Origin of the sequence: Pseudomonas sp. MF7453, assembly GCF_016405455.1 — a bacterium.
Taxonomy (GTDB): domain Bacteria; phylum Pseudomonadota; class Gammaproteobacteria; order Pseudomonadales; family Pseudomonadaceae; genus Aquipseudomonas; species Aquipseudomonas paralactis.
Genome location: NZ_JAEKCN010000008.1, coordinates 56,760 through 111,950, shown reverse-complemented (window position 1 = coordinate 111,950; position 55,191 = coordinate 56,760). Strand labels below are relative to the sequence as shown.

The 55,191-nt window shown below is 59.8% G+C and carries 59 protein-coding genes (2 of these 59 running past the window's edge); 38 read left to right on the top strand and 21 right to left on the bottom strand.

Going from position 1 to position 55,191, the window contains the following annotated elements; genetic code table 11:
* The 6 genes from petA to JFT63_RS14350 all read left to right on the top strand — a co-directional run.
* On the top strand, positions 1-48 hold the end of the coding sequence (petA, locus tag JFT63_RS14375) for a ubiquinol-cytochrome c reductase iron-sulfur subunit (RefSeq protein ID WP_099587089.1). Its footprint begins 546 nt before the window's first position; 48 of the gene's 594 nt are visible here — the last part of the coding sequence; its start codon lies beyond the left edge, outside the window; it ends in the stop codon at positions 46-48.
* A complete protein-coding gene (locus tag JFT63_RS14370; protein ID WP_003188526.1) occupies positions 48-1,259 on the top strand; it encodes a cytochrome b in 1,212 nt (403 codons plus the stop codon). The genes petA and JFT63_RS14370 overlap by 1 nt, the downstream gene beginning before the upstream one ends.
* Positions 1,259-2,038, top strand: coding sequence for a cytochrome c1 (locus JFT63_RS14365; protein ID WP_005784777.1), 780 nt, complete (start codon positions 1,259-1,261; stop codon positions 2,036-2,038). The genes JFT63_RS14370 and JFT63_RS14365 overlap by 1 nt, the downstream gene beginning before the upstream one ends.
* Positions 2,039-2,186: 148 nt before the next feature.
* Positions 2,187-2,804 carry a glutathione S-transferase N-terminal domain-containing protein gene (locus tag JFT63_RS14360; protein WP_057701613.1) on the top strand — a complete coding sequence of 206 codons (618 nt, stop codon included), beginning with the start codon at positions 2,187-2,189 and terminating at the stop codon, positions 2,802-2,804.
* Between the two features lie 17 nt (positions 2,805-2,821).
* Entirely contained in the window at positions 2,822-3,241 is a 420-nt protein-coding gene (locus JFT63_RS14355) for a ClpXP protease specificity-enhancing factor (protein WP_057701612.1), read from the top strand.
* A 157-nt stretch (positions 3,242-3,398) separates the two neighbouring features.
* Positions 3,399-4,148, top strand: a complete 750-nt coding sequence (locus tag JFT63_RS14350; RefSeq protein ID WP_032877801.1) for a FadR/GntR family transcriptional regulator — start codon at positions 3,399-3,401, stop codon at positions 4,146-4,148.
* Positions 4,149-4,688: 540 nt separating this feature from the next.
* Here the strand turns inward: JFT63_RS14350 and JFT63_RS14345 are convergent.
* Positions 4,689-5,846: a hypothetical protein gene (locus tag JFT63_RS14345; protein WP_057701611.1), complete on the bottom strand. Its 1,158-nt coding sequence runs from the start codon at positions 5,844-5,846 to the stop codon at positions 4,689-4,691.
* A 235-nt stretch (positions 5,847-6,081) separates the two neighbouring features.
* Here JFT63_RS14345 and kdgD point away from each other — a divergent pair, with 235 nt between their 5' ends.
* The 5 genes from kdgD (at position 6,082) to JFT63_RS14320 (ending at position 12,709) form a co-directional block, all read left to right on the top strand.
* The gene (gene kdgD, locus JFT63_RS14340; RefSeq protein WP_034118093.1) at positions 6,082-6,993 is read left to right on the top strand and encodes a 5-dehydro-4-deoxyglucarate dehydratase; all 912 of its coding nucleotides are present in this window, start codon (positions 6,082-6,084) and stop codon (positions 6,991-6,993) included.
* A gap of 54 nt (positions 6,994-7,047) precedes the next feature.
* Positions 7,048-8,493 (top strand): aldehyde dehydrogenase family protein, encoded by a 1,446-nt coding sequence (locus tag JFT63_RS14335; RefSeq protein ID WP_057701610.1) that lies wholly within the window; start codon positions 7,048-7,050, stop codon positions 8,491-8,493.
* 171 nt (positions 8,494-8,664) lie between these two features.
* Positions 8,665-10,029 (top strand): MFS transporter, encoded by a 1,365-nt coding sequence (locus JFT63_RS14330; protein ID WP_198844188.1) that lies wholly within the window; start codon positions 8,665-8,667, stop codon positions 10,027-10,029.
* A 10-nt stretch (positions 10,030-10,039) separates the two neighbouring features.
* Positions 10,040-11,593: a galactarate dehydratase gene (garD, locus tag JFT63_RS14325; protein WP_198844187.1), complete on the top strand. Its 1,554-nt coding sequence runs from the start codon at positions 10,040-10,042 to the stop codon at positions 11,591-11,593.
* A 174-nt stretch (positions 11,594-11,767) separates the two neighbouring features.
* Positions 11,768-12,709 (top strand): AEC family transporter, encoded by a 942-nt coding sequence (locus JFT63_RS14320; RefSeq protein WP_057701606.1) that lies wholly within the window; start codon positions 11,768-11,770, stop codon positions 12,707-12,709.
* Here the strand turns inward: JFT63_RS14320 and JFT63_RS14315 are convergent.
* The 6 genes from JFT63_RS14315 to gatC all read right to left on the bottom strand — a co-directional run bounded on the left by JFT63_RS14315 (position 12,706) and on the right by gatC (position 17,879).
* Positions 12,706-13,086: a carboxymuconolactone decarboxylase family protein gene (locus tag JFT63_RS14315; RefSeq protein ID WP_198844186.1), complete on the bottom strand. Its 381-nt coding sequence runs from the start codon at positions 13,084-13,086 to the stop codon at positions 12,706-12,708. The genes JFT63_RS14320 and JFT63_RS14315 overlap by 4 nt on opposite strands.
* Positions 13,083-14,162: a calcium/sodium antiporter gene (locus JFT63_RS14310; protein ID WP_198708284.1), complete on the bottom strand. Its 1,080-nt coding sequence runs from the start codon at positions 14,160-14,162 to the stop codon at positions 13,083-13,085. The genes JFT63_RS14315 and JFT63_RS14310 overlap by 4 nt, the downstream gene beginning before the upstream one ends.
* Positions 14,163-14,188: 26 nt before the next feature.
* Positions 14,189-14,560 carry a septal ring lytic transglycosylase RlpA family protein gene (locus JFT63_RS14305; protein WP_057701603.1) on the bottom strand — a complete coding sequence of 124 codons (372 nt, stop codon included), beginning with the start codon at positions 14,558-14,560 and terminating at the stop codon, positions 14,189-14,191.
* A 107-nt stretch (positions 14,561-14,667) separates the two neighbouring features.
* Positions 14,668-16,113: an Asp-tRNA(Asn)/Glu-tRNA(Gln) amidotransferase subunit GatB gene (gene gatB / locus JFT63_RS14300; protein WP_005784800.1), complete on the bottom strand. Its 1,446-nt coding sequence runs from the start codon at positions 16,111-16,113 to the stop codon at positions 14,668-14,670.
* 10 nt (positions 16,114-16,123) lie between these two features.
* Positions 16,124-17,575 carry an Asp-tRNA(Asn)/Glu-tRNA(Gln) amidotransferase subunit GatA gene (gene gatA / locus JFT63_RS14295; protein WP_198844185.1) on the bottom strand — a complete coding sequence of 484 codons (1,452 nt, stop codon included), beginning with the start codon at positions 17,573-17,575 and terminating at the stop codon, positions 16,124-16,126.
* 16 nt (positions 17,576-17,591) lie between these two features.
* The gene (gene gatC, locus JFT63_RS14290) at positions 17,592-17,879 is read right to left on the bottom strand and encodes an Asp-tRNA(Asn)/Glu-tRNA(Gln) amidotransferase subunit GatC (protein ID WP_003188556.1); all 288 of its coding nucleotides are present in this window, start codon (positions 17,877-17,879) and stop codon (positions 17,592-17,594) included.
* A 210-nt stretch (positions 17,880-18,089) separates the two neighbouring features.
* On the opposite strand from gatC, the gene mreB reads away from it, so the two are divergent.
* The 8 genes from mreB to tldD all read left to right on the top strand — a co-directional run bounded on the left by mreB (position 18,090) and on the right by tldD (position 29,280).
* Complete coding sequence (gene mreB, locus JFT63_RS14285) at positions 18,090-19,127, top strand: rod shape-determining protein MreB (RefSeq protein WP_002555108.1); 1,038 nt, start codon at positions 18,090-18,092, stop codon at positions 19,125-19,127.
* Positions 19,128-19,314: 187 nt separating this feature from the next.
* On the top strand, positions 19,315-20,367 hold the full coding sequence (gene mreC, locus JFT63_RS14280; protein ID WP_420875831.1) for a rod shape-determining protein MreC: 1,053 nt from the start codon (positions 19,315-19,317) through the stop codon (positions 20,365-20,367).
* Complete coding sequence (mreD, locus tag JFT63_RS14275) at positions 20,367-20,855, top strand: rod shape-determining protein MreD (RefSeq protein WP_003188558.1); 489 nt, start codon at positions 20,367-20,369, stop codon at positions 20,853-20,855. Before mreC ends, mreD begins: the two co-directional genes overlap by 1 nt.
* Before the next feature lie 50 nt (positions 20,856-20,905).
* Complete coding sequence (locus JFT63_RS14270) at positions 20,906-21,502, top strand: Maf family protein (protein WP_198844184.1); 597 nt, start codon at positions 20,906-20,908, stop codon at positions 21,500-21,502.
* A gap of 70 nt (positions 21,503-21,572) precedes the next feature.
* Positions 21,573-23,030, top strand: a complete 1,458-nt coding sequence (gene rng, locus JFT63_RS14265) for a ribonuclease G (RefSeq protein ID WP_003188562.1) — start codon at positions 21,573-21,575, stop codon at positions 23,028-23,030.
* Positions 23,031-23,108: 78 nt separating this feature from the next.
* Positions 23,109-26,924 (top strand): YhdP family protein, encoded by a 3,816-nt coding sequence (locus tag JFT63_RS14260; RefSeq protein WP_198844183.1) that lies wholly within the window; start codon positions 23,109-23,111, stop codon positions 26,922-26,924.
* 48 nt (positions 26,925-26,972) lie between these two features.
* Positions 26,973-27,821 carry a carbon-nitrogen hydrolase family protein gene (locus JFT63_RS14255; RefSeq protein WP_198844182.1) on the top strand — a complete coding sequence of 283 codons (849 nt, stop codon included), beginning with the start codon at positions 26,973-26,975 and terminating at the stop codon, positions 27,819-27,821.
* Between the two features lie 16 nt (positions 27,822-27,837).
* Positions 27,838-29,280, top strand: coding sequence for a metalloprotease TldD (tldD, locus tag JFT63_RS14250; protein ID WP_005784814.1), 1,443 nt, complete (start codon positions 27,838-27,840; stop codon positions 29,278-29,280).
* Between the two features lie 45 nt (positions 29,281-29,325).
* On the opposite strand, the gene yjgA is transcribed toward tldD, so the two are convergent.
* Complete coding sequence (gene yjgA, locus JFT63_RS14245; protein ID WP_005784816.1) at positions 29,326-29,847, bottom strand: ribosome biogenesis factor YjgA; 522 nt, start codon at positions 29,845-29,847, stop codon at positions 29,326-29,328.
* A gap of 108 nt (positions 29,848-29,955) precedes the next feature.
* On the opposite strand from yjgA, the gene pmbA reads away from it, so the two are divergent.
* The 6 genes from pmbA (at position 29,956) to JFT63_RS14215 (ending at position 35,210) form a co-directional block, all read left to right on the top strand.
* The gene (gene pmbA / locus JFT63_RS14240) at positions 29,956-31,302 is read left to right on the top strand and encodes a metalloprotease PmbA (protein ID WP_005784818.1); all 1,347 of its coding nucleotides are present in this window, start codon (positions 29,956-29,958) and stop codon (positions 31,300-31,302) included.
* A 148-nt stretch (positions 31,303-31,450) separates the two neighbouring features.
* A complete protein-coding gene (locus JFT63_RS14235) occupies positions 31,451-31,846 on the top strand; it encodes a hypothetical protein (protein WP_057701596.1) in 396 nt (131 codons plus the stop codon).
* Positions 31,839-33,215, top strand: a complete 1,377-nt coding sequence (locus JFT63_RS14230) for a class II fumarate hydratase (protein ID WP_057701595.1) — start codon at positions 31,839-31,841, stop codon at positions 33,213-33,215. The genes JFT63_RS14235 and JFT63_RS14230 overlap by 8 nt, the downstream gene beginning before the upstream one ends.
* Before the next feature lie 27 nt (positions 33,216-33,242).
* Positions 33,243-33,671, top strand: a complete 429-nt coding sequence (locus JFT63_RS14225; RefSeq protein WP_057701594.1) for a hypothetical protein — start codon at positions 33,243-33,245, stop codon at positions 33,669-33,671.
* Position 33,672: 1 nt separating this feature from the next.
* Positions 33,673-34,284 (top strand): superoxide dismutase, encoded by a 612-nt coding sequence (locus JFT63_RS14220; RefSeq protein WP_198844181.1) that lies wholly within the window; start codon positions 33,673-33,675, stop codon positions 34,282-34,284.
* A gap of 32 nt (positions 34,285-34,316) precedes the next feature.
* Positions 34,317-35,210 (top strand): ZIP family metal transporter, encoded by an 894-nt coding sequence (locus JFT63_RS14215; protein WP_198844180.1) that lies wholly within the window; start codon positions 34,317-34,319, stop codon positions 35,208-35,210.
* 121 nt (positions 35,211-35,331) lie between these two features.
* Here the strand turns inward: JFT63_RS14215 and JFT63_RS14210 are convergent, their stop codons facing one another.
* The 10 genes from JFT63_RS14210 to JFT63_RS14165 form a co-directional block, all read right to left on the bottom strand.
* A complete protein-coding gene (locus tag JFT63_RS14210; RefSeq protein ID WP_057701591.1) occupies positions 35,332-35,604 on the bottom strand; it encodes an HPr family phosphocarrier protein in 273 nt (90 codons plus the stop codon).
* Positions 35,605-35,620: 16 nt separating this feature from the next.
* Positions 35,621-36,478 carry an RNase adapter RapZ gene (gene rapZ, locus JFT63_RS14205; protein WP_003188578.1) on the bottom strand — a complete coding sequence of 286 codons (858 nt, stop codon included), beginning with the start codon at positions 36,476-36,478 and terminating at the stop codon, positions 35,621-35,623.
* Between the two features lie 2 nt (positions 36,479-36,480).
* Positions 36,481-36,945 carry a PTS IIA-like nitrogen regulatory protein PtsN gene (ptsN, locus tag JFT63_RS14200; RefSeq protein ID WP_057701590.1) on the bottom strand — a complete coding sequence of 155 codons (465 nt, stop codon included), beginning with the start codon at positions 36,943-36,945 and terminating at the stop codon, positions 36,481-36,483.
* Positions 36,946-36,955: 10 nt separating this feature from the next.
* Positions 36,956-37,261, bottom strand: coding sequence for a ribosome hibernation-promoting factor, HPF/YfiA family (gene hpf / locus JFT63_RS14195; protein ID WP_027604812.1), 306 nt, complete (start codon positions 37,259-37,261; stop codon positions 36,956-36,958).
* A 75-nt stretch (positions 37,262-37,336) separates the two neighbouring features.
* The gene (locus JFT63_RS14190) at positions 37,337-38,830 is read right to left on the bottom strand and encodes an RNA polymerase factor sigma-54 (protein ID WP_057701589.1); all 1,494 of its coding nucleotides are present in this window, start codon (positions 38,828-38,830) and stop codon (positions 37,337-37,339) included.
* Between the two features lie 184 nt (positions 38,831-39,014).
* Positions 39,015-39,740 (bottom strand): LPS export ABC transporter ATP-binding protein, encoded by a 726-nt coding sequence (lptB, locus tag JFT63_RS14185; protein WP_005784841.1) that lies wholly within the window; start codon positions 39,738-39,740, stop codon positions 39,015-39,017.
* Positions 39,740-40,273, bottom strand: coding sequence for a lipopolysaccharide transport periplasmic protein LptA (lptA, locus tag JFT63_RS14180; RefSeq protein ID WP_057701587.1), 534 nt, complete (start codon positions 40,271-40,273; stop codon positions 39,740-39,742). Before lptA ends, lptB begins: the two co-directional genes overlap by 1 nt.
* On the bottom strand, positions 40,260-40,832 hold the full coding sequence (lptC, locus tag JFT63_RS14175; protein WP_057701586.1) for an LPS export ABC transporter periplasmic protein LptC: 573 nt from the start codon (positions 40,830-40,832) through the stop codon (positions 40,260-40,262). Before lptC ends, lptA begins: the two co-directional genes overlap by 14 nt.
* An 8-nt stretch (positions 40,833-40,840) precedes the next feature.
* The gene (locus tag JFT63_RS14170) at positions 40,841-41,365 is read right to left on the bottom strand and encodes a KdsC family phosphatase (RefSeq protein ID WP_005784847.1); all 525 of its coding nucleotides are present in this window, start codon (positions 41,363-41,365) and stop codon (positions 40,841-40,843) included.
* Positions 41,366-42,340: a KpsF/GutQ family sugar-phosphate isomerase gene (locus JFT63_RS14165; protein WP_005784849.1), complete on the bottom strand. Its 975-nt coding sequence runs from the start codon at positions 42,338-42,340 to the stop codon at positions 41,366-41,368. It abuts the gene before it with no gap.
* Positions 42,341-42,638: 298 nt separating this feature from the next.
* Between JFT63_RS14165 and JFT63_RS14160 the strand changes: the two genes are divergently transcribed.
* The 10 genes from JFT63_RS14160 (at position 42,639) to hisC (ending at position 50,670) form a co-directional block, all read left to right on the top strand.
* Positions 42,639-43,448 (top strand): ATP-binding cassette domain-containing protein, encoded by an 810-nt coding sequence (locus JFT63_RS14160; protein WP_005784851.1) that lies wholly within the window; start codon positions 42,639-42,641, stop codon positions 43,446-43,448.
* Complete coding sequence (mlaE, locus tag JFT63_RS14155) at positions 43,448-44,245, top strand: lipid asymmetry maintenance ABC transporter permease subunit MlaE (protein WP_043050763.1); 798 nt, start codon at positions 43,448-43,450, stop codon at positions 44,243-44,245. Before JFT63_RS14160 ends, mlaE begins: the two co-directional genes overlap by 1 nt.
* The gene (gene mlaD, locus JFT63_RS14150; protein ID WP_003171814.1) at positions 44,245-44,712 is read left to right on the top strand and encodes an outer membrane lipid asymmetry maintenance protein MlaD; all 468 of its coding nucleotides are present in this window, start codon (positions 44,245-44,247) and stop codon (positions 44,710-44,712) included. The genes mlaE and mlaD overlap by 1 nt, the downstream gene beginning before the upstream one ends.
* Before the next feature lie 11 nt (positions 44,713-44,723).
* Positions 44,724-45,371 carry an MlaC/ttg2D family ABC transporter substrate-binding protein gene (locus JFT63_RS14145; RefSeq protein ID WP_057701585.1) on the top strand — a complete coding sequence of 216 codons (648 nt, stop codon included), beginning with the start codon at positions 44,724-44,726 and terminating at the stop codon, positions 45,369-45,371.
* A complete protein-coding gene (locus JFT63_RS14140) occupies positions 45,368-45,673 on the top strand; it encodes an STAS domain-containing protein (RefSeq protein ID WP_198844179.1) in 306 nt (101 codons plus the stop codon). Before JFT63_RS14145 ends, JFT63_RS14140 begins: the two co-directional genes overlap by 4 nt.
* A 115-nt stretch (positions 45,674-45,788) precedes the next feature.
* On the top strand, positions 45,789-46,028 hold the full coding sequence (locus tag JFT63_RS14135; RefSeq protein ID WP_003188597.1) for a BolA family protein: 240 nt from the start codon (positions 45,789-45,791) through the stop codon (positions 46,026-46,028).
* A 23-nt stretch (positions 46,029-46,051) separates the two neighbouring features.
* Positions 46,052-47,317, top strand: a complete 1,266-nt coding sequence (gene murA / locus JFT63_RS14130) for a UDP-N-acetylglucosamine 1-carboxyvinyltransferase (RefSeq protein ID WP_057701583.1) — start codon at positions 46,052-46,054, stop codon at positions 47,315-47,317.
* Positions 47,318-47,527: 210 nt separating this feature from the next.
* The gene (gene hisG, locus JFT63_RS14125) at positions 47,528-48,163 is read left to right on the top strand and encodes an ATP phosphoribosyltransferase (RefSeq protein WP_003188599.1); all 636 of its coding nucleotides are present in this window, start codon (positions 47,528-47,530) and stop codon (positions 48,161-48,163) included.
* A gap of 128 nt (positions 48,164-48,291) precedes the next feature.
* On the top strand, positions 48,292-49,614 hold the full coding sequence (gene hisD / locus JFT63_RS14120) for a histidinol dehydrogenase (RefSeq protein ID WP_198844178.1): 1,323 nt from the start codon (positions 48,292-48,294) through the stop codon (positions 49,612-49,614).
* A gap of 3 nt (positions 49,615-49,617) precedes the next feature.
* Positions 49,618-50,670 carry a histidinol-phosphate transaminase gene (hisC, locus tag JFT63_RS14115; protein ID WP_186559226.1) on the top strand — a complete coding sequence of 351 codons (1,053 nt, stop codon included), beginning with the start codon at positions 49,618-49,620 and terminating at the stop codon, positions 50,668-50,670.
* A gap of 122 nt (positions 50,671-50,792) precedes the next feature.
* On the opposite strand, the gene JFT63_RS14110 is transcribed toward hisC, so the two are convergent.
* Together JFT63_RS14110 and upp are read right to left on the bottom strand one after the other, a co-directional pair.
* Positions 50,793-52,067 (bottom strand): uracil-xanthine permease family protein, encoded by a 1,275-nt coding sequence (locus tag JFT63_RS14110; protein WP_057701581.1) that lies wholly within the window; start codon positions 52,065-52,067, stop codon positions 50,793-50,795.
* A 2-nt stretch (positions 52,068-52,069) separates the two neighbouring features.
* Positions 52,070-52,708, bottom strand: a complete 639-nt coding sequence (upp, locus tag JFT63_RS14105; protein WP_003188608.1) for a uracil phosphoribosyltransferase — start codon at positions 52,706-52,708, stop codon at positions 52,070-52,072.
* Positions 52,709-52,874: 166 nt separating this feature from the next.
* Between upp and JFT63_RS14100 the strand changes: the two genes are divergently transcribed.
* From JFT63_RS14100 to JFT63_RS14090, 3 genes are all read left to right on the top strand, one after another.
* Positions 52,875-53,432, top strand: a complete 558-nt coding sequence (locus JFT63_RS14100) for a hypoxanthine-guanine phosphoribosyltransferase (protein ID WP_005784869.1) — start codon at positions 52,875-52,877, stop codon at positions 53,430-53,432.
* A 3-nt stretch (positions 53,433-53,435) separates the two neighbouring features.
* Positions 53,436-53,903: a WbuC family cupin fold metalloprotein gene (locus JFT63_RS14095; RefSeq protein WP_057701580.1), complete on the top strand. Its 468-nt coding sequence runs from the start codon at positions 53,436-53,438 to the stop codon at positions 53,901-53,903.
* Between the two features lie 200 nt (positions 53,904-54,103).
* On the top strand, positions 54,104-54,391 hold the full coding sequence (locus tag JFT63_RS14090; protein ID WP_043050771.1) for a PA4642 family protein: 288 nt from the start codon (positions 54,104-54,106) through the stop codon (positions 54,389-54,391).
* A gap of 102 nt (positions 54,392-54,493) precedes the next feature.
* Here the strand turns inward: JFT63_RS14090 and mqo are convergent, their stop codons facing one another.
* Positions 54,494-55,191 carry the final stretch of a malate dehydrogenase (quinone) gene (gene mqo / locus JFT63_RS14085; protein ID WP_198844177.1) on the bottom strand. The gene runs 841 nt beyond the window's last position, so the window shows 698 of its 1,539 coding nt (coding positions 842-1,539); its start codon lies off the right edge, out of view; it ends in the stop codon at positions 54,494-54,496.

Below are 55,191 nucleotides of genomic sequence, written 5' to 3'. Positions count from 1 at the left end.
GAAACTGACGACCTCATAGTCATTGGCCTCGATAAGGAGAACGCGTGATGAGCAAGTTCATGGATTGGGTGGATGCGCGCTTCCCCGCCACTAAAATGTGGGAAGACCATCTCAGCAAATATTACGCGCCAAAAAACTTTAACTTCTTCTACTTCTTTGGCTCTCTGGCCCTGTTGGTGCTGGTCAACCAGATTGTCACCGGCGTCTGGCTGACGATGAGCTACACGCCTTCGGCGGAAGAGGCGTTCGCCTCCGTCGAATACATCATGCGTGACGTCGAGTACGGCTCCATCCTGCGCCTGCTGCACTCCACCGGTGCGTCGGCGTTCTTTATCGTCGTTTACCTGCACATGTTCCGCGGCCTGCTCTACGGCTCCTACCAGAAGCCCCGCGAGCTGGTGTGGGTGTTTGGCATGTTGATCTACCTGGCACTGATGGCTGAGGCCTTCATGGGCTACCTGCTGCCATGGGGCCAGATGTCGTACTGGGGCGCCCAGGTGATCATCTCGCTGTTCGGCGCGATCCCGGTGATCGGCAATGACCTGACCCAGTGGATTCGCGGTGACTACCTGATCTCCGGTATCACTCTGAACCGCTTCTTCGCCTTGCACGTGGTGGCCCTGCCGATCGTGATCCTGGGACTGGTGGTGCTGCACATCCTGGCGCTGCACGAGGTGGGCTCCAACAACCCTGATGGCGTGGATATCAAGAAGCACAAGGACGAGAACGGCATCCCGCTCGACGGCATTCCATTCCATCCTTACTACACCGTGAAAGACATTGTCGGCGTAGTGGTGTTTCTGTTTGTGTTCTGCTCGATCGTGTTCTTTTTCCCGGAGATGGGTGGCTATTTCCTGGAGAAACCTAACTTCGAACAGGCCAACGCTTTCAAGACACCCGAGCACATTGCTCCGGTCTGGTACTTCACGCCGTTCTACGCGATCTTGCGTGCGATCCCCGACAAACTCATGGGCGTGATCGCCATGGGCGCAGCCATCGCAGTGCTGTTCGTGCTGCCGTGGCTCGACCGAAGCCCGGTCAAGTCGATGCGTTACAAAGGCTGGCTGAGCAAGATCTGGCTGTGGGTGTTCTGCATTTCGTTCGTGATCCTGGGTGTTCTGGGCGTCCTGGCGCCGACCCCTGAGCGTACGTTGCTGTCGCAGGTTTGCACCTTCCTGTACTTCGCCTACTTCATTCTGATGCCGTTCTATACCCGGCTCGAGAAGACCAAACCGGTTCCGGAAAGGGTGACTGGCTGATGAAAAAGTTATTCGTTGCATTCGTGCTTGCGGCCCTGCCGCTACTGTCCTTCGCCGCCGAGCATGGCGCGCAGCTGGAAAAAGTCGATATCGATGTGTCTGACAAGGCCGCCATGCAGGACGGGCTGCGTACATTCACCAACTATTGCATGGGGTGTCACAGCGCCAAGTTCCAGCGCTACGAGCGTGTCGCCGATGACCTGGGCATTCCCCATGAGGTGATGCTCAGCCACGCGGTGTTCACCGGCGCCAAGATTGGCGACCATATGAACATCGGCATGCAACCGGCTGATGCCAAAACCTGGTTCGGCGCCGCACCGCCGGACTTGACTCTGGTGGCCCGTGTACGCGGTACCGATTGGCTTTACGGCTACCTCAAGTCCTTCTATGAAGACCCGGCGCGCCCTTATGGCGTAAACAACAAAGTCTTCCCGAATGTCGGTATGCCGAACGTTCTGGTCGGCCTGCAGGGCCGTCAAGTGGTAGGATGCAAGCAGGTTCAGGTCGTTGAAGACGGCAAGAAGCAATACGATCCGTTGACCGGCACGCCGCTGACCCATGAAGCGTGCGATCAACTGACCATCGTGCCCAAAACCGGTACGCTGAACGAAGAGCAGTTCGACGAGAAGGTCAAGAACCTGGTGACCTTCCTGGCCTACTCGGCCAACCCGGTCAAACTGCAGCATCAGCGCATCGGTACGTACGTCTTGCTGTACCTGGCTTTCTTCTTCGTATTCGCTTATCTGCTCAAGCGCGAATACTGGAAGGATGTGCATTGATCCAACCGTAAGCAATTGCTGTTAATCTTGCGCGCCCAGCGGTATCTCTGAACACGTAACGCCTGGTTTGACCGGACGTTACAGAGATGCTCTCTGGGCGCGCTCGTTTTTGAGCTTTCGATAATTTCAACAAGCGAGGAGGACCGCCATGGGCGTGACCAATCGGTTGGCCTGTTACTCCGACCCCGCCGACCACTATTCCCACCGAGTACGCATCGTGCTCGCAGAGAAGGGTGTCAGCGCCGAGATCATCAGTGTGGAGGCGGGCCGTCAGCCGCCGAAACTGATCGAAGTGAACCCTTACGGCAGCTTGCCCACCCTGGTCGATCGTGACCTGGCGTTGTGGGAGTCAACCGTGGTGATGGAATACTTGGATGAGCGTTACCCGCATCCGCCTTTGCTGCCGGTGTACCCGGTGGCGCGTGCCAACAGCCGCCTGCTGATCCATCGGATCCAGCGTGACTGGTGCGGGCTGGTGGATGTGATTCTGGATTCACGGTCAAAAGAGGCCGTTCGGGTGCAGGCGCGCAAGGAATTGCGCGAAAGCCTGACCGGTGTTTCGCCGCTGTTTGCCGATAAACCTTTTTTCCTCAGTGAGGAACAAAGCCTGGTGGATTGCTGCCTATTACCCATACTCTGGCGCTTGCCGATCCTGGGCATTGAACTGCCACGGCCGGCCAAGCCGCTGCTTGATTACATGGAGCGCCAATTTGCGCGTGAGGCTTTCCAGGCGAGTCTGTCTGGTGTCGAACGCGATATGCGCTAAGGCTTAAGGAGCCGTTGATGAACTCCAGTCGACCTTATTTGGTCCGCGCGCTCTATGAGTGGATTGTGGACAACGATTGCACACCGCACATGCTGGTCAATTCCGAGTTTCCCAAGGTGGATGTGCCACAGGGTTTCGCCAGCGACGGACAAATCGTGCTGAACGTATCGCCCAGTGCCGTGCGCCATCTGCACATGGACAACGAAGCGGTGAGCTTTGAAGGGCGTTTCGGTGGCGTGCCGCATACGCTGTTCGTGCCCATTGGTGCCATCCTGGGGATCTACGCCCGGGAAAATGGCCAGGGCATGGTGTTCGATCTGGAGTCGCCTTTCGAGGACGACGAAACGATCGAAGGCGAGGGCGGTGATGATGTGCCACCACCGGACACCGAGCCGCCGCGCCCTAGCGGTCGGCCGAGCTTGAAAGTGGTGAAGTAGGCGGATTTTGTCTTCACACCGCTCTGAAAAATGCCTCGACATATGTCGGGGCATTTTTTTGCGCGAAGGATATGGATGAAAGTCGCGCCACAACGGTGATCGTACAACCACCATGGGCTATGATGCGTCTTTAGTTCGCCGAGAAAGATGGTTCATCATGGAAAACGCCAGCGCCGCTCCACGTCTGCCCCGCAAGCGCCGCAGCCTTGCCCAGGAATTGGTCACGGTGTTGTCCGAGCAGATCCGCGATGGCCAGCTCAAACGCGGCGATAAACTGCCTACCGAGTCGGCGATCATGGACGCTCACGGTGTCAGCCGCACCGTAGTGCGTGAAGCCATCTCGCGCCTGCAAGCGGCGGGGCAGGTCGAGACCCGTCATGGCATCGGCACCTTCGTGCTGGACACCCCCAGCCCCAGCGGCTTCCGCATTGACCCGGCCACCGTGGTGACCCTGCGTGATGTGCTGGCGATTCTGGAGCTGCGTATCAGCCTGGAAGTGGAGTCGGCGGGTCTTGCCGCCTTGCGTCGCAGTGATGCGCAACTGGCTGCCATGCGGGCGGCCCTTGATGCGCTGAATGAAAGTGCGGCCCACGCGGGTGACGCGGTGGCATCAGACTTTGCTTTCCACCTGGAAATTGCACTGTCTACCGGCAACCGTTACTTCACCGACATCATGACCCACCTGGGCACCAGCATCATTCCGCGCACGCGCTTGAATTCGGCCCGCCTGGCCCATGACGACCAACAGCACTACATGAGTCGCCTGAGCCGCGAACACGAAGAAATCTATGAGGCGATTGCCCGCCAGGATTCGGATGCGGCGCGGGCGGCCATGCGTCTGCATTTGACCAATAGCCGTGAGCGGCTGCGCCATGCCCATGAAGAGGCAGAAGCACAGCGCGGCTGAGGTTTGCCCATGTGGGAGCTGGCTTGCCTGCGATGGCGGCCTGCCAACCGGCGGCTATCTACCTGACACCCCAACGATCCTACTGTGGGGCTTGCTCGCGAAGGCGGTCTGGCAGTCAACACGGTTGGATTGTGTACATATCCATTGCTGCGGTAACGGCCATTTAGGGTTCCGCCCTGACGGCGGGTCACTTTGGAAAAGCCCCAAAGTAACCAAAGGGCTCTTGCCCCACCACTCGGCACCTCGCCTAGGCTCGGTGTGCCCGTAATCCGCCAGGGATTTGGGGGGCCGCCGCCACGCGCCATCCATGGCGCGGGGCGGCTAAACCGGCACCCCTGCCGGTTTACCCCCCAAATCCCTGTCGAATTCCGGCCAGCGTGGTTTAACGGGGCGCCTGAGATCAAAAGCAGATCAAGAGCAGATCAAGATCAAGAGCGGCTCGCTTCGCATCGTGGAATGTGTGGCCGGGCGCGGTCAGCTGTGGGAGCAGGCAAGCCAGCTCCCACAGTTGATCTCCATTATCTGGAGTACCGCGTCTATTTAGCTGGCGGGTTGATTAGGCTTGTAGTCCTTAAGCAGCAAGTACGTGCTCCACCCCCACCAATCATTGGTCCAGTGCTTGTCGTTCAAATCGTTGACGTCCTTGCGCCGCAGTACCTTGTCCCCCTCCATCTTGAACAGCGGCGAGAAGTTATTCGCCGGGTTTTGCGCGGCGTTCAGGTCGGGCACATACAGCGGTGCCTTGAACTCAGCCGGGGAGGGTGCGATGCCGCTGATGAAGGTTTCGAAAATCTCATCGGCCGAGGCCTGTACGGCCCCTTTGACCTGCACGCGATTGTCGGCGTCGATGCTGTCGAAGTAGCGCTTGTCGCCGTAGGCATGCCACTGAGCGCCCATGGCATTGCGCACCTTGAGCCCGAATTTACTGTCTTCATCGTGCATGAAGCGGCTGATCAGCGAGCCGAGTTCTCCTGGCGTCACCACTGCCGCCAGTTGTTTGCGCGGTACCCGCAGGTGGCCGGCGGAAAACAGGTCGGTCAAAAAGTGATCGGCAAAGCTGTTCATGGCGTAGGCCAATTCCAGGGCCTGGTCGGTGCCGGTCTGGTGGGCCACCACTGCCTGTTGCAGCGCCGCCGTATGGCCGGCCAGGTACGCGGACAAGGCCCATTCACCGAAGTGATCGGCATTATCGGCGGCCAGCTTGAGGTAGCGCCCCAGAGGAATCAGGGCCGAAACAGCGCTGCCGCCGCCGGTGATGCGGTTCCACTCCTCGGACAACGTATCACCAAGGGCGTCATAGGCTTCGTGCGGCTGTTTGCCTTCCTTGATCGCCTGGTTGACGGCATTGATCTCCTTTTGCATCACCGCCAGGATCTTCTGCGCTTCTTGCCGTGAAGCGGGCAGCACGGCGAGAGAGTTGAAAGCGGCGGTGAAGCGTTGCACGCGCTCGGCCGGGGAGTTGCCATCGCTGATCGGTTGGCCGGGGATGCCATAGAAGTCGCCGCCCAGGGCGATCACTTGGCCATAGGTGAGTGCGAGCCCGTTTGGTAGGTGCAGTTCGACTTGGCGTGCAGGGATGGCCGGGGCGTCCTTGCTGAAGCGAAGCAGGGTTTCATCGCCGATGGCGGTGTGTTCACCGCCTTCGAAACGCAGGGTAGGCGGGGTTTTTTCGGGTGCTGCGAGTTCAAGACCTGACATGTTAGCTCCTTGCTATGTCGTGGAAATCTTCCTTTTTAACTGTATGCATATACAGTTAAAGCCACTATAGGTGAGAAATTTCCTACGTCAAGAATTGCAATCCAAACATCAGGTGCCAGACGGGGCTCGACGAATTGCTGTTGACGAATCTTTTTATAGTTGTACGATGACGTACGACATTGCCAAACCAACAATAACCTTTCGACAGAAAGTCTTCGCCCAGGGTGTTCGAATAATGAATCCACAAGAACTGAAGTCCATCCTCTCCCACGGTCTGCTGTCTTTCCCGGTGACCGATTTCAACGCCCAGGGTGATTTCCACCAGGCGGGTTACATCAAGCGCCTGGAATGGCTCGCCCCTTACGGCGCCACAGCGCTGTTCGCTGCGGGCGGCACCGGTGAGTTTTTCTCCCTGGCTGCCAGCGAATATTCCCAGGTGGTAAAAACCGCCGTAGACACCTGCGCCTCCAGCGTGCCGATTCTGGCCGGTGTGGGCGGTTCGACCCGCCAGGCCATTGAGTACGCCCAGGAGGCCGAACGCCTCGGTGCCAAAGGCTTGCTGTTGCTGCCGCACTATCTGACTGAAGCCAGCCAGGATGGGGTTGCCGCCCACGTTGAAGCGGTGTGCAAGTCGGTCAAGATCGGCGTGGTGGTGTACAACCGCAACGTCTGCCGCCTCACCGCACCGCTGTTGGAGCGCCTGGCCGAGCGTTGCCCGAACCTGATCGGCTACAAGGATGGCTTGGGTGATATCGAGTTGATGGTGTCGATCCGTCGTCGCCTGGGTGATCGTTTCAGCTACCTCGGCGGCCTGCCGACTGCAGAGGTTTATGCCGCTGCCTACAAGGCCCTGGGAGTGCCGGTGTACTCCTCGGCGGTGTTCAACTTCATCCCGAAAACCGCCATGGATTTCTACCACGCCATTGCCCGCGAAGATCACGCCACCGTCGACAAGATCATCGACGACTTTTTCCTGCCATACCTGGACATCCGTAATCGCAAAGCCGGGTACGCCGTGAGTATCGTCAAGGCCGGCGCGAAAATCGTCGGGTATGACGCAGGTCCGGTGCGCACGCCGCTGACCGATCTGCTGCCGGAAGAATACGAAGCCCTGGCCGCGCTGATCGACAAGCAAGGCGCGCAATAAATTATCCACAAGGCCGCTGAGCAATCAGCGGCCTTTTGCGTCAGGAGAAGATTTGTGTCCCAAGCAAAGCGTTTCGAAAACTACATCAACGGTGAATGGGTAACCGGCGCCGACTATTGCACCAATATCAACCCGTCTGATTTGGCCGATGTGATTGGCGAATACGCCAAGGCTGATGTAGCCCAAGTCAATGCGGCCATCGATGCTGCCCGCGCTGCTTTCCCGGCTTGGTCGACGTCCGGTATCCAGGCGCGCCACGACGCGCTGGATAAAGTCGGCAGCGAAATCCTTGCCCGTCGCGAAGAACTCGGCACCCTGCTGGCCCGGGAAGAGGGCAAGACCCTGCCCGAAGCCATCGGCGAAGTGACCCGCGCCGGTAATATTTTCAAGTTCTTCGCCGGTGAATGCTTACGCCTTTCGGGTGATTACGTGCCCTCGGTGCGTCCGGGCGTTAACGTTGAAGTGACTCGCGAAGCCCTCGGTGTGGTCGGCCTGATTACGCCCTGGAACTTTCCGATCGCCATTCCCGCATGGAAAATCGCCCCGGCCCTGGCCTATGGCAACTGCGTGGTGATCAAACCTGCGGAGTTGGTGCCAGGTTGCGCCTGGGCCCTGGCGGAGATCATCTCCCGCGCCGGTTTCCCGGCCGGTGTGTTCAACCTGGTGATGGGCAGCGGTCGTGTGGTGGGCGACGTGTTGGTCAACAGTCCGAAAGTCGATGGCATCAGCTTCACCGGCTCCGTGGGTGTGGGTCGTCAGATCGCTGTCAATTGTGTGTCGCGCCAGGCCAAAGTGCAGTTGGAAATGGGTGGCAAGAACCCGCAGATCATCCTCGATGACGCTGACCTCAAGCAGGCGGTGGAGTTGTCGGTGCAGAGCGCGTTCTATTCCACCGGCCAGCGTTGCACCGCGTCGAGCCGTTTGATTGTCACCGCGGGTATTCACGACCAGTTTGTTGCGGCGATGGCGGAGCGCATGAAGTCGATCAAGGTCGGCCACGCGTTGCACTCCGGCACCGACATCGGGCCGGTGGTGTCCCAGGCCCAATTGGACCAGGACATGAAATACATCGACATCGGCCAAAGCGAAGGTGCACGACTGGTCAGTGGTGGCGGCCTGGTGACCTGCGACACCGAAGGTTATTACCTGGCGCCGACCCTGTTTGCCGACAGCGAAGCGGCCATGCGCATCAGCCGTGAAGAGATCTTCGGCCCGGTGGCCAACGTGGTACGCGTGGCGGACTACGAGGCGGCGCTGGCCATGGCCAACGACACCGAATTCGGCCTGTCGGCAGGTATTGCCACTACGTCGCTGAAGTACGCCAACCACTTCAAGCGCCACTCCCAGGCGGGGATGGTGATGGTCAATCTGCCAACCGCCGGTGTGGATTACCACGTTCCATTTGGTGGCCGTAAGGGTTCATCCTACGGTTCGCGTGAGCAAGGTCGCTATGCGCAAGAGTTCTACACCGTGGTGAAGACCAGCTATATCGGGTCGTAATACGCAGCATCCTGTGGCACTGGCTTTATGTGGGAGCGGGCTTGCCTGCGATAGCATCACCTCGGTCTTGCTGACACACCGAGGTGTCTGCATTGCGGGCGAGCCCGGCTCCCACAGGAAAAACAAAAAATCATTACCCGCAAAAAAAATAATTAGTGGGAGTACTTCTTCATGCAAGCGACCAAGCCGACCCATGTCCGCTATTTGATCCTGCTCATGCTGTTCCTGGTGACCACGATCAACTACGCCGACCGTGCAACTATCGCCATCGCCGGCTCCAGCCTGCAAAAAGACCTCGGCATCGACGCGGTCACCCTCGGTTACATCTTCTCCGCATTCGGTTGGGCTTACGTGGCCGGGCAAATCCCCGGTGGCTGGCTGCTCGACCGCTTCGGCTCGAAAAAAATCTACGCCTTGAGCATCTTTACCTGGTCGCTGTTCACCGTGCTGCAAGGTTATGTCGGTGAGTTTGGCGTCTCCACTGCGGTGGTCGCGTTGTTTATGTTGCGCTTCATGGTGGGCTTGGCCGAGGCGCCGTCGTTTCCGGGAAATGCCCGTATTGTCGCGGCGTGGTTTCCTACGGCTGAACGGGGCACCGCATCGGCGATCTTCAACTCGGCGCAATACTTTGCCACGGTATTGTTTGCGCCATTGATGGGCTGGATCGTCTACCGCTTCGGCTGGCAGCATGTGTTTATCGTGATGGGCGTGATCGGCATCCTGTTCTCGCTGATCTGGCTGAAAGTTATCCACAGCCCGCGCCAGCATCCGATGATCAACGAGGCCGAGTTCAATCACATCGCTGCCAATGGCGCGATGGTCGATATGGATCAGGACAAGGGCAAGGGTAAAAAAAACGACGGGCCGAAGTGGGATTACATCCGCCAGCTACTGACCAACCGCATGATGCTCGGCGTGTACCTGGGCCAGTACTGCATCAACGGCATCACCTACTTCTTCCTGACCTGGTTCCCGGTGTATCTGGTGCAGGACCGCGGCATGACCATCCTCAAGGCCGGCTTTATCGCTTCGTTACCGGCGATCTGCGGCTTTATCGGCGGTGTGCTCGGCGGGGTAATCTCTGACTACCTGCTGCGCAAAGGCCACTCGCTGACCTTTGCACGCAAGGCGCCGATCATCGGTGGCCTGCTGATCTCCAGCAGTATCGTGGCCTGCAATTACGTGGACATCGAATGGATGGTGGTGGGCTTCATGGCCCTGGCTTTCTTCGGCAAAGGCGTTGGCGCACTGGGTTGGGCGGTAGTGTCCGACACCTCGCCGAAACAGATCGCCGGGCTCAGTGGCGGCCTGTTCAACACCTTCGGTAACCTGGCCTCAATCACCACGCCGATTGTCATCGGTTACATCATCAGCACCACCGGCTCGTTCAAGTGGGCCCTGGTGTTTGTCGGCGCCAACGCCCTGGTCGCGGTGTTCAGCTACCTGGTGATTGTCGGCCCGATCAAGCGCGTGGTGCTCAAAGAGCCGCCTACCAAAGGCCCAGAGTTGACCAACCTTTCCCAAGCGCATTCCTGAGGTTCGTGTGATGCAGTTGATTGAACATGCCGACTCGCCGCGCTCGATCCGTTTGCACGAGCGCGACAATGTGGTGATCGTGGTGAACGATCAGGGTGTACCGGCCGGGACCGAATTCCCCGACGGCCTGGTCACCGTGGACTTCATTCCCCAGAGCCACAAAGTAACGCTGGAAGATATCCCCGAGGGCGGCCAAATTATTCGCTACGGCCAGACCATCGGTTATGCCTTGGCGCCAATCCCGCGCGGCAGTTGGGTGCAGGAGGATCAACTGCGCATGCCCACTGCGCCACCGCTGGACAGCTTGCCGCTGTCTACCGAGGTGCCTGAAGCCGAGGCCCCCCTGGAGGGCTTCACCTTCGAGGGCTATCGCAATGCCGATGGCACCGTGGGCACGCGCAATATTCTCGGCATCACCACCACTGTGCAGTGCGTCACCGGCGTGCTGGACCACGCAGTCAAGCGCATCAAGGATGAGTTGCTGCCCAAGTATCCCCACGTCGATGATGTGGTGGCGCTGACCCACAGCTACGGTTGCGGTGTGGCCATTACGGCGACGGATGCCTATATCCCGATCCGTACCGTGCGCAACCTGGCGCGCAACCCGAACCTGGGCGGCGAAGCCCTGGTGATCAGCCTGGGCTGCGAGAAATTGCAGGCCGGGCAGGTGATGCACGACAACGACAGCTCTGTGGACCTGAGCGAGCCGTGGTTGTACCGCCTGCAGGACTCCAGCCACGGCTTCACCGAAATGATTGAACAAATCATGGAACTGGCCGAAGTGCGCTTGAAAAAACTCGACCTGCGCCGTCGCGAAACCGTGCCGGCCAGCGAGCTGATCCTGGGCATGCAGTGCGGTGGCAGTGATGCGTTTTCCGGTATCACCGCCAACCCGGCGCTGGGGTATGCCTCGGACTTGCTGCTGCGAGCTGGCGCGACGGTGATGTTTTCCGAAGTGACTGAAGTGCGCGATGCCATTTATCTACTGACCTCACGTGCGCAGAACGAAGACGTCGCCCGCGAGCTGGTCAGGGAAATGGACTGGTACGACCGTTACCTGGCCAAGGGTGAAGCGGATCGCAGCGCCAACACAACGCCCGGTAATAAGAAGGGCGGGCTGTCGAATATTGTCGAAAAATCTTTGGGCTCCATCGTCAAGTCCGGCAGCAGCGCGATCAACGGCGTGCTTGGCCCCGGCGAGCGTTTCAAGGGCAAGGGCCTGATCTTTTGCGCCACGCCGGCCAGTGATTTTGTCTGCGGCACCCTGCAACTGGCGGCAGGAATGAACCTGCATGTATTCACCACCGGGCGTGGCACGCCTTACGGGCTGGCGATGGCGCCGGTGGTAAAGGTGTCGACCCGCACCGAGCTGGCTCAGCGTTGGCCGGACCTGATCGATATCGACGCCGGGCGCATTGCCACCGGGCGCGTGAGCATTGAGGAACTGGGCTGGGAGTTGTTTCACTTCTATTTGGATGTGGCCAGCGGCCGCAAGCAGACGTGGGCCGAGCATCACAAGCTGCATAACGACATCACGCTGTTCAACCCGGCGCCGATTACCTGAGACCGAGTCGCCTGCATCGGGAGCAAGCCCCCTCCCACATTGGTCCGCATTTCAACAGAATGAATGCGTTCAAATGTGGGAGGGGGCTTGCTCCCGATAGCGGTAGACCAGACGACACGGGCTGCATGGCTTATCATTAGCCAACTCACGACGCCCACCAAGGTTCTCCCCGGCATGCTGGCAATCTTCCTTACCACCCTCACCATCACCGCGCCGGTGTTTGCCATGCTGTTTCTGGGTGTGCTGCTCAAGCGCATCAACTGGATCAACGACAACTTTATCCACACCGCTTCGTCCCTGGTGTTCAACGTCACCATGCCGGCGCTGTTGTTCCTGGGCATCCTGCATGCCGACCTGCACGCGGCCCTCAAGCCGGGTTTGCTGATCTATTTTGCCGTCGCCACCCTGGCGAGTTTCGCTTTGGCCTGGGGCTGGGCGATCTTTCGCTGCAAGCGTGAAGACCGGGGCATCTATGCCCAGGGTGCGTTTCGCGGCAACAACGGGGTGATCGGCCTGGCGTTGGCGGCCAGTATGTACGGCGATTACGGTATCTCCCTGGGCGCAATCCTCGCGGCGCTGGTCATCCTGCTCTACAACACGCTGTCGACCATTGTGCTGGCGGTGTACAGCCCGGTGATCAAGTCCGACCCGTGGAGCATTTTCAAGAGTGTGGTGGCTAACCCGCTGATCATCAGCGTGATCGTCGCAGCGCCGTTCGCGTACTTTCAGATCAGCTTGCCCGGCTGGTTCGAAAAATCCTTGCAGTACCTGTCGGATACCACGCTGCCGTTGGCGTTGATTTGCATCGGCGGCACCTTGTCCATGGCTGCGCTGCGCAAGAGCGGCAACATGGCGTTGAGTGCGAGCCTGATGAAGATGATCTGGTTGCCGGTGATCGCAACCCTGGGTGCCTGGTTGCTGGGCTTTCGCGGGCCGGAGCTGGGGATTCTGTTCCTGTACTTCGGCGCGCCGACAGCCGCGGCCAGCTTCGTGATGGCCAGGGCGGCGCAAGGCAATCATGAGCTGGCGGCGGCGATTATCGTGATCACTACGCTGATGGCGGCGGTGACCACCAATATCGGGATTTTCGTATTGCAGGCGGGTGGCTGGATCTAGGTGTCTTTCTGGTAGCTTTCGATCACTTCCTGTGCCGCCCGAAAGGCATCAATCGCCGCCGGCACACCGGCATACACCGCGCAATGCAGCAGCGCTTCGCGAATCTCCTCTACCGTGCAGCCATTATTCAGTGCCCCGCGCACATGGCCCTTGAGTTCCTGCGGGCATTTGAGGGCCGTCAGGGCGGCGAGGGTGATCAGGCTGCGGGTCTTGAGCGGCAAGCCGTCGCGGTTCCAGACCGCGCCCCACGCATGTTCATTGACGAAGTCCTGCAGCGGCTGGGTGAACGCCGTGGCATTGCCCAGGGCACGGTCGACGAACACATCGCCCATGACCTGACGACGCACCTCTACGCCTGGTTTTTTCTGATCGGTCATTTCGATTCCCTCTTGTGTTGGCGGTGCCAGGCGCGCACAGAGGTGAACAACAGCAAAGCCACCAACGCCGGCAGGACGTAATACAGCATCAATTGTTCAAGCTTGTTGGCCAGGGGCATACCGGTGGTGAACGCCATCACGTGCAGCCCGTACGCCAGGTACAGCCCCAGCAGCACCAGCCCTTCGATACGCGTCACGCGGTAGCCGGTATAGAACACCGGCAGGCACAGGATGATTGCACCGAGCATCACTGGCAAATCGAAGTCCAGTGCGTTGGGTGATACCGACAGCGGCGATGGCGCCACCAGTGCGGTAAAGCCGAGCACGCCCAGCAGGTTGAACAGGTTGCTGCCGATCACGTTGCCCACCGCAATTTCCCGCTCGCCGCGCAAGGCAGCGATCAGCGACGTGGCGAGGCAGGGCAACGAGGTACCCACGCCGATGAGCGTCAGGCCGATGACCCGCTCCGACAATCCCAGGTCGCCCGCCACTTCCACCGCTGCGCCGAGCAGCAAATGCCCGGCCAGTACCAGCACCAACAGCCCGCTGAACATCAGCAATGCACTGCTCAACCAGGGCGCCTTGGCCACCGTATCCAGAGTGCGCGGGCGGCGTGAGTGACGTGTCTGGTAGTGCAGCACGCCAAGGTAGGCCACCAATGCCACTAGCAGCAAAACGCCATCGAGTGGTGTCAGCACCTCATTGGCAGCCAGAATAAATACCAGCAGGCCAGCGAAAATCATCACCGGGATATCCACGCGCACCAGCTGCCGCGAGACCCGCAATGGAATGATCAAGGCCGACAGGCCCAGGGTGACGAGGATATTGAAAATGCTGCTGCCAATCACGCTGCCCACGGCGATATCGGTATTGCCGGCCAGCGTGGCTTGCAGGCTGACGGCCATCTGCGGCGCGCTGCTGCCGAAGGCGACAACGCTCAAGCCGATGATCAGCGGCCGCACCTTGAGGCTGGCCGCCAGGCGCACGGCGGCACGTACCAGGATCTCTGCGCCAACGATCAGCAGCAGTAAGCCGCCGACCAGTTCCAGCAGGCTCCAGGGCGAAAGGGCGTTCAATCCGAAAATACTCAAGGCGGCCTCAATCAGTTGTTCAGGGCTTGCACGCGAACCCGTGCGGTGCCGCTGCCCAGCATACGCAGTTGCTCGGCAGCCTTGCGGGAAACGTCGATCAGGCGCCCGCGGGTATGCGGGCCGCGGTCATTGATGCGTACCACGACCGATCGGTCGTTGTTCAGGTTGGTGACTTTGACCCGAGTACCGAAGGGCAGGCGCCGATGGGCGGCGGTCAAAGCGTTCTGGTTGAAGGGTTCACCACTGGCGGTTCTTTTGCCATGGTGCTTGGCGCCGTAATAGGAGGCGGTGCCGGTTTCGTCGTAGCCGTTGGGGTCGATGAGGCCGCTGGCGCAACCGGTCAGCAGGGAGGACAAGGCCAGCAGGCCGAGTAGACGCTTCATTTCAAGATGTCCCCAATTACAAATGTGGAGGGGGCTATGTGGGAGGGGGCCCACTCCCACAGGGGTTGGAGCCAGACCTTGAAGTCTGCTCCAACCATTCACCGCAATCAGCCTTCGAGCTTGCTTTTGAGCAGTTCGTTCACCTGTTGCGGGTTGGCCTTGCCCTTGGAGGCTTTCATGGCCTGGCCGACAAAGAAGCCGAACATCTTGCCGCGCTTGGCTTCGTCTGCGGCGCGGTATTGCTCGACCTGTTCGGCATTCGCCGCGAGCATTTCATCGAGTACGGCCGAGATCGCGCCGCTGTCGGTGACTTGCTTGAGGCCACGCTTCTCGATGATTTCGTCGGCGTTGCCTTCACCTGCGGCCATCGCTTCGAACACCGTCTTGGCGATTTTGCCGGAGATGGTGTTGTCCTTGATGCGCAGCAGCATCCCGCCCAGTTGTTCTGCGGTGACGGGGGCTTCATCGATTTCCAGGCCCTGTTTGTTCAACAGGCTGCCCAGCTCGACCATCACCCAGTTGGCCGCCAGCTTGGCGTCGCCGGCGATGCTCACGACTTTTTCGAAGTAGTTGGCTTGTTCACGGCTGGAGGCCAATACGCTGGCATCGTAGACCGACAGGCCGAACTGCTCCTGGAAGCGCTCGCGTTTTTGCTGCGGCAATTCCGGCAGGGTGGCGCGGATATCGTTGAGGAACGAATCCTCCAGCACCACCGGCAACAGGTCCGGGTCGGGGAAGTAACGGTAGTCGTTGGCTTCCTCCTTGCTGCGCATGGCGCGGGTTTCGTCTTTGTTCGGGTCGTACAGGCGCGTTTGCTGGATGACCTTGCCGCCGTCTTCGATCAGCTCGATCTGGCGACGTACTTCGCTGTTGATCGCCTTCTCGATGAAGCGGAACGAGTTGACGTTCTTGATCTCGCAGCGGGTGCCGAACTCAACCTGGCCCTTTGGTCGGATCGACACGTTGCAGTCGCAACGCAGCGAGCCTTCGGCCATGTTGCCGTCGCAGATGCCCAGGTAGCGCACCAGCGCGTGGATGGTCTTGACGTAGGCCACGGCTTCCTTGGCGCTGCGCATGTCCGGTTCGGAGACGATTTCCAGCAGCGGCGTGCCGGCACGGTTCAGGTCGATACCGGTGGCACCGGGGAATTCTTCGTGCAGGCTTTTGCCGGCGTCTTCTTCCAGGTGCGCACGAGTGACGCCGACACGCTTGATGGTGCCGTCTTCCAGCGGGATATCCAGGTGGCCCTTGCCGACGATCGGCAACTCCATCTGGCTGATCTGGTAGCCCTTGGGCAGGTCCGGGTAGAAGTAGTTCTTGCGCGCGAACACGTTGTGCTGGCCGATCTCGGCGTCAATCGCCAGGCCGAACATCACCGCCATGCGCACTGCTTCCTGGTTCAGCACCGGCAATACGCCGGGCATGCCCAGGTCTACCAGGCTGGCCTGGGTATTGGGCTCGGAGCCGAACGTGGTGGCGCTACCGGAGAAAATCTTCGATTGGGTGGCGAGCTGGGTATGAATCTCCAGCCCGATCACAACTTCCCATTGCATAGTGTTCTCCTCAGAAGCCGGTAGGGGTGCGGGTGTGCCAGTCGGTATTCAACTGGTACTGGTGCGCCACATTGAGCAGGCGGCCTTCCTGGAAATATGGGGCGAGCAATTGCACGCCCACCGGCAGGCCATCGACGAAACCTGCGGGCATGGACAAGCCCGGCAAGCCCGCGAGGTTGGCGGTGATGGTGTAGAGGTCTTCCAGGTACTCGGCGATCGGGTCGCCGGTCTTGGCGCCGATCTTCCAGGCCGGGTTTGGCGTGGTTGGGCCGAGGATCACGTCGACTTCTTCAAAGGCGGCCATGAAGTCGTTCTTGATCAGGCGGCGAATTTTCTGCGCCTTGAGGTAGTACGCGTCGTAGTAGCCGGCCGACAGGGCGTAGGCCCCGACCATGATCCGGCGCTGCACTTCACTGCCGAAGCCTTCGCCACGGGAGCGTTTGTACAGGTCGGTGAGGTCTTTCGGGTTCTCGCAGCGATAGCCGAAGCGCACGCCGTCGAAACGCGACAGATTGGAAGAGGCCTCGGCCGGCGCGATTACGTAGTAGGCGGGAATCGCGTGCTGGTTGTTCGGCAGGCTGATTTCCTTGATCACGGCGCCAAGCTTTTCCAGCTCTTTGATGCTGTTCTGCACCAGTTCGGCGATACGCGGGTCGAGGCCTGCGCTGAAGTATTCCTTCGGCACGCCGATGCGCAGGCCCTTGAGCGAGGTATTCAGGCCGGCGCTGTAGTCCGGAACCGGCTCATCGATGCTGGTGGAGTCCTGTTTATCGAAGCCTGCCATGCCTTGTAACAATATTGCGCAGTCTTGCGCCGTGCGTGCCAGAGGGCCGCCCTGATCGAGACTTGAGGCGTAGGCAATCATGCCCCAGCGGGAAACGCGACCGTAGGTCGGCTTCAGGCCGGTGAGGTTGGTGAAGGCGGCCGGCTGGCGGATCGAACCGCCGGTATCGGTGGCGGTAGCGGCCGGCAGGAAGCGTGCGGCCACGGCCGCAGCCGAACCACCGGACGAACCACCCGGCACGTGTTCCAGGTTCCACGGGTTTTTCACTGCGCCGTAGTAGCTGGACTCGTTGGCCGAACCCATGGCGAATTCGTCCATGTTGGTCTTGCCCAGGGTCACGGCCCCGGCAGCGGCCAGCTTGGCGACCACGGTGGCGTCGTAGGGCGCCTTGAAGTTGTCGAGCATCTTCGAGCCGCAGCTGGTGCGAATGCCCTGGGTGCAGAACAGGTCCTTGTGGGCGATGGGCGCGCCCAGCAGTGGACCATTTTCACCGTTGGCGCGACGTGCGTCGGCGGCCTTGGCCTGGCCGATGGCCAGCTCTTGGGTGAGGCTGATGAAGCTGTTGACCTTGGGATCGAGCTCGGCGATACGCGCAAGCAGGGTCTGGGTCAGCTCTTCGCTGGAAAACGTTTTGTCGGCGAGACCGCGGGCGATCTCGGCCAGAGTCATGTGATGCATGAAAGGCTCTTTCCCTTTAGTCGATGACTTTCGGAACCAGGTACAGGCCGTTTTCGACCGCTGGCGCGATGGACTGGTAAGCCTCGCGGTTATTGCGCTCGGTCACGACGTCTGCGCGCAGGCGCTGACTGGCTTCCAGCGGGTGAGCCAGGGGCTCGATGCCGTCGGTATTGACGGCCTGCATTTGGTCAACCAGCCCGAGAATGCTGTTCAGGGCTGCGGTGGTCTGTGGAAGATCGGCATCATTGAGGCCAAGCGAGGCCAGATGCGCGATTTTTTCCACGTCGGAGCGTTCAAGCGCCATGGGATTCTCCAGTGGAAAACAGAACGGAAGGCGTCCGTGTGTTAGATTGTCGGAACACTACCGCATTTCTACGGTCATATGGCCGCGATTGTGGGGGTTGGTGCACAGAAAGTCGGCCAATTTAGCACATTGGCGCCTTGCCCAAAATCCCTGTCGTTGTTAGAGTTTGCCGCACTTTTTTACCCACGCGTTGCCTAGGGTCCCTTTCCCATGTTCAAGAAACTGCGTGGCATGTTTTCCAGCGATCTTTCCATTGACCTGGGCACTGCCAACACCCTTATTTACGTGCGCGAGCGCGGTATCGTTCTGAATGAGCCATCGGTTGTGGCCATTCGGACCCATGGTAATCAGAAAAGTGTCGTTGCCGTTGGCACCGAGGCCAAGCGCATGCTCGGCCGTACACCAGGCAATATTGCTGCCATTCGTCCGATGAAGGATGGCGTGATCGCCGATTTCAGCGTCTGCGAGAAGATGCTGCAGTACTTCATCAACAAGGTTCACGAAAACAGTTTTCTGCAGCCCAGCCCTCGTGTGCTGATCTGCGTGCCGTGCAAGTCTACTCAGGTTGAGCGTCGTGCCATCCGTGAATCGGCCCTTGGCGCCGGTGCCCGCGAAGTATTCCTGATCGAAGAGCCGATGGCGGCTGCGATCGGTGCCGGCCTGCCGGTTGAAGAAGCCCGCGGCTCGATGGTGGTGGATATCGGTGGTGGTACTACCGAAATCGCCCTGATTTCCCTGAACGGTGTGGTGTATGCCGAATCCGTACGCGTGGGCGGCGACCGTTTCGACGAAGCGATCATCACGTATGTGCGTCGCAACTACGGCAGCCTGATCGGCGAATCCACCGCCGAGCGCATCAAGCAGGAAATCGGCACCGCTTACCCGGGCGGCGAAGTTCGAGAAGTCGATGTTCGCGGTCGTAACCTGGCCGAAGGCGTCCCACGTGCCTTTACCCTGAACTCCAATGAAGTGCTGGAAGCTCTGCAAGAGTCCCTGGCCACCATCGTTCAGGCCGTGAAGAGCGCCCTGGAGCAATCGCCGCCGGAGCTGGCTTCCGATATCGCCGAGCGTGGCCTGGTGCTGACCGGTGGTGGCGCCTTGCTGCGTGACCTCGACAAGCTGCTGGCCCAGGAAACCGGTCTGCCGGTGATCGTCGCCGAAGACCCGCTGACCTGCGTTGCTCGTGGTGGTGGTCGTGCGCTGGAAATGATGGATAAACACACCATGGATCTGCTCTCCAGCGAATAAGATTGCCTGGATGGTTCATGCTTCGTCGGCAGGCAGCACTTTGCAGTGCTGCCTGTTGGCGTTTATCTTCTTCAATCTGCATCCAGGCCGGTTTGATGCCGTATGAATAAAGAGAACATTTGCCTGGGAGGAGCGGCTTATTAAACCGCTTTTCGCCAAAGGCCCCTCATTGGGCGTGCGCTTATTGGTGCTGACCGTGCTTTCGGTTGCGCTGATGGTGGTCGATGCCCGCTTTGCACTGCTCAAGCCCGTGCGTAGCCAGATGTCGCTGGTGTTGATGCAGACTTACTGGATCACCGACCTGCCACAACGTCTCTACCAGGGCGTGGCCAGCCAATTCGGCAGCCGCACCGAGCTGGTCGCCGAGAACGAAAAACTCAAGACTGAAAACCTGCTGTTGCAGGGGCGCATGCAAAAGCTGGCGGCCCTCACCGAGCAGAACGTTCGGCTGCGCGAGTTGCTCAATTCTTCCGCGTTGGTCAACGAAAAGGTCGAAGTGGCCGAGTTGATCGGCATGGACCCCAATCCGTTCACTCATCGCATCATCATCAACAAGGGTGAGCGCGACGGTGTGGTCCTTGGCCAGCCGGTGCTCGATGCCCGGGGCCTGATGGGCCAGGTGGTGGAGTTGATGCCCTACACCTCGCGCGTTCTGCTGCTGACGGACACGACCCACAGCATTCCGGTGCAGGTCAACCGCAACGGCTTGCGCGCGATTGCCAGCGGCACCGGCAACCCCGAACGCCTCGAACTGCGCCATGTCGCCGACACCGCGGATATCAAGGAAGGCGATCTGCTGGTCAGTTCCGGCCTGGGCCAGCGCTTCCCGGCTGGCTACCCGGTGGCGACGGTCAAGGAAGTGATCCACGATTCCGGCCAGCCATTCGCTATCGTGCGGGCCGTGCCGACTGCCGCCCTCAATCGCAGCCGCTACCTGCTGCTGGTGTTCAGCGACAACCGCACCCCGGAAGAGCGCGCCAACGACGCTGCCCAGGCCCAGGAAGCAGAAGATCAGCAGAACGGCACCGCTCCAATCGTCCCGGCTACCGTGCCCAAGCCGGCGTTCGTCGGGCCACCAGCGCCTGCGGCCACACCGGCCCCTGCGGCAACCGCAGCGCCTGTCGCCACGCCAGCCAAGCCTGCGGCACACAGTGCACGCCCGGCTAAACCGGCGGCGACCACCGCGCCTGCAAGGCCTGCGACAACCGCTCCGGCCACCACACGGCAGAGGGAGGAATAATGGCCGGTACTCATTCGCGTAATGGCTGGATCGTCTGGCTGACCTTCGCCATTGGCTTGCTGCTCAGCGTTTCGCCGCTGCCGCAATTCATGGAAATCCTGCGCCCGCTCTGGCTGGCCTTGTTGCTGGCGTTCTGGTCGTTGAACCTGCCGCATAAGGTGGGCATGGTCACGGCGATGTGCCTGGGCTTGGCGGAGGATGTGCTCTATGGCACGTTGCTGGGCCAGAATGCGTTGATCCTGACCCTGATTACCTTCCTGGTGCTGTCGTTGCAACAGCGCCTGCGCATGTTCCCGATGTGGCAGCAGTGCCTGGTGATCCTGGTAATCTTCGGCCTGGCGCAACTGGTGCAACTGTGGCTGAGCGCCTTGACCGGCAATCGTCAGCCTACGCTGGCGTTGGTCTTGCCGGCGCTGGTCAGCGCATTGCTGTGGCCCTGGATCAGTTTTGGCCTGCGCGGGCTGCGTCGTCGCTATAAAATCAATTGAATGGTTGCGAGGCTCTGCCTGGTTATCGAACTCAACAGGGAGAGGCTGCAATGAATTCGCTTTACCTGGCCTCGGGCTCCCCGCGGCGACGTGAGCTGTTGACCCAGATCGGTGTGCCCTTCACCGTGGTCAATGCCGCTATTGATGAAACCCCTCTTGCCAACGAGCCTGCCGTTGCCTATGTCGAGCGCCTTGCGCGCGGCAAGGCGACGGCGGGTTTTATTGCGCTTGGCCAAACCTTGGGCGCCTGTGTATTGGGCGCCGATACGGCTGTAATCGTGGATGGTCAGATCCTGGGCAAGCCCGTTGACCAGGCTGATGCGCTGGCGATGCTGATGGCGCTTTCCGGTCGAGAACATGAAGTGCTCACCGCCATTGCCCTGACTGACGGCCAGCGCTGCGAAACCCGATGTGTAAGCAGTCGTGTACGTTATCGCGAGGTTTCTGTTCAGGAGGCTACCGCCTACTGGCACAGTGGCGAACCGCAGGACAAGGCCGGCGGCTATGCTATCCAGGGGTTGGGTTCGGTGTTCGTTGCCGGGCTCAATGGCAGTTATTCCGCGGTGGTGGGCCTGCCTGTGTGCGAAACCGCGCAACTCCTGGCGCAATTCGGCATACCCTGTTGGCAAAACCTTACCGTGCGCTGAACGTCGTCCTCCAGCGCCCAGCCTTAAGCGACCGGTCACTATTGTGAATACGCCTGAACGAGACCCAGCCATGAGTGAAGAGATTCTGATCAATATCACGCCGATGGAATCGCGCGTGGCGGTGGTAGAGAACGGTGTTCTGCAAGAAGTGCATGTCGAGCGCACCCAGAAGCGCGGGATTGTCGGCAATATCTACAAGGGCAAGGTGGTGCGCGTACTGCCAGGTATGCAGGCGGCATTCGTCGATATCGGCCTGGACCGCGCTGCGTTTATCCACGCTTCGGAAATTTCCCTGCGTGAAGGCCCTGCGGTGGAAAGCATCAGCGCCCTGGTGCACGAAGGGCAGAGCCTGGTGGTACAAGTCACCAAGGACCCAATCGGTTCCAAAGGCGCACGCTTGACCACCCAGTTGTCGATCCCCTCGCGCTACCTGGTGTACATGCCGCGCACCGCCCATGTCGGCATTTCCCTGAAGATCGAAGACGAAGCCGAGCGCGAACGCCTGAAAAAGGTGGTCAGCGACTGCGTGGCTGCCGAGGGGATCAAGGAAGCGGGCGGTTTTATCCTGCGTACGGCCGCTGAAGGCGCCGGTGCCGACGAAATTCTCATGGATATTCGCTACCTGCGGCGCCTGTGGGACCAGATCGACGCACAGATCAAAACCATCGGTGCGCCCAGCGTCATCTATGAAGACCTGGGCCTGGCGCTGCGCACGCTGCGCGACCTGGTCAGCCCGAAGATCGAGAAAATCCGCATCGACTCGCGGGAAACCTTCCAGCGCACCACGCAATTTGTGGCCGAGCTAATGCCGGAAATTGCCGACCGCCTGGAGCACTACCCTGGCGAGCGGCCGATCTTCGACCTGTATGGCGTTGAAGACGAAATCCAGAAAGCCCTGGAGCGCAAGGTGCCGCTCAAGTCCGGCGGCTACCTGGTGGTGGACCCGGCCGAAGCCATGACTACCATCGACGTCAACACCGGCGCATTCGTGGGCCATCGCAACCTCGAAGAGACCATCTTCAAGACCAATCTGGAAGCGGCCACCGCTATTGCTCGCCAACTGCGGCTGCGTAACCTGGGCGGCATCATCATCATCGACTTCATCGACATGGAAGACGAAGAGCATCAGCGCCAGGTGTTGCGCACCCTCGAAAAGCAGCTGGAGCGCGATCACGCCAAGACCAACATCATCGGCATCACCGAGCTGGGGCTGGTGCAGATGACCCGCAAGCGCACCCGCGAAAGCCTTGAGCAGGTGCTGTGCGAACCGTGTAGCAGTTGCCAGGGGCGGGGTAAATTGAAGACCCCGGAAACCGTTTGCTACGAAATTTTCCGCGAAATCCTGCGTGAGGCACGTGCCTATCAGGCCGAGGGTTATAGAGTGCTTGCCAATCAAAAAGTGGTCGATCGGCTGCTGGACGAAGAGTCGGGCAACGTCGCCGAGCTGGAAAGCTTTATCGGGCGCACGATTCGCTTCCAGGTCGAAACCATGTATTCCCAGGAACAATACGACGTGGTGCTGCTCTGATCCCCAATTGCTTGCCTTATTCGAGACCGGCAGACCTTGATCTGCCGTCCGCCAACTGTTTTTTGAGGGTCGCCTGACATGGAGCGTCTGATACGCTTTTTTGCCGCTTTGACCCGCTGGGGCCTGGGCCTGTGTGCGTTGCTGCTGGTATTGGCGGCGGTGTACGTAAGCCTGGGACGTGAATTGACCCCATTGGTCGCCGAATATCGCGCCGAAATCGAAGCCAAGGCCCAGGCTGCAGTGGATACACCGCTGCATGTCGGCAGTCTCGAAGGCCGCTGGAGCGGGTTTGCCCCGGTATTGCTGGCCCACGATGTGATGGTCGGCGAGGGCAGCAGTGCCTTGCGCCTGGACCAGGTGGAAGTGGTGCCGGATATGTGGGCCAGCCTGTTGGCCCGTGAGGTGCGCATCGCTCATCTGCAAGTCAGCGGCCTGCAACTGAGCGTCAAGGAAGACAAGGACGGGCGCTGGACGCTGCAAGGCTTGCCGGTGCAGGACGACCAACCGCTGGACCCGCAACAATTGCTGACGCGCATGCAAATGGTCAAACGCGTATCGGTGCTCAATAGTCAGGTTACTTTGCAACCCTTCGACCAGGCGCCGGTGACCGTGACCTATGTGGGCCTGAGCCTGCATACCGGTATGAGCCAACAGCGTCTGGATGCGCGTCTGACCTTGCCCGATGGCCAGCCGCTTGCCGTCAGCCTGCGTAGCCGTATTCGGGCCAGCCAGTGGAAAGACGCAGAGATCGACGCCTACTTGAGCCTGCCGCAAAGCGACTGGGCCAAGTGGATTCCCGCCCGGCTGACCCAGCAATGGAAACTCACGCAGCTCAAGGCTGGTGGTGAGTTTTGGCTCAGTTGGGCCAAAGGCACTGTGCAAAGCGCTGTGGTACGTCTCAATTCGCCGCAAGTGAAGGGCAGCTACGCCGACCGCAAGCCCGCGCACCTGGAAAATCTGGCGCTGACGGCCTACCTGCAACGCAGTGACAGTGGCCTTAAGGTGCTATTTGATTCGCTGGCGATGAACATCGGCGAGACCCGCTGGGAGTCGCGCATTCAATTACAGCAAAGCCTGGCGACCGATAAAGAGCAGGAAGTGTGGAAGTTGCAGGCCGATCAGCTTGACCTGACGCCGATCACGCCGCTGCTCAACGCCTTGGCGCCGCTGCCCGAAGGTTTCGCCAAGACCGTCGAGCATCTCAAGGCCACTGGCCTGTTGCGTAATGTGCTGGTGGACTTTCGCCCTCAGGACACCACCGACCAGAAACTCAGTTTTGCCGCCAACCTGGAGCGTGTCGGTTTCGACGCGTATTTCGGTGCGCCAGCTGCACGCAACGTCTCCGGCAGTATCAGTGGCGACCTGGGCCATGGCGAGCTGCGCATGGACAGCAAGGATTTTTCCCTGCATCTGTTCCCCATCTTCGCCAAGCCCTGGCAGTACATCCAGGCCAATGCACGCCTGACCTGGAAACTCGACAAACAGGGTTTTACCCTGATCGCGCCGTACATCAAGGTGCTGGGCGAAGAGGGCAAGGTCGCGGCGGATTTCCTTATCCGCCTGCATTTCGATCATAGCCAGGAAGACTACATGGACCTGCGGGTCGGTATGGTCGACGGCGATGGCCGTTTTACCCCCAAATACTTGCCGGCCGTGTTGAGTCCGGCGCTGGATGAGTGGCTGCGTACCGCGATTCTCAAAGGTGCAGTGGACGAAGGTTTCTTCCAGTACCAGGGTTCGCTGAGCCACAACGCGCTGCCGGCGTCGCGCAATATCAGCCTGTTCTTCAAGGTGCATGACGCCGAGCTCGCTTTCCAGCCGGGTTGGCCCCATGTGAACAAGGTCAATGGTGAAGTGTTCGTCGAGGAAAGCGGCGTGCGCATCCTGGCGAGCAAGGGGCAGTTGCTCGACACCCGGGTCAAGGATGTGTACGTCAATATTCCCCACGCGCCGGCCGGCAAGGACAGTCATCTGCTGCTCACCGGTGGGTTTTCCGGCGGTTTGGGTGATGGTCTGAAAATTCTTCAGGAAGCGCCCATCGGCACCGCGTCCACGTTCGCCGGCTGGAAAGGCGAGGGCGACCTGCAGGGTAGCCTGGACCTGGACATTCCCCTGGCCAAGGGCACTGAGCCCAAGATCGTGGTGGACTTCAAGACCGACAAGGCACGCCTGCAATTGGCCGAGCCGCCCCTGGACCTGACCCAGCTCAAGGGCGATTTTCGCTTTGACAGCGCCAAGGGCCTGAGCGGCCAGAACATCTCGGCCCGGGCATTCGAGCAACCTGTCACTGCGCAGATCTTTGCCGAGGGTAAACCGGGCAATATCAGCACTCGCGTGACTGCCAAGGGCCAGGTGGCGGTCAAGCGCCTCACGGATTGGCTGAACGTCAGCCAGCCGTTGCCGGTGTCCGGCGATATTCCTTACCAGTTGCAGGTTATTCTGGACGGTGCGGACAGTCAGTTGATGGTCAACTCCAACCTCAAGGGTGTTGCGGTGGATCTGCCGGCGCCGTTCGGGATGCCGGCCAGCCAGGGGCGCGACAGCACCTTTCGCATGACGTTGCAGGGCGCTGAGCGACGTTACTGGTTTGATTACGGGGAGCTGGCGAATTTCACCTTTGCAGCGCCGCCGGACAACTTCAATAACGGCCGTGGCGAATTATTCCTCGGCGACGGTGACGCGCTGTTGCCCGGCGCCAAGGGCTTGCGCATTCGTGGCGTGCTGTCGGAACTGGACATCGATCCCTGGAAAAAACTCGTGGATCGCTACGCGGGTAACGACCCAGGTGGCAATGCCAAGCAACTGCTCAGTGGCGCCGACTTCAGGGTCGGCAAGCTGACCGGGTTTGGTACCCAGTTCGACCAGGTCAAGTTGCAGCTTGATCGCAAACCGGCGGCCTGGGGCCTGCAACTCGATAGCCAGCAAGCCAGAGGCACGGTGAACCTGCCCGATGCCAAGGGCGCGCCGATTGCGATCAACCTCAAGTACGTCAAATTGCCCGCCGTGGACCCGACCGCGCAGGCCGACGAAAACGCACCGGACCCTTTGGCCGATATCGACCCCAAAAGCATTCCGGCGCTGGACATCGCCATTGATCAGCTGTTTCAGGGCCCCGATCTGATCGGCGCATGGTCGCTGCGGATTCGTCCGACCGCCAAAGGTTTGGCCTTCAATAACCTGGACCTGGGCCTCAAGGGCATGCTGCTCAAGGGCGCCGGTGGCTGGGAAGGCGCGCCGGGCGCCAGCAGCAGTTGGTACAAGGGCCGTCTTGATGGCAGAAACATCGCCGATGTGCTCAAGGGCTGGGGGTTTGCGCCTACGGTAACCAGTGAGGATTTCCATCTGGACGTGGATGGCCGTTGGCCGGGCTCGCCGGCCTGGGTGGGGCCCAAGCGGTTCTCCGGCAGCCTGGATGCGGCCTTTCGCAAAGGTCAGTTCGTCGAAGTTGATGGGGGCGCCCAGGCCTTGCGGGTGTTTGGTCTGCTTAATTTCAACTCCATTGGCCGGCGTTTGCGTTTGGACTTTTCCGACCTGTTTGGCAAGGGCTTGAGCTACGATCGAGTCAAGGGCTTGCTGGCTGCGAGTAATGGCGTGTTCGTGACCCGTGAACCCATCACCATGACCGGGCCCTCGACCAATCTGGAGCTTAACGGCACCCTGGACCTGGTCGCCGATCGCGTCGACGCCAAGCTGCTGGTCACGTTGCCGGTGACCAACAACCTGCCTATCGCGGCGCTGATTGTCGGTGCGCCTGCCATTGGTGGTGCGTTGTTCCTGATCGACAAACTGATCGGTGATCGTGTGTCGCGCTTCGCCAGTGTGCAATACAAGGTACAAGGGCCATGGAAGGATCCGAAAATCACCTTTGACAAGCCATTTGAAAAGCCAAACTGAGAGCCTGTGGAGTAGCATGGCCCCATGCCCTGTATGGAGTGTCGGCCCATGTCCTTTGCGGTAATTCAAATGGTCAGCCAGAGCGACGTGCTGGCCAACCTCGCCCAGGCCCGCCGCCTGCTGGAGCAGGCGGCGGCGAATGGCGCGAAACTCGCGGTATTGCCGGAGAACTTCGCCGCCATGGGGCGCCGTGACGTGGCCGACATTGGCCGCGCCGAAGCACTGGGTGAAGGCCCGATCCTGCCGTGGTTGAAACAGGCCGCCCGCGACCTCACCTTATGGATAGTGGCTGGCACGTTGCCGCTGCCGCCCAGGGACCAGCCCCTCGCGAAGGCTAACGCTTGCTCGCTGCTGTTCAATGATCAGGGTGAGGTGGTCGCTCGCTACGACAAGCTCCACCTGTTTGATGTGGACGTTGCGGATGCTCGTGGTCGCTACCGCGAATCCGACGACTATGCTTTCGGAAGCAACGTGGTGGTGGCGGATACGCCAGTGGGCCGCGTGGGGCTGACGGTGTGCTATGACTTGCGCTTTCCCGAGTTGTACAGCGAATTACGCGCGGCGGGGGCTGAATTGATTACCGCGCCCTCGGCCTTTACGGCGGTGACCGGGACCGCCCATTGGGATGTGCTGATTCGGGCGCGGGCCATCGAAACCCAGTGCTACCTGCTGGCGGCGGCTCAAGGCGGTGTGCACCCAGGCCCCCGGGAAACCTTTGGCCACGCGGCGATCATCGACCCCTGGGGTCGGGTGCTGGCACAACAGGATCAAGGCGAAGCGGTGCTACTGGCCGAGCGCGATAGCAGTGAACAAGCGTCAATACGGACGCGTATGCCGGTGGCCAACCACCGGCGCTTTTTCTCGCAGGGCGCGCAGCGGCCTGCTTCAGAACGATGAATTTAAGGCCAAACCTATGAGCGAGTTGTTGTCCTCAGTCAGTGAACACCTCCTGGCACCCGGTGGCGTGACCATCGAAAGTCTGCAAACCGTGCTGGGCGATCTGGCCGGGCCAGGTATCGATGCCGCCGACCTGTATTTCCAGGGGCAGATCTCCGAGTCCTGGGCGCTGGAAGATGGCATCGTCAAGGAAGGCAGTTTCAACCTTGACCAGGGCGTCGGCGTGCGTGCGCAATCGGGTGAAAAAACCGGTTTTGCCTACAGCAATGCGATCACGCTTGAAGCTCTGGGCCTGGCGGCGCGTGCGGCGCGTTCTATTTCCCGTGCGGGCCAGAACGGTACGGTGCAGGCCTTCAGTACCCAGGATGTAGCGCAGTTGTATGCACCGGATAACCCGTTGGAAGTGATCAGCCGTGCCGAAAAGGTCGAGCTGCTCAAGCGGGTGGACGCGGCTACCCGTGCCCTGGACCCGCGTATCCAGCAAGTGACCGTGAGCATGGCCGGCGTCTGGGAGCGTATCCTCGTCGCCTCCACTGACGGAGGCCTGGCGGCGGATGTGCGGCCACTGGTGCGTTTCAACGTGAGTGTGATCGTCGAACAGAACGGGCGCCGCGAGCGCGGTGGCCATGGCGGCGGCGGGCGTACCGACTATCGGTATTTCCTGGCTGACGATCGCGCCATGGGCTATGCCCGTGAGGCGCTGCGCCAGGCCTTGGTCAACCTGGAAGCGATTCCGGCACCGGCCGGCACCTTGCCGGTGGTGCTGGGCTCGGGTTGGTCCGGCGTGTTGCTCCACGAAGCCGTGGGCCACGGCCTGGAAGGCGACTTCAACCGCAAGGGCAGTTCCGCCTACAGTGGGCGCATGGGCGAGATGGTTGCGTCCAAGCTGTGCACCATTGTCGATGATGGCACCCTGGCCGGTCGCCGAGGCTCGTTGAGCGTCGATGACGAGGGGACGCCGACCGAATGCACCACCCTGATCGAAAATGGCGTGCTCAAGGGCTATATGCAAGACAAGCTCAACGCCCGCCTGATGGGCGTGGCGCGCACCGGTAACGGTCGCCGCGAATCCTACGCGCACCTGCCGATGCCACGCATGACCAACACCTACATGTTGGGCGGTGAAAGCGATCCGGCGGAAATCATCGCCTCGGTCAAACGCGGCATCTATTGCGCCAACCTGGGCGGTGGCCAGGTCGACATCACCAGCGGCAAGTTTGTGTTCTCCACCAGCGAGGCGTACCTGATCGAAGACGGCAAGATTACTGCGCCAGTCAAAGGGGCGACCTTGATTGGTAACGGGCCGGAAGCCATGAGCAAGGTGTCGATGGTCGGTAACGACCTGTCGCTGGACAGCGGCGTGGGCACATGCGGTAAGGATGGGCAGTCGGTGCCGGTCGGCGTAGGCCAGCCAACCTTGAAAATTGATGCGATCACCGTGGGTGGCACGGGGTCGTAAGAGTGCGAGCTTCGGGTGGCGAAGACCGCCACCCGGGGAAGAGGATCAACGCAGGCCGCGTTGAGTCTCGTCCAGCTCACGGATGTACTTGAAGATTTTACGGCTGGTGGCCGGCGCCTTGTTATGCGCCTGCTCGTGCTGGGCCTGACGGATCAGGGAGCGCAGTTGCTGGCGGTCCGCATCCGGGTAGTCCATCACGAATTTCTCCAGCACGGCGTCATCGCCCGCGATCAGGCGGTCACGCCAACGTTCCAGGTTATGGAAGCGTTCGTTGTACTGGCGAGTGGAGGCATCGGTTTGATCAAGCAAGGTCAGAATGGCGTCAATGTCCTGATCGCGCATCAGTTTGCCGATAAACGAGATGTGCCGTTTGCGCGCGATATTCGCGGTGTGCTTGGGCGCATCCGCCAGGGCCCGGCGCATTTCGTCGGTCAATGGCAGTTTGGCAATCAAATCTTTTTTGAGCGTTGTAAGGCGCTCGCCGAGGTCAACCAGAGCATGCAGCTCGCGTTTGACCTGGGTTTTGCTTTTCTCCCCATCGAGGGAGTCGTCGTAAGAATCAACCATGGTGGCAGTCCGCAAAGAAACGCCGCCATGATAACCAGTCGGGGGCCGCTTGTCCGGCCCGGTCGCTCGATGGCCTTAACCGAAAGCAGAATTTGAGTGGAGAAAACCATGAGTGCAGCCCAAAGCGTCGGTCCGCAAGCGTTACCGGCACTGCAGGAACAAGTCGAGCAGATCCTCGCCGAGGCCAAGCGCCAGGGGGCCAGTGCCTGTGAAGTGGCGGTGTCGCTGGAGCAGGGGCTGTCGACTTCGGTGCGTCAGCGGGAAGTGGAAACCGTCGAGTTCAACCGCGACCAGGGGTTTGGCATTACCTTATACGCAGGACAGCGCAAAGGCTCGGCCAGCACTTCGGCCAGCGGCCCGGAAGCGATTCGCGAGACCGTCGCCGCTGCGTTGGCGATCGCCAAGCACACCTCCGAAGATGAAAGCTCGGGGCTGGCCGACAAGGCGTTGATGGCCAGGGACGTGCAGGATTTCGACCTGTTTCACGCCTGGGATATCACCCCGGAGCAAGCCATTGAACAAGCGCTGATCTGCGAGGCGGCGGCCTTTGATACCGACCCTCGGATCAAGAATGCTGACGGCACTACGCTGAGCACCCACCAGGGCTGTCGTGTGTACGGCAACAGCCATGGTTTTATCGGCGGCTATGCGTCCACGCGTCACAGCCTCAGTTGCGTGATGATCGCCGAAGCCAACGGCCAGATGCAGCGTGATTACTGGTACGACGTGAACCGCCAGGGTGATTTGTTGGCGGACCCCGTCAGCATTGGCCAACGGGCTGCCCAACGTGCCGCCAGCCGCCTGGGCGCACGCCCGGTGCCGACCTGTGAAGTGCCGGTGCTGTTTTCTGCAGAGCTGGCCGGTGGTTTGTTCGGTAGCTTTCTGGGGGCGATTTCCGGTGGCAACCTGTATCGCAAGTCGTCATTCCTTGAGGGCGCAATCGGCCAGAAACTGTTTCCTGAGTGGCTGACCATTGATGAGCGCCCGCATTTGATGCGTGCGATGGGCAGTTCTTCGTTCGATGGTGATGGCCTGGCGACCTATGCCAAGCCGTTTGTCGAGAACGGTGAGTTGGTCTCCTATGTGTTGGGCACTTATGCCGGTCGCAAGCTTGGCCTGCCGAGTACCGCCAACTCCGGCGGCGTGCATAACCTGTTTGTAACCCATGGCGATGAGGACCAGGCTGCATTGCTGCGACGCATGGGGCGCGGCTTGCTGGTGACTGAGCTGATGGGCCAGGGCCTGAATATGGTCACCGGCGATTACTCACGGGGCGCGGCAGGTTTCTGGGTGGAAAATGGTGAAATTCAATTCGCCGTCCAGGAAGTGACGATCGCCGGCAACATGCGCGACATGTTCAAGCAGATCGTCGCTGTGGGTAATGATCTGGAACTGCGCAGCAATATCCGCACGGGGTCTGTGCTGATCGAGCGGATGACGGTCGCCGGCAGCTAACCTCTACCGGACTCAACAAAAAGGCGCGCCATCCCAAGGATGGCGCGCCTTTTTTATTGCTCATGGCACGGAGGTTTTAATCGGTCACGCTTGTTTTGATTCTCAATATCATTTAATAATAAATATCATTACCGAGTGAGTGTGGATCATGAGTTCTGTCCTGCATGAGGATCCGTACCTGGAAAGCTGGCGCTGGATGAGCCGCCAGATCCGCTGTGGCCTGGATCCCAATGAACCTCGCCTGATCGAACATTACCTCAATGAAGGTCGATACCTGGCCTGTTGCACCGCGACCCATCCGTGGACGATCGCCGAAACGTCATTTCGCCTGCTGATCGACACCGCCAGCGATATCGCACTGCCCTGGCATTGGCGCTCGATGTGCCTGGACCAGGCGTGGCGCCCGCTGCGCGACCTGGAAAAACTCTCCCACTGTGCCTGCCGCCTCAAGCGCTGGCAGACCTTTGCCTGGCAATTGGCGACCTGCGAATTACTGCCTTCGATTTCCGTTTCTGACTTGGTGCAAGGATCTAATGATGAGTAACACCCGTATCGAACGCGACAGCATGGGCGAACTGCATGTGCCGCAAGACGCGTTATATGGCGCGCAAACCCAGCGTGCGGTGAACAACTTCCCGATCAGTCATCAGCGTATGCCGGCGCAATTCATCCGCGCCCTGATCCTGGCCAAGACGGCTGCGGCCAAGGTCAACGTCGACCTCAAGCAGATCAGCGAAGGGCAGGGCAAGGCCATTGTCGACGCCGCCCAAGGCTTGCTGGAAGGTGATTACATGCAGCACTTCCCGGTGGATATCTTCCAGACCGGTTCTGGCACCAGCTCCAATATGAACGCCAACGAAGTGATTGCGACCCTTGCCAGCCGTTTGCTCGGCGAGGCGGTCAACCCCAATGATCACGTCAACTGCGGCCAAAGCAGCAACGACATTATTCCCACCACCATTCACGTCAGCGCCGCCCTGGTACTGCATGAGCAAACGCTGCCGGCCCTGCTGCACCTGGTGCAAGTGATCGAGCAGAAGGCCGAAGAGGTGCATCCGTTCATCAAGACCGGTCGCACCCACTTGATGGACGCCATGCCGGTACGCATGAGCCAGGTGCTCAATGGCTGGGCGCAACAGCTCAAGGCCAATATCGGCCACCTGCAGGACCTGCTTCCGGCCTTGCAGGCACTGGCCCAGGGCGGCACTGCGGTGGGCACCGGGATCAACGCGCATCCTGAATTTGCCGGGCGTTTCAGTCAGCAACTGAGCCGTTTGACCGGGGTCGAGTTCACGCCAGGCAAGAACCTGTTTGCGCTGATTGGCTCTCAGGACACTGCCGTCGCAGTTTCCGGCCAGTTGAAAGCCACTGCGGTGTCACTGATGAAGATCGCCAATGATCTGCGCTGGATGAACTCCGGCCCACTCGCCGGTCTCGGTGAAATCGAGCTGGAGGGCTTGCAGCCTGGCTCGTCGATCATGCCGGGCAAGGTCAACCCCGTGATACCCGAAGCCACGGCGATGGTGGCCGCGCAGGTTATCGGCAATGACGCTGTCATCACAGTGGCCGGTCAGTCGGGCAACTTCGAACTGAATGTGATGCTGCCGATCATCGCCCAGAACCTGCTCAGCAGCCTTGAATTGCTCGCCAACTCCAGTCGTTTGCTGGCGGACAAGGCCATTGCCAGCTTCAAGGTCAACCAAGCCAAGCTCAAGGAAGCGCTGTCGCGCAACCCGATCCTGGTCACCGCCCTTAACCCGATCATTGGTTACCAGAAGGCCGCTGAAATTGCCAAGCAGGCTTACCAGCAAGGCCGTCCGGTCATCGATGTCGCCCTTGAGCACACCGACCTGCCGCGCAGCCAACTGGAAGTCCTGCTGGACCCCGAAAAGCTCACGGCTGGCGGCGTGTAACTAACGACCCTGCTTTGGAGGCTCACCATGGAGCACTGGAAACGTACGATCGAACGGGCCAATCGCTGCTTTATGGCGGGCGAGTTGGTGGATGCTCGCGAGGCCTATCTGCAAGCCCTGGCCCTGGCTCAGGTATTGTTTGAACGCTGGGCGGATGCCGACGAAGCAGTGGCGGCCTGCGTCATTTCCCATCACAACCTGGCAGACCTGCACTTGCGCCTGAATCAACCCGAGGAAAGCGCGGAATACCTCTGCGCCATTCACCAGCGTTTGTTGCAGACCCTGCAAGACCCGCGGCTCAACCCGAGGTTGCGCGAGGCAGCGTTGCGCCAGAGCAGCAAAACCTACGTCGAGCTGTTGAATTTCATCAGCGATCACGGCGAGTACCCCCGCACCCACCGGTTGCTGGGCGATGCTGCGCCGCAGTCGCCCTCGTCTCACTATGGAGCCCATTGATATGACTTACACCCTGCCGGCCCTGCCTTACGCCTATGACGCCCTTGAGCCGCATATCGATGCGCAAACCATGGAGATTCACTACACCAAGCATCACCAGACCTACATCAATAACCTGAATGCTGCGGTGGAAGGCACCGAATTCGCCGGATGGCCAGTGGAGAAGCTGATTTCCAGCGTACAGAAATTACCGGAGAAATTGCGCGCTGCCGTGGTCAATCAGGGAGGCGGCCACGCAAACCACTCGTTGTTCTGGGCGGTCATGTCGCCTACAGGAGGCGGTAAACCCGAAGGCGCGCTGGGCAAGGCGATCGATGAGCAATTGGGCGGTTTCGACCGTTTCAAGGAGGCATTCACCAAGGCCGCGTTGACCCGTTTCGGCAGTGGTTGGGCCTGGTTGAGCGTGACCCCGCAAGACACCCTGGTCGTGGAAAGCAGCGGCAACCAGGACAGCCCGCTGATGAACGGCAATACGCCCATCCTCGGTCTGGACGTGTGGGAACACGCCTATTACTTGCGGTACCAGAACCGTCGCCCTGAATACATCAATGCGTTCTACAGCGTTATCAACTGGCCGGAAGTTGCTGCCCGCTACCAGGCCGCCTTGGCCTGACATTCACTCCAAAACAAGATCTAAGGGCGACTATGGGCACTGAAACACTGGCGATCAGCAGCGTACGAATGTTCCGTTATGCGTTCGGCTCACTGCTGTTATTGGCAGGGACTGCATTGCTGGTGGCCCATGGGCTGGCCTGGTTGGACCTTGAGCCGCGCATCCTGCGCGCTTTGCAGGGCGGTGCCATTTGCGCGCTTGGCACTGCACTGGGCGCGGTGCCGGTGCTGGTGATCCGGCGGATGCCGGCGGCGTTGAGCGATACCTTGCTGGGCTTCGGCGCGGGCGTGATGCTGGCGGCGACGGCCTTTTCGTTGGTCGTGCCGGGTATTGCCGCGGCCGAAGGCCTGGGGATTTCGCCGTGGGGCGCGGGTGGGCTGATCAGCTTCGGTATCATGCTGGGCGCATTCGGGTTGTATCTGGTAGATCGCAAGGTCTGCGGTGCGAGCCCCGAGATGCTGGTGGGGACGCTGGATAAACCGGTGATCCCGCCGCGCATCTGGCTTTTTGTGTTTGCCATCATCGCGCACAACATTCCCGAAGGTATGGCAGTGGGTGTCTCCGCGGGTGGAGGCATGGCGGATGCCGACAGTCTGGCCATGGGCATTGCGTTGCAGGATGTACCCGAGGGCTTGGTAATTGCGCTGGTACTGGCAGGGGCGGGAATGTCGCGGGTCAAAGCGTTTTTGATTGGCGCCGCATCAGGATTGGTTGAACCGGTATTTGCGGTACTTTGCGCCTGGCTGGTGAGCCTGGCCGAGGTGTTGCTGCCCCTGGGACTGGCGCTGGCCGCCGGTGCAATGTTGTTGGTAGTGACCCATGAAGTGATCCCCGAGTCGCGCCGAAACGGCCACGAAAAGCTAGCGAGCCTGGGGTTATGTATCGGATTTTGCCTGATGATGGTGATGGATACAGCTTTAGGATAAATCCCGTCCTATGTAGGAGCGAGCTTGCTCGCGAAGAATGCCCACGCGCCGCAGGAAACCAGAATGCCCGCATTATCGTTGACGTTCTTCGCGAGCAAGCTCGCTCCTACATCATCGGCGGTTATTCACCTTCATCGAATTTGTTATTGATCAGCTCAACCAATGCGTCCATCGCTTCCTGCTCTTGCTCGCCTTCAGTACTCAGATGAATGCTGGTGCCCTTGCCGGCCGCCAGCATCATCATCGCCATGATGCTCTTGCCATCGACCATGGACTCCGGTGAGCGCCCAGCACGGATCTGGCAGGGGAACTGCCCGGCCACGCCGACGAATTTAGCCGACGCCCGGGCGTGCAGGCCCAGCTTGTTGATGATTTCAATTTCCAGAGCGGGCATCGCGCAGGTGTTCCTTTCAGCTTAGGTCGCGGTGGCGAACCTGGACATTCTTGAGGGTTTGTTGCAGCACCTGGCCCAGCCGTTCAGTCAGGTAAACCGAGCGGTGGTGGCCGCCTGTGCAGCCGATGGCGATGGTCACGTACGCACGATTGCTTGCGGCAAAACGCGGCAACCATTTCAGCAGGTAGCTGGAGATATCCTGGAACATCTCTTCCACATCCGGTTGTGCCGCCAGATAGTCGACGACGGGCTGATCCAGACCGGATTGATCGCGCAACTCCGGCTTCCAATAAGGATTGGGCAGGCAGCGCACATCGAACACCAGGTCGGCATCGACCGGCATGCCACGCTTGAAGCCAAACGACTCGACCAAAAACGCCGTCCCCGGCTCGGGCTGGTTCAAAAGGCGCAACTTGATCGCATCGCGCAACTGATACAGGTTCAGGTTGGTGGTGTTGATTTTCAAGTCGGCCAGATCAATGATCGGCCCCAGCAGCTTGGTCTCGTCTTCAATGGCTTCGGCCAGGGAGCGGTTGGCGCTGCTCAGCGGATGGCGTCGACGGGTTTCGGAGAAACGCTTGAGCAAGGTTTCTTCATCGGCATCCAGGTACAGCACATCGCAATGAATGTGCTTGGCGCGCACCTCTTCGAGCAGCTCTGGAAACCGCGAGAGGTGGCTGGGCAGGTTGCGGGCGTCGATCGACACAGCGACCAGCGGTTGCGCCAGTTCGGTGTGGATAAGAGCGCGTTCTGCCAACTCCGGCAGCAGACCCGCCGGCAGGTTGTCGATGCAATAGAAACCGTTGTCCTCAAGCACATTGAGGGCGGTGCTTTTACCTGAGCCGGAGCGGCCGCTGACGATGATCAAACGCATGATTACTGCCCGTTTTGTTCATCCAGGACGACCTGATACAGCGCCTCGCTGCTGCTGGCACTGCGCAACTTGTCACGTACTTCCTTGCGGTCGAGCATACTGGCTATCTGACGAAGCAGTTCCAGGTGCGCATCGGTGGCGGCTTGCGGGACCAGCAGCACGAACAGCAGGTCAACCGGGGCACCGTCGATGGCGTCGAAGTCGATGGGTTTTTCCAGGTGCAGAAGGGCGCTGACCGGGGTCTCGCAGCCTTCGAGACGGCAGTGAGGAATGGCGATGCCGTTGCCAAAACCGGTGGAGCCGAGTTTTTCACGGGCAATCAGAGCCTCGAAAACATCTTGCATCTCCAGCTCAGGCACTTGGCTGCTGATCAGGTTGGCAATTTGTTCGAGGGCGCGCTTTTTACTGCCGCCCGGCACGTTCACGAGGGAACGGCCGGGGGTCAGGATGGTTTCAAGTCGGATCATGGGGGGAGAGTTAACGACCTGTGCCTTGGAGCAGGCTCAGATTCTTTTCCTTATGCTTTTTGAGTTGGCGGTCGAGCTTGTCGGTGAGCAAGTCAATCGACGCATACATGTCTTCATGCTCTGCATTGGCAACCACTTCGCCACCGGGGATCTGGAGGGTCGCTTCGATTTTCTGCTGAAGCTTGTCGACCTTCATGATGACCTGCACGTTGGTGATCTTGTCGAAATGGCCTTCAAGTTTCCTCAGCTTCTGCTCGACATAGTCGCGCAGTGGAGGAGTGACTTCTACATGGTGTCCACTGATGTTGACTTGCATACAGCTTCTCCTTCGTTGCCAGTGCATAAAGCGGCGGGTGGGAATACCCGCCACTGGAACGCTGTGGCCCGCCTGTCACATCAACCGCTTGCGCTCGCTGGAAGGCGCGATACCAAGAGACTCGCGGTACTTGGCGACGGTTCGACGGGCGACCTGAATGCCTTGTGCCTCCAGTAAACCAGCGATCTTGCTGTCACTCAACGGCTTTTTCTGATTTTCCGCGGCAACCAGTTTTTTGATGATCGCGCGGATCGCCGTGGACGAGCATTCGCCGCCTTCGGAGGTGCTGACGTGGCTGGAAAAAAAGTATTTCAGCTCATAAATACCGCGCGGGGTATGCATGAACTTTTGCGTGGTCACCCGTGAAATCGTCGATTCATGCATGCCGACTGCTTCGGCGATATCGTGCAACACCAAAGGCTTCATGGCTTCGTCGCCGTATTCCAGGAAGCCGCGCTGGTGCTCGACAATTTGGGTAGCGACTTTCATCAGGGTTTCGTTGCGGCTTTGCAGGCTCTTGATGAACCACCGCGCTTCCTGCAACTGGTTGCGCATGAAGGTGTTGTCGGCGCTGGTATCGGCGCGGCGCACAAAGCCTGCATATTGCGGGTTGACCCGCAGGCGTGGCACCGACTCCTGGTTCAACTCCACCAGCCAGCGCTCGTTGTCCTTGCGCACGATCACGTCGGGAACCACGTATTCGGCTTCGCTGGATTCAATCTGCGAGCCCGGGCGCGGGTTGAGGCTCTGCACCAGCTCAATGACCTGGCGCAAGTCGTCTTCCTTGAGCTTCATGCGGCGCATCAACTGGCTGTAGTCGCGGCTGCCCAGCAGATCGATGTAGTCGCTGACCAGGCGCTGGGCCTCTGTGAGCCAGGGCGTCTTGGCCGGCAGTTGGCGCAGTTGCAGCAAGAGGCACTCACTGAGCGTGCGGGCGCCGATGCCGGCGGGCTCGAATTGCTGGATGCGGTGCAGGACGGCTTCAATCTCGTCCAGCTCGATGTCCAGCTCCGGGTCGAAGGCTTCGAGGATCTCGTCGAGGGTTTCGTCCAGGTAACCCTGGTTATTGATGCAATCGATCAGCGTAACCGCGATCAGGCGATCAGTGTCCGACATCGGCGCCAGGTTGAGTTGCCACAGCAAGTGGCTCTGCAGGCTCTCGCCGGCCGAAGTGCGGGTGGTGAAGTCCCACTCGTCATCATCATTGCTCGGCAGGCTGCTTGCGCTGGTCTGGTACACGTCTTCCCATGCGGTATCCACGGGAAGCTCGTTGGGAATGCGTTCGTTCCATTCGCCTTCTTCCAGGTTGTCCACTGTAGGGGCGGTTTCCTGGTAGGAGGGTTCCTGCACGTCGGGGTTGGGTTTTTGCTCGATGTTGTCGGCCAGCGGGTCGGCATTGTCGAAGTCGTCGCCTTCTTCCTGGCGTTCGAGCATCGGATTGGACTCCAGGGCCTCCTGGATTTCCTGCTGCAGGTCCAGGGTCGACAATTGGAGCAGGCGGATGGCCTGTTGCAGCTGCGGTGTCATCGTCAGCTGCTGGCCCATTCTCAGGACTAGCGATGGTTTCATGGCAGGGGCTTAACACCTTATTCGCCGGCGCAATGCGCCATCCACGACAGGGCGCGTGAGCGCCAAACATAAGCAAATTATATGCCTGATATCAGGGCCTTTGCCTAGAGCGCGGTAACAATAAAAAAACCAAGGTTTCTATTGACTCCTGCGCGCTCCGGCAAAAGGCGCGATATCACTTCGTCTACAGGCGGAACTCGTGACCCAGGTAAACTTCCTTGACCAGCTCATTGGCCAGGATGGTCTCGGCGTCGCCTTCAGCAATCAACTGGCCATCGTTGACGATATAGGCGGTTTCACAGATATCCAGCGTCTCACGGACGTTGTGGTCGGTGATCAGCACACCAATGCCCTTGGCCTTGAGGTGGTGAATGATCTGCTTGATATCGCCCACCGAAATCGGGTCAACACCGGCAAACGGTTCATCCAGCAGGATGAACTTCGGTGCGGTGGCCAGGGCGCGGGCGATTTCCACGCGGCGGCGCTCACCACCGGACAAGCTCATGCCGAGGTTGTCGCGAATGTGGTTGATGTGGAACTCCTGCAACAGGCTTTCCAGCTCTTTGCGGCGGCCGTCGCGGTCGAGTTCCTTGCGGGTCTCGAGGATCGCCATGATGTTGTCGGCCACCGACAGTTTGCGGAAGATCGATGCTTCCTGGGGAAGATAGCCGATACCGGCGCGTGCACGACCGTGCATGGGCTGGTGGCTGACGTCCAGGTCGTCGATCAATACGCGACCCTGATCGGCCTGGACCAGCCCGACAATCATATAGAAGCAGGTGGTCTTGCCGGCACCGTTGGGGCCGAGCAAACCGACGATCTGGCCGCTGTCGATCGACAGGCTGACATCACGTACCACCTGACGGCTTTTATAGGCCTTGGCCAGGTGCTGGGCTTTCAGGGTCGCCATTACTCGGCCTTCTTCTTCGGCTGGATAACCATGTCGATGCGTGGACGAGGTGCGGTGACCTTGTTGCCATTGGCGCGACCGGCCTGAGCGACCTGGGTCTTGGTGTTGTAGACGATTTTCTCGCCTTCGGTCGAGTTGCCGTCGGCGCTGAGCACTTTGGCCTGGTCGATCAGGACGATGCGATTCTGCTGGGCATGGTATTGAATGGTCTTGCCGTAGCCTTTCATCGGGCCTGGATCTTCTGCCTTTTGCTTCTGTTCGAAGTAAGCCAGGTTGCCCACTGAGGTTACGACATCGATATCGCCGGCCTGGGTGCGCGTCAGGGTCACCGTATTACCGGTAATCTTCATCGAGCCCTGGGTAATGATCACACCGCCGGTGTAGGTGGCTACACCTTGCTTGTCATCGAGCTGCGCATCGTCAGCCGAGATGTGGATCGGTTGCTGGCTATCGTTCGGCAGAGCCCAGGCGCTCACGCTTCCCAGTGCTGCGCCCAGACCGAGCAAAATAGGGAGAGTTTTAACGAGCCTCATACTGTCCTCTTACGTTCGATAGCAGGTGTATCCTGCTTTCTTTCAAATACGCTTTCATTCCCTTGCCAGTCGATACACCGCCAGCGCCGTCGATTCTAACGTCTTGCTCGGTCTGCGCATATTGCTTCTGTGGGAATACGGTCATGCGACTGCTGGTAATGATGGTGTCGCGGTTCTGCGCGTCTGTACGTGCGACGCGAACCGAGTCGATCAGTTCAACTTCGGTACCGTCCGGGTTGACCTCGCCACGCTTGCTGGTGACATGCCATGGAAATTCGGTGCCGCGATACAGGTTCAGGTCCGGATTGGTCAGCAGGCTGACTTCAGAGGCCTTCAAGTGCTCGACCTTGTCCGACGTCATTTCATACTGCACCTTGCCGTCCGGCAGGAACTGAATGCTGTAGGCGTTGGTGGCGTAATAGTCGATAACACCTTCGTCAACCTGCGCAACAGGCTTGTCGAGAAAGCGCTCCGGGCTGATATTCCAGTAGCCCACCGCCAGGAACAGCGCGGCAATGACCCCGAACAGCAGGAAGTTGCGAATCTTTTTGCTCAGCATATAACGCTCTATAGGTAGGCGGCGTGGGCTGCTTCAAGGCTGCCCTGGGCACGCAGGATCAACTCGCAGAACTCGCGGGCAGCACCTTCGCCGCCACGGGCGGTGGTGATGCCATGGGCGTGTTCGCGCACAAACGCCGCGGCATTCGCGACCGCCATGCCCAGGCCCACCCGGCGAATCACCGGCAGGTCGGGCAGGTCGTCACCCAGATAGGCGACTTGTTCATAGCTTAGGTTGAGTTGGCCAAGAAGCTCGTCCAGTACCACCAGTTTATCCTCGCGGCCCTGATACAGGTGAGCAATTCCGAGGTTTTGTGCGCGGCGTTCCACAACCGGCGTCTTTCGACCGCTGATAATCGCCGTTTGCACGCCCGCCGCCATCAGCATCTTGATGCCCTGGCCATCGAGCGTATTGAATGTCTTGAATTCGCTGCCGTCTTCGAGAAAGTACAGGCGGCCGTCGGTCAGTACGCCGTCAACGTCGAAAATCGCCAGCTTGATATTTTTACCGCGTTGCAACAGATCGCTGGTCATTTACATCACTCCTGCGCGCAGCAAGTCGCCAAGGTTTAGGGCTCCGATCGGTCGATCATCGTTATCGACGACGATCAGCGCACCGATCCGGTGGTCTTCCATGATTTTCAGCGCTTCAGCCGCGAGCATTTCAGCGCGGGCGGTCTTGCCGTGGGGTGTCATCACCGCGTCGATGGTCGCGGTGTGAATATCGATGGTGCGGTCCAGTGTGCGGCGCAGATCACCGTCGGTGAATATCCCGGCCAGGCGCCCGTCAGCTTCCAGGATTGCCGTCATGCCCAGGCCCTTGCGGGTCATTTCCATCAGCGCATCCCTGAGCAGGGTGCCGCGTGGAACGCTTGGCAGTTCGGCACCCGAATGCATGACATTTTCCACTTTAAGTAGCAAACGACGGCCGAGGGCGCCGCCTGGATGGGAAAATGCGAAATCTTCAGCGGTAAACCCTCGGGCCTCCAGCAGCGCCACCGCGAGGGCATCGCCCATGACCAGTGCGGCAGTGGTGGAGGACGTCGGTGCCAGGTTCAACGGGCAGGCCTCATGGGCCACGTGCACGTTGAGGTTGACGTCGGCGGCCTTGGCCAGGGTCGATTCCGGGTTGCCGGTGAGGCTGATCATCTGGATGCCCAGACGCTTGATCAACGGCAGCAAGGTCACGATTTCGTTGGTGGTGCCCGAGTTGGACAGCGCCAGAATCACGTCATCCTTGGTGATCATGCCCATGTCGCCGTGGCTGGCTTCGGCCGGGTGTACGAAAAAAGCGGTGGTGCCGGTGCTTGCCAGGGTGGCGGCGATCTTGTTGCCGATGTGGCCGGATTTACCCATGCCGACCACGACAACACGGCCCTTGCTGGCCAGGATCATCTCGCAGGCGCGCACGAAATCCGCGTTGATATGGGCCAGCAAGCCCTCTACGGCTTCAAGCTCTAGACGGATGGTGCGTTGTGCGGATTGAACAAGCTCGCTGGATTGGCTCATGTCTGAAATCGTATAGCCTGACGAAAAGGCGGCGATTATAGCGGTAATGATCAATTCCCTCACGTAAGTTCGTCAGGCTTTGTGCGCGAAGTTCCAGCCAATCACCTTCGGTAACGGTTATTCCCTGTCCTAAATCTGAACGAGCGCTGTTCCGGCCTTGGGGGCTCTGCACCAGCGGTGATATAGTTCGCCGCCAGTTCGGTCCGCCCAACCCATGTGCCTAATTATTGCGCATCCGTTGCAAACCAAAGTCGCACACATGGTGTCTGAGTGAAAGGCTGCATCCCAAGGAGATTAGATGAGTGCCGATAACGCCTACGCGGTCGAGCTGAAGGGCCTTACCTTCAAGCGCGGTTCGCGCAGCATCTTCAATAACGTCGATATTCGCATTCCTCGCGGCAAGGTCACGGGCATCATGGGGCCTTCCGGTTGCGGCAAGACCACCCTGTTACGCCTGATGGGCATGCAATTGCGCCCCAGTGCCGGCGAAGTGTGGGTCAACGGCCAGAACCTGCCGACGCTGTCGCGCAGCGATCTGTTCGATGCGCGCAAGCATATGGGCGTGCTGTTCCAGAGCGGCGCGCTGTTTACCGACCTCGATGTGTTTGAAAACGTAGCCTTCCCGCTGCGGGTGCATACCCAGCTGTCCGATGAAATGATTCGTGACATTGTGTTGCTGAAACTGCAGGCCGTTGGCCTTCGCGGTGCCATCGACCTGATGCCTGACGAATTGTCCGGCGGTATGAAGCGACGTGTAGCGCTGGCACGAGCCATTGCCCTCGACCCGCAAATCCTCATGTACGACGAGCCATTCGTGGGTCAGGATCCGATCGCCATGGGCGTGCTGGTGCGCCTGATCCGCCTGCTCAACGATGCATTGGGTATCACCAGTATCGTGGTCTCCCACGATCTGGCCGAAACCGCGAGCATCGCCGACTACCTGTATGTAGTGGGTGATGGCCAGGTGCTGGGGCAGGGTACGCCTGAAGAGCTGATGAACGCCGATAACCCGCGCATCCGCCAATTCATGACCGGCGATCCCGATGGCCCGGTGCCTTTTCACTTTCCGGCAGCGGACTACCGCTCAGATCTTCTGGGGAAGCGCTGATGCGCAAGACATCTCTTATCGAAAAGGTTCGCCTTTTCGGTCGCTCGGGCATCGACATCGTCGAAGTCCTGGGGCGTTCGACCATTTTCCTGTTCCACGCCTTGCTGGGTCGCGGCGGCATCGGCGGCGGCTTCGGCCTGCTGCTCAAGCAGCTGCATGCGGTGGGGGTGATGTCTCTGGTGATTATTGTGGTCTCCGGGGTGTTCATCGGCATGGTGCTGGCGCTGCAGGGCTTCAACATCCTGTCCAGCTACGGCTCCGAGCAGGCAGTAGGCCAGATGGTGGCCTTGACTCTGCTGCGTGAGCTTGGCCCGGTGGTCACTGCCTTGCTGTTCGCAGGGCGCGCAGGTTCGGCGCTGACCGCCGAAATCGGCAACATGAAGTCCACCGAGCAGCTGTCCAGCCTGGAAATGATCGGCGTGGACCCGCTCAAGTACATTGTTGCTCCGCGCCTGTGGGCCGGCTTCATTTCCCTGCCATTGCTGGCGATGATTTTCAGCGTGGTGGGTATCTGGGGCGGTTCGTGGGTGGCGGTTGACTGGTTGGGCGTCTATGACGGTTCCTACTGGGCCAACATGCAAAACAGCGTGACCTTCACCGGTGACGTGCTCAACGGCATCATAAAGAGCATTGTCTTTGCCTTTGTGGTGACCTGGATTGCCGTATTCCAAGGCTATGACTGCGAGCCCACCTCAGAAGGGATCAGTCGTGCCACTACCAAGACCGTTGTGTACGCCTCGCTGGCGGTACTGGGCCTTGACTTCATTTTGACCGCCTTGATGTTTGGAGATTTCTGATGCAAAACCGCACTGTGGAGATCGGTGTCGGCCTTTTCTTGCTGGCTGGCATCCTGGCTTTACTGTTGTTGGCCCTGCGAGTCAGCGGCCTGTCGGCCAGCCCTACCGCCGACACCTATAAACTTTACGCATACTTCGACAATATCGCCGGTTTGACGGTCAGAGCTAAAGTGACCATGGCCGGCGTTACCATCGGCAAGGTCACGGCCATCGATCTGGATCGCGACAGCTTCACCGGGCGAGTGACCATGCAGTTGGACAAGAAGGTAGATAATCTGCCAACCGACTCCACGGCATCTATCCTCACTGCGGGGCTGCTGGGCGAGAAATACATCGGTGTCAGCGTGGGCGGGGAAACAGCCTTGCTCAAGGATGGCTCGACAATCCACGACACACAGTCGTCGTTGGTACTTGAAGACCTGATCGGTAAATTCCTGCTCAATACGGTCAATAAAGACGCTAAATGAGGAATCTGTTCATGATCTCTACCTTGCGACGTGGCCTGCTGGTGCTGCTGGCGGCGCTGCCGCTGATGGCTAACGCGGCAGGTTCTGCTCACGACCTGGTGCAGGATACGACCAACAAAATGTTGGCCGACCTGACTGCCAACAAAGAAAAGTACAAGCAAGACCCAAGTCAGTTTTATAACGCGCTCAATACCATTGTCGGCCCGGTAGTCGATGCCGAGGGCATTTCGCGCAGCATCATGACGGTGAAGTATTCGCGCAAGGCAACACCTGCGCAGATGCAGACCTTCCAGGAAAACTTCAAGCGCGGCCTGTTCCAGTTCTACGGTAACGCGTTGCTTGAGTACAACAACCAGGGCATTACCGTCGCACCTGCCGGCGATGAGTCGGGCGATCGCACCAGCGTCAACATGAGCGTCAAGGGCAACAACGGTGCTGTCTACCCTGTGCAGTACACGCTGGAGAAGGTCAAGGGCGAGTGGAAACTGCGCAACGTGATCATCAACGGCATCAACATCGGCAAACTGTTCCGTGATCAGTTCGCCGACGCGATGCAGCGCAACGGTAACGACCTGGACAAGACCATCAACGGTTGGGCAGGCGAAGTCGCCAAAGCCAAGGAAACCTCCGATAAAGAAGCCGGGAAGGCTGCGCAATGACCGAGACAGCCGTTCGTATCGGCGACGCCGGCGAGCTGTTGCTCAGCGGCGTGCTGGATTACCGTACCGGGCCTGACCTGCGCAAGCAGGGCCAGGCACTGATCAAGGCCAGCGGCGCGCCTGCGCTGGTGGTTGACTGTTCGGCGGTGACCAAATCCAGCAGCGTCGGTCTATCGTTGCTGCTTTGCTTCATGCGCGATGCCGAAGCGGCAAAAAAGCCGCTTAGTATCCGTGCCTTGCCGGAAGACATGCGCGAGATTGCCGAGGTTTCAGGCTTGACCGAGCTGTTGGCACACCCTTAATACACATTCATCAGAGAAGCCCCCCGTCAGAGTCCTGCTATGCGGGGTTCGCAGGCGCGGGGCTTTTTTGTATGATGTGCGACCCGTGCGCACTGGGCGCCGATAGAGGTTGAGCATGCAGGCCCTAGAAGTTAAGAGCTTCCTTGAAGGAAAGCTGCCGGAAACGACTGTTGAAGTTGAAGGCGAAGGCTGCAATTTCCAGCTGAACGTGATTAGCGATGAACTGGCGGCATTGAGCCCGGTCAAGCGTCAGCAGCAGATCTATGCCCATTTGAACCCATGGATCACCGATGGCAGCATCCATGCGGTCACTATGAAATTTTTCAGCCGCGCGGCCTGGGCCGAGCGCACCTGAGCCCCCAAGGCGTCGAGATTCTTATGGATAAATTGATTATTACCGGCGGTGCCCGCCTTGATGGCGAGATCCGCATTTCCGGTGCGAAAAACTCCGCCTTGCCGATCCTGGCAGCGACCCTGCTGTGCGATGGCCCGGTGACTGTGGCCAACCTGCCGCACCTGCACGACATTACCACCATGATCGAGCTGTTCGGTCGCATGGGCATTGAGCCGGTGATCGACGAGAAGCTGGCCGTCGAAATCGACCCGCGCACCATCAAGACCCTGATCGCCCCGTACGAACTGGTGAAAACCATGCGTGCGTCGATCCTGGTGCTGGGCCCGATGGTTGCTCGTTTTGGCGAAGCCGAAGTGGCCTTGCCTGGCGGTTGCGCCATTGGTTCGCGTCCGGTCGACCTGCACATCCGTGGCCTTGAGGCCATGGGTGCAGTCATCGACGTCGAAGGCGGCTACATCAAGGCCAAGGCGCCCGAAGGCGGCCTGCGTGGCGCGAACTTCTTCTTTGATACCGTCAGTGTGACCGGTACCGAGAACATCATGATGGCCGCAGCCCTGGCCAAAGGCCGCAGCGTGCTGCAAAACGCCGCCCGTGAGCCGGAAGTGGTCGACCTGGCCAACTTCCTCAACGCCATGGGCGCGAAGGTTTCCGGTGCTGGCACCGACACCATCACCATTGATGGCGTGGAGCGTCTGCACACCGCCACCTACAAGGTCATGCCTGACCGCATCGAGACCGGCACCTACCTGGTTGCCGCCGCCGTGACCGGTGGCCGCGTGAAGGTCAAGGACACCGATCCGACCATCCTTGAAGCCGTTCTGGAAAAACTCAAGGAAGCCGGCGCAGAGATCACCACCGGCGAAGACTGGATCGAGCTGGACATGCACGGCAAGCGGCCAAAAGCCGTCAACGTGCGTACTGCTCCGTACCCGGCGTTCCCAACCGACATGCAAGCGCAGTTCATCTCCCTGAACGCCATTGCCGAAGGTACCGGTGCCGTAATCGAGACCATCTTCGAAAACCGCTTCATGCACGTGTACGAACTGCACCGCATGGGCGCCAAGATCCAGGTCGAAGGCAACACGGCCATCGTCACCGGCATCGACAAGCTCAAGGGCGCGCCAGTCATGGCTACCGACCTGCGCGCCTCGGCCAGCCTGGTAATCTCGGCACTGTGCGCTGACGGCGACACCCTGATCGACCGCATCTACCACATAGACCGTGGTTATGAGTGCATCGAAGAAAAACTGCAGATGCTCGGCGCGAAAATTCGCCGCGTACCGGGCTAGTCCCCGCTGCCCTGTAGGAGCGAGCTTGCTCGCGAAAAACTCATGTACACCGCGTTGACTCTGAGTAAACGCGTTATCGTTGACGTTCTTCGCGAGCAAGCTCGCTCCTACACACTGGTTTGTTCCAAATCGAGGCTGTCATGGCCTCGATCTGTGTCCGGCACTGTTTGTGACCGGACAGCAATAGCCTGATGAAGGACTGACGTTCCCATGTTGACCATCGCACTGTCCAAGGGCCGCATCCTTGACGACACGTTGCCGCTTCTGGCTGAAGCGGGCATCGTGCCGACCGAGAATCCGGACAAGAGCCGCAAGCTGATCATCCCCACGACCCAGGACGACGTACGCCTGTTGATCGTGCGGGCTACCGACGTGCCGACCTACGTTGAACATGGTGCCGCCGACCTCGGTGTCGCGGGTAAGGATGTGCTGATGGAATACGGTGGTCAGGGCTTGTATGAGCCACTGGACCTGCGTATCGCCCTGTGCAAGCTGATGACCGCCGGCCGTGTCGGCGATGTCGAGCCCAAGGGCCGTCTGCGCGTGGCGACCAAGTTCGTCAACGTTGCCAAGCGTTACTACGCCGAACAAGGCCGCCAGGTCGATATCATCAAGCTCTACGGCTCGATGGAACTGGCACCACTGATCGGCCTGGCCGACAAGATCATCGACGTGGTCGACACCGGCAACACCCTGCGCGCCAACGGTTTGGAGCCTCAGGATTTCATTGCCGACATCAGCTCCCGTCTGATCGTCAACAAAGCTTCGATGAAGATGCAGCACGCCCGTATCCAGGCGTTGATCGACACCCTGCGCAAGGCAGTGGAGTCTCGACACCGCGGTTGACTCACCCGCGTAGCTGAAAAGCTACGCCCGTCTATCCGCCTCATAGCCAGAATTCTCAGGTGCCCAAGCGGAAACGACTGCTAGTTTAGGGCGCCTGAGTTTTTGCCAATTCTATTGAGGCCCTCGCTATGACCACGTCCACTGCAATTGCCCGACTCAACGCTGCCGACCCGGATTTCGCCCATCATCTGGATCATCTGCTGAGCTGGGAAAGCGTGTCCGACGATTCGGTCAACCAGCGGGTGCTCGACATTATCAAAGCCGTGCGCGAGCGCGGTGATGCGGCGCTGGTGGACTTTACTCGCCAGTTCGACGGCCTGGACGTCAAGTCAATGGCGGACCTGATCCTGCCCCGCGAACGCCTGGAACTGGCCCTGACGCGTATCACCGCGCCCCAGCGCGAAGCCCTGGAAGTCGCAGCGGCGCGGGTACGCAGCTACCACGAAAAGCAGAAGCAGGATTCCTGGAGCTACACCGAAGCCGATGGCACCGTACTGGGCCAGAAGGTCACGCCGCTGGATCGCGCCGGCCTTTACGTGCCGGGCGGTAAAGCCTCGTATCCGTCGTCCGTGTTGATGAATGCAATCCCGGCCAAAGTGGCGGGTGTCACTGAAGTGGTCATGGTAGTCCCGACCCCTCGTGGCGAAATCAACGAGCTGGTACTGGCTGCCGCCTGCATCGCCGGTGTGGACCGTGTGTTCACCATCGGTGGCGCCCAGGCCGTTGCGGCCCTGGCCTATGGCACTGAAAGCGTGCCGAAGGTCGACAAGGTTGTTGGCCCTGGCAACATCTACGTCGCTACCGCCAAGCGCCATGTGTTCGGCCAGGTCGGTATCGACATGATCGCCGGCCCTTCGGAAATTCTGGTGGTGTGTGACGGCCAGACCGACCCGGACTGGATCGCCATGGACTTGTTCTCCCAGGCTGAGCACGACGAAGATGCCCAGGCGATCCTGGTCAGCCCCGATGCCGAGTTCCTCGACAAGGTCGCCGCCAGCATCAATAAGCTGCTGCCGACCATGGAGCGTGCCGAAATCATCGAGAAGTCGATCAATGGCCGCGGCGCACTGATTCTGGTGCGTGACATGGAGCAGGCCATTGAAGTGGCCAATCGCATCGCGCCAGAACACCTGGAGCTGTCCGTCGCAGACCCGCAGGCCTGGCTGCCGTCGATTCGTCACGCCGGTGCGATCTTCATGGGGCGCCACACCAGCGAAGCCCTGGGCGACTACTGTGCCGGCCCGAACCACGTGCTGCCGACCTCTGGTACGGCGCGTTTTTCATCGCCGCTGGGGGTGTATGACTTCCAGAAGCGTTCGTCGATTATCTTCTGCTCGCCACAAGGTGCTTCCGAGTTGGGCAAGACCGCCTCGGTGCTGGCCCGTGGTGAATCCCTCAGCGCTCACGCACGCAGCGCCGAATATCGCATCCTTGAAGAGAAGGAGAACTGAGAGATGAGTAAATTCTGGAGCCCTTTCGTCAAGGACCTCGTGCCTTACGTCCCTGGCGAGCAGCCAAAGCTGACCAAGCTGGTCAAGCTCAACACCAACGAAAACCCATACGGCCCATCGCCCAAGGCGCTGGCGGCCATGCAGGCCGAGTTGAACGACAACTTGCGCCTGTACCCGGACCCCAACAGCGACCTGCTCAAGCAGGCCGTGGCCAGGTATTACGGGATCGACGCCGGCAAGGTGTTCCTCGGCAACGGTTCCGACGAAGTGCTGGCGCACATCTTCCATGGTCTGTTCCAGCACGATCTGCCGTTGCTGTTCCCGGATATCAGCTACAGCTTCTACCCGGTGTACTGCGGCCTGTATGGCATCACGTTCGACGCGGTGCCATTGGACGAGCAGTTCCAGATTCGCGTCGCTGACTATGCCAGGCCCAACGGCGGCATCATCTTCCCCAACCCGAACGCGCCCACCGGCTGCGTGTTGGCGCTGGATGCTGTGGAACAGATACTCAAGGCCAGTCCGGATTCGGTGGTGGTGGTCGATGAAGCCTACATCGACTTCGGCGGCGAAACCGCTATCAGCCTGGTTGACCGTTACCCGAACCTGCTGGTGACCCAGACCCTGTCCAAATCGCGCTCACTGGCCGGTTTGCGTGTGGGCCTGGCCGTGGGCCACCCAGACCTGATCGAAGCGCTGGAGCGGGTCAAGAACAGCTTCAACTCCTATCCGCTGGACAGGCTGGCGATTGTTGGCGCGGCGGCGGCGTTCGAAGACCGTGAATACTTCGAGCAGACCTGCCAGAGGGTGATCGACAGCCGCAACAAGGTGGTCGCGCAACTGGAAGGCAAAGGGTTTGAAGTGTTGCCCTCGGCGGCGAACTTCATCTTTGCGCGCCACCCACGGCATGACGCTGCTGGATTGGCAGCCAAGTTGCGTGAGCAGGGGGTTATCGTGCGGCACTTCAAGCAGGAGCGGATTGCCCAGTTCCTGCGGATCAGTATCGGTACGCCTGAGCAGAACCAGGCGCTGATTGATGGGCTCGGCGAGCTCTAATTCTTTACAGGCAGTAAGGGCCTCATCGTGGGCAAGCCCGGCTCCCACAGGAAACTGCATTTCCCTGTGGGAGCCGGGCTTGCCCGCAATGAGGTCACCAGCTACACCAGAAAACTGGAGGCTTAGATCAGCGGCTCATCCGGCTTCTTGTTCTTCCAGCCATCATTACCTGGCAGCAGCAGGTTCAAACCTATCGCCACCACGGCGCACAGGGCGATGCCCTTGAGGCCGAAATCATCCGGGCCGGTGCCGGTACCCACCAGCACACCGCCAATCCCGAACACCAACGTTACCGACACAATCACCAGGTTGCGTGCTTCACCCAGGTCGATCTTGTGGCGAATCAGCGTGTTCATCCCCACTGCGGCAATCGAGCCGAACAGCAGGCATAGAATCCCGCCCATCACCGGCACGGGGATGCTCTGCAGCAGTGCGCCGAACTTGCCGATAAACGCCAGGCTGATGGCAAACACTGCCGCCCAGGTCATGATTTTCGGGTTGTAGTTCTTGGTCAGCATCACGGCGCCGGTCACCTCGGCGTAGGTGGTGTTCGGCGGGCCGCCAAACATGCCGGCAGCCGTGGTGGCGATACCGTCACCCAGCAAAGTGCGGTGCAGGCCAGGCTTTTTCAGGTAGTCGCGACCGGTCACGCTGCCCACCGCAATCACGCCGCCGATATGTTCGATCGCCGGGGCCAGGGCCACCGGGACGATAAACAGGATCGCCTGCCAGTTGAACTCAGGTGCAGTGAAGTGGGGTAGGGCGAACCACGGCGCAGCCGCGATCTTTGCCGTGTCGACCACGCCAAAGTAGAACGACATGGCAAAACCCACCAGCACGCCGGAGATGATCGGCACCAGGCGGAAAATGCCTTTGCCGAACACGGCCACGATCAAGGTGGTCAGCAGTGCGGGCATCGAGATCAGCATCGCCGTCTGGTAATGGATCAACTCGGCGCCGTCGCCGGATTTGCCCATGGCCATATTGGCCGCAATCGGCGCCATGGCCAGGCCGATCGAGATGATCACGGGGCCGATGACCACCGGTGGCAGCAGCCGGTCGATAAAACCGGTGCCCTTGACCTTCACGGCCAGGCCCAGGAACGTATAGACGAAGCCGGCTGCCATCACCCCACCCATGGTCGCCGCCAGGCCGAATTGGCCCTTGGCGAGGATGATCGGAGTGATAAACGCGAAGCTTGATGCCAAAAATACCGGCACCTGCCGCCCTGTCACCACCTGGAACAGCAAGGTGCCCAGGCCGGCGGTGAACAGTGCGACGTTTGGATCAAGACCTGTGATCAGCGGCATCAACACCAGCGCGCCAAATGCTACGAAGAGCATCTGTGCGCCAGACAGGATCTGGCGCCAAAGCGGGTCGTTGAATTCATCCTGCATGTTCACGCGTCCTTCTGCTTGGTGCCGAAGATCTTGTCACCGGCATCGCCAAGGCCCGGGATGATGTAGCCGTGTTCATTCAGGCGCTCATCGATGGATGCGGTGTAGATCTGCACATCCGGGTGGGCCTTCTCGACGGCGGCGATGCCTTCGGGCGCAGCCACCAGCACCATGGCGCGAATGTCCCGGCAACCGGCTTTTTTCAGCAGGTCGATGGTCGCAACCATGGAACTGCCAGTGGCGAGCATCGGGTCGATGATCATGGCCAGGCGCTCGTTGATTTCCGGAACAAGCTTTTCCAGGTAGGTGTGGGCCTGCAGTGTTTCTTCATTGCGGGCAACGCCCACGGCGCTGACCTTGGCGCCCGGGATCAGGCTGAGTACACCTTCGAGCATACCGATACCGGCACGCAGGATAGGCACGACGGTAATTTTCTTACCGGCGATTTTCTCCACTTGTACGGGACCGGCCCAACCGGGGATCTCGTAGGTTTCCAGGGGTAAATCCTTGGTGGCTTCGTAAGTCAGCAGCGCTCCGACTTCCTGAGCAAGCTCACGGAAATTCTTCGTGCTAATGTCGGCACGGCGCATAAGGCCGAGTTTGTGTCGGATCAGCGGGTGGCGGATCTCGCGAGTGGGCATGGGAAAGGCTCCGGCGGCGGGCAAAAAAACCGGCCTAGATTAATCTATCCGAGGGTGTTGTCCTATAGACATCAAGTACGTTAGTCCATAAAGGCTTGATTGGAGCGCACGAGAAGCGTACCTTCGCCCGCTTTTCTTGCCACAGCACCCCCCCTTGGAGAGCGCCATGTCTGCTGATCTCGAGCATATCCGTCAAATCATGCACGAGGCTGACTGCCTGTACACCGAAGCGCAGGTCGAAGCAGCAATCGCCAAGGTCGGCGAGCACATCACTCGCGAAATGGCCGACACCAATCCGGTGGTCTTTTGCGTGATGAACGGTGGTCTGATCTTCGCCGGTAAATTGCTGACCCACCTGCAATTCCCACTGGAAGCCTCATACCTGCACGCCACCCGTTATCGCAACGAAACCAGTGGCGGCGACCTGTTCTGGAAGGCCAAGCCGGAAGTTTCGTTCATCGATCGCGATGTGCTGATCATCGACGACATCCTCGATGAAGGTCATACCCTGGGGGCGATCATTGATTTCTGCAAACATGCCGGCGCGCGCAAAGTGCACACCGCTGTGCTGATCGATAAAGACCACGACCGCAAAGCCCGTCCTGAACTGAAAGCCGATTTTGTGGGTCTGCCGTGCGTCGACCGCTATATCTTTGGTTATGGCATGGACTACAAAGGCTACTGGCGTAACGCCAATGGCATCTTTGCCGTTAAAGGAATGTAATCGATGGCCCGCTTTCTTGATCAGACTCTGTTTGCCGAATTGGCCGAGAAAGCGGCCGCCAACCCCCGTGGGCGTCAGAACGTCAACTTCCATGAGATGCAAGAGCCTTGTCATCGCATGGCAGTCGGCTTGCAGCCCAGCACCTATGTGCAGCCTCATCGTCACCTGAGCGCCGATAAGGCCGAGACCTTGCTGGTGCTCAAAGGGCGTCTGGGAATCCTGATTTTCAGCGAGACCGGCGAACTGCTCAGCAAGCGTGTGTTGGAAGCGGGCGGGGAATGCCAGGGCGTCGACCTGTCGCCCGGCGTTTTTCATGGCCTGGTGGTGCTGGAGCCAGACAGCATCATGTTTGAATGCAAAGCAGGCCCTTATCGTCCTGTTGGCGATGGCGAACTGGCAAGCTGGGCGCCTCGTGAAGGCGAGGTGGGGATGGCGGAGTATCACCGCTGGATGCTTGCCCAGTTCGATTGAACACTGACATCCAAATGTAGGAGCGAGCTTGCTCGCGAAAAACGTCAACGATAACGCGTGCTTCCTGAATGAACGCGGCGCCTTAGAGCTTTTCGCGAGCAAGCTCGCTCCTACAGGTATTAGGGCAAGCCCCTCCCACATACTGCGTCGCGCAGGTAGACTTCTAGCCCCGTGTAAATGTCTGCAGGCTGGAGTCGGTAATGCGTAAAGATAAGAAACAGGTGATTGGCGACGAAATCGGTGACGACCAAATCAAGTTGTTCCTGGACTTTGAGCCGGTTGATGCGACTTCACCGTCCCTGCACAAACTGATCAAGGCCTATCGCGGCCTGCGTATCGACGATTTCGAGCGTTTCCTGGGCTTTTTCAAAGAAGCAGGCCTGGACCTGGATGGCCAGGATGAGCATGGCCAGACCTTTGTCGACCTGATCAAGGACCAGCGCAACGCCGCCGAATACATCGAGCTGATCGACAAAGCCCGCGGCTGATTATCCGAGCCACAAAAAACGCCCCGGCCTCATGAGAGGCCGGGGCGTTTCGCTTTTAACGGTAGGCGCGAGCTTGCTCGCGAAGAGCCTGAGAGCGACGCGTTAATCCACTTGCGCTGCGTTATCGTTGACGTTTTTCGCGAGCGAGCTCGCTCCTACAGGGTCCACCAGCTCAAGGCTGATGTTGTTTTGCGTGTTGATCTTGCGATACAGCTCGGCGTCCGTCTCCAGAACCTTTTCCCGCGCCGGGAAGATCTCGTGCAGCTTGCTCGCCCATTCACCGGCAGTTTTCTCCGGGAAGCAGCGCTCGATCAGCTCCAGCATGATCGAAACGGTGACCGAAGCACCAGGAGACGCGCCCAACAGCGCCGCAAGCGAACCGTCCTTGGCCGCGACCAGTTCGGTGCCGAACTGCAGCACGCCGCCTTTTTTCGGGTCTTTCTTGATGATCTGCACCCGCTGGCCGGCCACTTCCAGGCGCCAGTCTTCGGCTTTCGCCTCGGGGTAGAAGCGACGCAGGGATTCCAGGCGCTGTTCCATGGACTGGCGTACTTCGCTGACCAGGTACTTGGTCAGGTCCATGTTGTCGCGGGCCACGGCCAGCATCGGGCCGATGTTGCCGGCGCGAATCGACATCGGCAGGTCAAGGAACGAGCCGTGTTTGAGGAACTTGGTGGTAAAGCCTGCGTATGGCCCGAACAGCAGGGATTTCTTGCCATCCACTACGCGGGTGTCCAGGTGCGGCACGGACATGGGCGGCGAGCCCACGGCGGCCTGGCTGTAAACCTTGGCCTGGTGCT

Excerpts from the sequence above, each read along its gene's own strand:
- JFT63_RS14370 (WP_003188526.1), top strand. The coding sequence starts at position 48 with ATGAGCAAGTTCATGGATTGGGTGGATGCGCGCTTCCCCGCCACTAAA.
- JFT63_RS14365 (WP_005784777.1), top strand. The coding sequence starts at position 1,259 with ATGAAAAAGTTATTCGTTGCATTCGTGCTTGCGGCCCTGCCGCTACTG.
- JFT63_RS14360 (WP_057701613.1), top strand. The coding sequence starts at position 2,187 with ATGGGCGTGACCAATCGGTTGGCCTGTTACTCCGACCCCGCCGACCAC.
- JFT63_RS14355 (WP_057701612.1), top strand. The coding sequence starts at position 2,822 with ATGAACTCCAGTCGACCTTATTTGGTCCGCGCGCTCTATGAGTGGATT.
- JFT63_RS14350 (WP_032877801.1), top strand. The coding sequence starts at position 3,399 with ATGGAAAACGCCAGCGCCGCTCCACGTCTGCCCCGCAAGCGCCGCAGC.
- JFT63_RS14345 (WP_057701611.1), bottom strand. The coding sequence starts at position 5,846 with ATGTCAGGTCTTGAACTCGCAGCACCCGAAAAAACCCCGCCTACCCTG.
- kdgD (WP_034118093.1), top strand. The coding sequence starts at position 6,082 with ATGAATCCACAAGAACTGAAGTCCATCCTCTCCCACGGTCTGCTGTCT.
- JFT63_RS14330 (WP_198844188.1), top strand. The coding sequence starts at position 8,665 with ATGCAAGCGACCAAGCCGACCCATGTCCGCTATTTGATCCTGCTCATG.
- garD (WP_198844187.1), top strand. The coding sequence starts at position 10,040 with ATGCAGTTGATTGAACATGCCGACTCGCCGCGCTCGATCCGTTTGCAC.
- JFT63_RS14320 (WP_057701606.1), top strand. The coding sequence starts at position 11,768 with ATGCTGGCAATCTTCCTTACCACCCTCACCATCACCGCGCCGGTGTTT.
- JFT63_RS14315 (WP_198844186.1), bottom strand. The coding sequence starts at position 13,086 with ATGACCGATCAGAAAAAACCAGGCGTAGAGGTGCGTCGTCAGGTCATG.
- JFT63_RS14305 (WP_057701603.1), bottom strand. The coding sequence starts at position 14,560 with ATGAAGCGTCTACTCGGCCTGCTGGCCTTGTCCTCCCTGCTGACCGGT.
- gatB (WP_005784800.1), bottom strand. The coding sequence starts at position 16,113 with ATGCAATGGGAAGTTGTGATCGGGCTGGAGATTCATACCCAGCTCGCC.
- gatA (WP_198844185.1), bottom strand. The coding sequence starts at position 17,575 with ATGCATCACATGACTCTGGCCGAGATCGCCCGCGGTCTCGCCGACAAA.
- gatC (WP_003188556.1), bottom strand. The coding sequence starts at position 17,879 with ATGGCGCTTGAACGCTCCGACGTGGAAAAAATCGCGCATCTGGCCTCG.
- mreB (WP_002555108.1), top strand. The coding sequence starts at position 18,090 with ATGTTCAAGAAACTGCGTGGCATGTTTTCCAGCGATCTTTCCATTGAC.
- mreD (WP_003188558.1), top strand. The coding sequence starts at position 20,367 with ATGGCCGGTACTCATTCGCGTAATGGCTGGATCGTCTGGCTGACCTTC.
- JFT63_RS14270 (WP_198844184.1), top strand. The coding sequence starts at position 20,906 with ATGAATTCGCTTTACCTGGCCTCGGGCTCCCCGCGGCGACGTGAGCTG.
- rng (WP_003188562.1), top strand. The coding sequence starts at position 21,573 with ATGAGTGAAGAGATTCTGATCAATATCACGCCGATGGAATCGCGCGTG.
- JFT63_RS14260 (WP_198844183.1), top strand. The coding sequence starts at position 23,109 with ATGGAGCGTCTGATACGCTTTTTTGCCGCTTTGACCCGCTGGGGCCTG.
- JFT63_RS14255 (WP_198844182.1), top strand. The coding sequence starts at position 26,973 with ATGTCCTTTGCGGTAATTCAAATGGTCAGCCAGAGCGACGTGCTGGCC.
- tldD (WP_005784814.1), top strand. The coding sequence starts at position 27,838 with ATGAGCGAGTTGTTGTCCTCAGTCAGTGAACACCTCCTGGCACCCGGT.
- yjgA (WP_005784816.1), bottom strand. The coding sequence starts at position 29,847 with ATGGTTGATTCTTACGACGACTCCCTCGATGGGGAGAAAAGCAAAACC.
- pmbA (WP_005784818.1), top strand. The coding sequence starts at position 29,956 with ATGAGTGCAGCCCAAAGCGTCGGTCCGCAAGCGTTACCGGCACTGCAG.
- JFT63_RS14235 (WP_057701596.1), top strand. The coding sequence starts at position 31,451 with ATGAGTTCTGTCCTGCATGAGGATCCGTACCTGGAAAGCTGGCGCTGG.
- JFT63_RS14230 (WP_057701595.1), top strand. The coding sequence starts at position 31,839 with ATGAGTAACACCCGTATCGAACGCGACAGCATGGGCGAACTGCATGTG.
- JFT63_RS14225 (WP_057701594.1), top strand. The coding sequence starts at position 33,243 with ATGGAGCACTGGAAACGTACGATCGAACGGGCCAATCGCTGCTTTATG.
- JFT63_RS14220 (WP_198844181.1), top strand. The coding sequence starts at position 33,673 with ATGACTTACACCCTGCCGGCCCTGCCTTACGCCTATGACGCCCTTGAG.
- JFT63_RS14215 (WP_198844180.1), top strand. The coding sequence starts at position 34,317 with ATGGGCACTGAAACACTGGCGATCAGCAGCGTACGAATGTTCCGTTAT.
- JFT63_RS14210 (WP_057701591.1), bottom strand. The coding sequence starts at position 35,604 with ATGCCCGCTCTGGAAATTGAAATCATCAACAAGCTGGGCCTGCACGCC.
- rapZ (WP_003188578.1), bottom strand. The coding sequence starts at position 36,478 with ATGCGTTTGATCATCGTCAGCGGCCGCTCCGGCTCAGGTAAAAGCACC.
- ptsN (WP_057701590.1), bottom strand. The coding sequence starts at position 36,945 with ATGATCCGACTTGAAACCATCCTGACCCCCGGCCGTTCCCTCGTGAAC.
- hpf (WP_027604812.1), bottom strand. The coding sequence starts at position 37,261 with ATGCAAGTCAACATCAGTGGACACCATGTAGAAGTCACTCCTCCACTG.
- JFT63_RS14190 (WP_057701589.1), bottom strand. The coding sequence starts at position 38,830 with ATGAAACCATCGCTAGTCCTGAGAATGGGCCAGCAGCTGACGATGACA.
- lptB (WP_005784841.1), bottom strand. The coding sequence starts at position 39,740 with ATGGCGACCCTGAAAGCCCAGCACCTGGCCAAGGCCTATAAAAGCCGT.
- lptA (WP_057701587.1), bottom strand. The coding sequence starts at position 40,273 with ATGAGGCTCGTTAAAACTCTCCCTATTTTGCTCGGTCTGGGCGCAGCA.
- lptC (WP_057701586.1), bottom strand. The coding sequence starts at position 40,832 with ATGCTGAGCAAAAAGATTCGCAACTTCCTGCTGTTCGGGGTCATTGCC.
- JFT63_RS14170 (WP_005784847.1), bottom strand. The coding sequence starts at position 41,365 with ATGACCAGCGATCTGTTGCAACGCGGTAAAAATATCAAGCTGGCGATT.
- JFT63_RS14165 (WP_005784849.1), bottom strand. The coding sequence starts at position 42,340 with ATGAGCCAATCCAGCGAGCTTGTTCAATCCGCACAACGCACCATCCGT.
- JFT63_RS14160 (WP_005784851.1), top strand. The coding sequence starts at position 42,639 with ATGAGTGCCGATAACGCCTACGCGGTCGAGCTGAAGGGCCTTACCTTC.
- mlaE (WP_043050763.1), top strand. The coding sequence starts at position 43,448 with ATGCGCAAGACATCTCTTATCGAAAAGGTTCGCCTTTTCGGTCGCTCG.
- mlaD (WP_003171814.1), top strand. The coding sequence starts at position 44,245 with ATGCAAAACCGCACTGTGGAGATCGGTGTCGGCCTTTTCTTGCTGGCT.
- JFT63_RS14145 (WP_057701585.1), top strand. The coding sequence starts at position 44,724 with ATGATCTCTACCTTGCGACGTGGCCTGCTGGTGCTGCTGGCGGCGCTG.
- JFT63_RS14140 (WP_198844179.1), top strand. The coding sequence starts at position 45,368 with ATGACCGAGACAGCCGTTCGTATCGGCGACGCCGGCGAGCTGTTGCTC.
- JFT63_RS14135 (WP_003188597.1), top strand. The coding sequence starts at position 45,789 with ATGCAGGCCCTAGAAGTTAAGAGCTTCCTTGAAGGAAAGCTGCCGGAA.
- murA (WP_057701583.1), top strand. The coding sequence starts at position 46,052 with ATGGATAAATTGATTATTACCGGCGGTGCCCGCCTTGATGGCGAGATC.
- hisG (WP_003188599.1), top strand. The coding sequence starts at position 47,528 with ATGTTGACCATCGCACTGTCCAAGGGCCGCATCCTTGACGACACGTTG.
- hisD (WP_198844178.1), top strand. The coding sequence starts at position 48,292 with ATGACCACGTCCACTGCAATTGCCCGACTCAACGCTGCCGACCCGGAT.
- hisC (WP_186559226.1), top strand. The coding sequence starts at position 49,618 with ATGAGTAAATTCTGGAGCCCTTTCGTCAAGGACCTCGTGCCTTACGTC.
- JFT63_RS14110 (WP_057701581.1), bottom strand. The coding sequence starts at position 52,067 with ATGCAGGATGAATTCAACGACCCGCTTTGGCGCCAGATCCTGTCTGGC.
- upp (WP_003188608.1), bottom strand. The coding sequence starts at position 52,708 with ATGCCCACTCGCGAGATCCGCCACCCGCTGATCCGACACAAACTCGGC.
- JFT63_RS14100 (WP_005784869.1), top strand. The coding sequence starts at position 52,875 with ATGTCTGCTGATCTCGAGCATATCCGTCAAATCATGCACGAGGCTGAC.
- JFT63_RS14095 (WP_057701580.1), top strand. The coding sequence starts at position 53,436 with ATGGCCCGCTTTCTTGATCAGACTCTGTTTGCCGAATTGGCCGAGAAA.
- JFT63_RS14090 (WP_043050771.1), top strand. The coding sequence starts at position 54,104 with ATGCGTAAAGATAAGAAACAGGTGATTGGCGACGAAATCGGTGACGAC.